Annotated in this window: 54 protein-coding genes (2 of these 54 only partly in view); 13 read left to right on the plus strand and 41 right to left on the minus strand. The window is 64.9% G+C overall.

What is annotated here, in order from left to right; all coding sequences use genetic code 11:
* Positions 1–762, minus strand: the 5' end (the start) of a protein-coding gene (locus tag AC1DN9_RS22325) for a YgiQ family radical SAM protein (RefSeq protein WP_478103773.1). The gene continues 1,587 nt to the left of window position 1, outside the view; only the first 762 of its 2,349 coding nucleotides appear in the window; it begins with the start codon at positions 760–762; its stop codon lies beyond the left edge, outside the window.
* Between the two features lie 185 nt (positions 763–947).
* Between AC1DN9_RS22325 and AC1DN9_RS22330 the strand changes: the two genes are divergently transcribed.
* Positions 948–1,922 (plus strand): bifunctional helix-turn-helix transcriptional regulator/GNAT family N-acetyltransferase, encoded by a 975-nt coding sequence (locus AC1DN9_RS22330; protein WP_478103774.1) that lies wholly within the window; start codon positions 948–950, stop codon positions 1,920–1,922.
* On the opposite strand, the gene AC1DN9_RS22335 is transcribed toward AC1DN9_RS22330, so the two are convergent.
* The 3 genes from AC1DN9_RS22335 to AC1DN9_RS22345 all read right to left on the minus strand — a co-directional run bounded on the left by AC1DN9_RS22335 (position 1,912) and on the right by AC1DN9_RS22345 (position 4,487).
* Entirely contained in the window at positions 1,912–2,694 is a 783-nt protein-coding gene (locus AC1DN9_RS22335; RefSeq protein ID WP_478103776.1) for a 3-hydroxybutyrate dehydrogenase, read from the minus strand. The genes AC1DN9_RS22330 and AC1DN9_RS22335 overlap by 11 nt on opposite strands.
* Positions 2,695–2,783: 89 nt before the next feature.
* Positions 2,784–3,992: a DUF3734 domain-containing protein gene (locus tag AC1DN9_RS22340; protein ID WP_478103777.1), complete on the minus strand. Its 1,209-nt coding sequence runs from the start codon at positions 3,990–3,992 to the stop codon at positions 2,784–2,786.
* Positions 3,993–4,037: 45 nt separating this feature from the next.
* The gene (locus tag AC1DN9_RS22345; protein WP_478103779.1) at positions 4,038–4,487 is read right to left on the minus strand and encodes a CHRD domain-containing protein; all 450 of its coding nucleotides are present in this window, start codon (positions 4,485–4,487) and stop codon (positions 4,038–4,040) included.
* A gap of 107 nt (positions 4,488–4,594) precedes the next feature.
* Between AC1DN9_RS22345 and AC1DN9_RS22350 the strand changes: the two genes are divergently transcribed.
* Positions 4,595–5,140, plus strand: coding sequence for a DUF924 family protein (locus tag AC1DN9_RS22350; protein WP_478103780.1), 546 nt, complete (start codon positions 4,595–4,597; stop codon positions 5,138–5,140).
* Here the strand turns inward: AC1DN9_RS22350 and AC1DN9_RS22355 are convergent.
* A complete protein-coding gene (locus tag AC1DN9_RS22355) occupies positions 5,130–6,053 on the minus strand; it encodes a YihY/virulence factor BrkB family protein (RefSeq protein WP_478103782.1) in 924 nt (307 codons plus the stop codon). The genes AC1DN9_RS22350 and AC1DN9_RS22355 overlap by 11 nt on opposite strands.
* 86 nt (positions 6,054–6,139) lie before the next feature.
* Between AC1DN9_RS22355 and AC1DN9_RS22360 the strand changes: the two genes are divergently transcribed.
* The 5 genes from AC1DN9_RS22360 (at position 6,140) to AC1DN9_RS22380 (ending at position 10,273) form a co-directional block, all read left to right on the plus strand.
* Positions 6,140–6,730, plus strand: a complete 591-nt coding sequence (locus tag AC1DN9_RS22360) for a chromate transporter (protein WP_478103783.1) — start codon at positions 6,140–6,142, stop codon at positions 6,728–6,730.
* On the plus strand, positions 6,727–7,326 hold the full coding sequence (locus AC1DN9_RS22365) for a chromate transporter (RefSeq protein WP_478103785.1): 600 nt from the start codon (positions 6,727–6,729) through the stop codon (positions 7,324–7,326). The genes AC1DN9_RS22360 and AC1DN9_RS22365 overlap by 4 nt, the downstream gene beginning before the upstream one ends.
* A 28-nt stretch (positions 7,327–7,354) precedes the next feature.
* Positions 7,355–8,311 (plus strand): aldo/keto reductase, encoded by a 957-nt coding sequence (locus AC1DN9_RS22370; RefSeq protein ID WP_478103786.1) that lies wholly within the window; start codon positions 7,355–7,357, stop codon positions 8,309–8,311.
* Positions 8,312–8,313: 2 nt separating this feature from the next.
* A complete protein-coding gene (locus AC1DN9_RS22375; protein WP_478103787.1) occupies positions 8,314–8,790 on the plus strand; it encodes a DUF3237 domain-containing protein in 477 nt (158 codons plus the stop codon).
* Between the two features lie 73 nt (positions 8,791–8,863).
* Positions 8,864–10,273: an FAD-binding oxidoreductase gene (locus tag AC1DN9_RS22380; RefSeq protein ID WP_478103789.1), complete on the plus strand. Its 1,410-nt coding sequence runs from the start codon at positions 8,864–8,866 to the stop codon at positions 10,271–10,273.
* On the opposite strand, the gene AC1DN9_RS22385 is transcribed toward AC1DN9_RS22380, so the two are convergent.
* Positions 10,248–11,648, minus strand: coding sequence for a patatin-like phospholipase family protein (locus AC1DN9_RS22385; protein WP_478103790.1), 1,401 nt, complete (start codon positions 11,646–11,648; stop codon positions 10,248–10,250). The genes AC1DN9_RS22380 and AC1DN9_RS22385 overlap by 26 nt on opposite strands.
* Before the next feature lie 148 nt (positions 11,649–11,796).
* Here AC1DN9_RS22385 and AC1DN9_RS22390 point away from each other — a divergent pair, with 148 nt between their 5' ends.
* Entirely contained in the window at positions 11,797–12,099 is a 303-nt protein-coding gene (locus tag AC1DN9_RS22390; protein ID WP_478103792.1) for a hypothetical protein, read from the plus strand.
* A 22-nt stretch (positions 12,100–12,121) separates the two neighbouring features.
* Here the strand turns inward: AC1DN9_RS22390 and AC1DN9_RS22395 are convergent, their stop codons facing one another.
* From AC1DN9_RS22395 to AC1DN9_RS22410, 4 genes are all read right to left on the minus strand, one after another.
* Complete coding sequence (locus AC1DN9_RS22395) at positions 12,122–12,985, minus strand: amidohydrolase family protein (RefSeq protein WP_478103793.1); 864 nt, start codon at positions 12,983–12,985, stop codon at positions 12,122–12,124.
* Between the two features lie 20 nt (positions 12,986–13,005).
* Positions 13,006–13,752 carry a 23S rRNA (guanosine(2251)-2'-O)-methyltransferase RlmB gene (gene rlmB / locus AC1DN9_RS22400; RefSeq protein WP_478103794.1) on the minus strand — a complete coding sequence of 249 codons (747 nt, stop codon included), beginning with the start codon at positions 13,750–13,752 and terminating at the stop codon, positions 13,006–13,008.
* Positions 13,753–13,789: 37 nt separating this feature from the next.
* Positions 13,790–13,975, minus strand: a complete 186-nt coding sequence (locus AC1DN9_RS22405; RefSeq protein WP_478103795.1) for a hypothetical protein — start codon at positions 13,973–13,975, stop codon at positions 13,790–13,792.
* 68 nt (positions 13,976–14,043) lie between these two features.
* Positions 14,044–14,754: an ABC transporter ATP-binding protein gene (locus AC1DN9_RS22410; RefSeq protein ID WP_478103797.1), complete on the minus strand. Its 711-nt coding sequence runs from the start codon at positions 14,752–14,754 to the stop codon at positions 14,044–14,046.
* 17 nt (positions 14,755–14,771) lie between these two features.
* Between AC1DN9_RS22410 and AC1DN9_RS22415 the strand changes: the two genes are divergently transcribed.
* A complete protein-coding gene (locus tag AC1DN9_RS22415; protein WP_478103798.1) occupies positions 14,772–15,422 on the plus strand; it encodes an arylesterase in 651 nt (216 codons plus the stop codon).
* Positions 15,423–15,491: 69 nt separating this feature from the next.
* Here AC1DN9_RS22415 and AC1DN9_RS22420 read toward each other — a convergent pair whose 3' ends face one another.
* Complete coding sequence (locus AC1DN9_RS22420) at positions 15,492–15,695, minus strand: hypothetical protein (protein ID WP_478103799.1); 204 nt, start codon at positions 15,693–15,695, stop codon at positions 15,492–15,494.
* Positions 15,696–15,765: 70 nt separating this feature from the next.
* Positions 15,766–16,959, minus strand: a complete 1,194-nt coding sequence (locus AC1DN9_RS22425; protein WP_478103800.1) for a PLP-dependent transferase — start codon at positions 16,957–16,959, stop codon at positions 15,766–15,768.
* Positions 16,960–17,048: 89 nt separating this feature from the next.
* Between AC1DN9_RS22425 and AC1DN9_RS22430 the strand changes: the two genes are divergently transcribed.
* Entirely contained in the window at positions 17,049–18,782 is a 1,734-nt protein-coding gene (locus tag AC1DN9_RS22430) for a ClcB-like voltage-gated chloride channel protein (protein WP_478103802.1), read from the plus strand.
* A 98-nt stretch (positions 18,783–18,880) separates the two neighbouring features.
* The gene (locus tag AC1DN9_RS22435; protein WP_478103803.1) at positions 18,881–19,321 is read left to right on the plus strand and encodes a VOC family protein; all 441 of its coding nucleotides are present in this window, start codon (positions 18,881–18,883) and stop codon (positions 19,319–19,321) included.
* 21 nt (positions 19,322–19,342) lie between these two features.
* On the opposite strand, the gene AC1DN9_RS22440 is transcribed toward AC1DN9_RS22435, so the two are convergent.
* From AC1DN9_RS22440 to AC1DN9_RS22535, 20 genes are all read right to left on the minus strand, one after another.
* Positions 19,343–19,867 carry a phosphoribosyltransferase gene (locus AC1DN9_RS22440; RefSeq protein ID WP_478103804.1) on the minus strand — a complete coding sequence of 175 codons (525 nt, stop codon included), beginning with the start codon at positions 19,865–19,867 and terminating at the stop codon, positions 19,343–19,345.
* A 23-nt stretch (positions 19,868–19,890) separates the two neighbouring features.
* A complete protein-coding gene (locus tag AC1DN9_RS22445; RefSeq protein WP_478103806.1) occupies positions 19,891–21,222 on the minus strand; it encodes an adenylosuccinate synthase in 1,332 nt (443 codons plus the stop codon).
* Between the two features lie 20 nt (positions 21,223–21,242).
* Entirely contained in the window at positions 21,243–22,406 is a 1,164-nt protein-coding gene (locus AC1DN9_RS22450; RefSeq protein WP_478103807.1) for an ATP phosphoribosyltransferase regulatory subunit, read from the minus strand.
* Positions 22,407–22,450: 44 nt separating this feature from the next.
* The gene (locus AC1DN9_RS22455; protein WP_478103808.1) at positions 22,451–22,639 is read right to left on the minus strand and encodes a DUF2065 domain-containing protein; all 189 of its coding nucleotides are present in this window, start codon (positions 22,637–22,639) and stop codon (positions 22,451–22,453) included.
* A 38-nt stretch (positions 22,640–22,677) separates the two neighbouring features.
* The gene (gene hflC / locus AC1DN9_RS22460; RefSeq protein WP_478103810.1) at positions 22,678–23,577 is read right to left on the minus strand and encodes a protease modulator HflC; all 900 of its coding nucleotides are present in this window, start codon (positions 23,575–23,577) and stop codon (positions 22,678–22,680) included.
* Between the two features lie 11 nt (positions 23,578–23,588).
* On the minus strand, positions 23,589–24,941 hold the full coding sequence (gene hflK, locus AC1DN9_RS22465; RefSeq protein WP_478103861.1) for an FtsH protease activity modulator HflK: 1,353 nt from the start codon (positions 24,939–24,941) through the stop codon (positions 23,589–23,591).
* Positions 24,942–25,018: 77 nt separating this feature from the next.
* A complete protein-coding gene (hflX, locus tag AC1DN9_RS22470) occupies positions 25,019–26,200 on the minus strand; it encodes a GTPase HflX (protein WP_478103811.1) in 1,182 nt (393 codons plus the stop codon).
* A gap of 53 nt (positions 26,201–26,253) precedes the next feature.
* The gene (gene hfq / locus AC1DN9_RS22475) at positions 26,254–26,499 is read right to left on the minus strand and encodes an RNA chaperone Hfq (RefSeq protein WP_478103812.1); all 246 of its coding nucleotides are present in this window, start codon (positions 26,497–26,499) and stop codon (positions 26,254–26,256) included.
* Between the two features lie 127 nt (positions 26,500–26,626).
* Positions 26,627–27,967, minus strand: coding sequence for a ribosome biogenesis GTPase Der (der, locus tag AC1DN9_RS22480; protein ID WP_478103814.1), 1,341 nt, complete (start codon positions 27,965–27,967; stop codon positions 26,627–26,629).
* Between the two features lie 21 nt (positions 27,968–27,988).
* Positions 27,989–29,131, minus strand: a complete 1,143-nt coding sequence (gene bamB / locus AC1DN9_RS22485; RefSeq protein WP_478103815.1) for an outer membrane protein assembly factor BamB — start codon at positions 29,129–29,131, stop codon at positions 27,989–27,991.
* Positions 29,128–29,820, minus strand: a complete 693-nt coding sequence (locus tag AC1DN9_RS22490; RefSeq protein WP_478103817.1) for a YfgM family protein — start codon at positions 29,818–29,820, stop codon at positions 29,128–29,130. Before AC1DN9_RS22490 ends, bamB begins: the two co-directional genes overlap by 4 nt.
* Positions 29,821–29,826: 6 nt before the next feature.
* The gene (gene hisS, locus AC1DN9_RS22495; protein ID WP_478103818.1) at positions 29,827–31,137 is read right to left on the minus strand and encodes a histidine--tRNA ligase; all 1,311 of its coding nucleotides are present in this window, start codon (positions 31,135–31,137) and stop codon (positions 29,827–29,829) included.
* 8 nt (positions 31,138–31,145) lie between these two features.
* Positions 31,146–32,438: a flavodoxin-dependent (E)-4-hydroxy-3-methylbut-2-enyl-diphosphate synthase gene (gene ispG, locus AC1DN9_RS22500; protein ID WP_478103820.1), complete on the minus strand. Its 1,293-nt coding sequence runs from the start codon at positions 32,436–32,438 to the stop codon at positions 31,146–31,148.
* 10 nt (positions 32,439–32,448) lie between these two features.
* The gene (locus AC1DN9_RS22505) at positions 32,449–33,282 is read right to left on the minus strand and encodes a helix-turn-helix domain-containing protein (protein ID WP_478103822.1); all 834 of its coding nucleotides are present in this window, start codon (positions 33,280–33,282) and stop codon (positions 32,449–32,451) included.
* A gap of 61 nt (positions 33,283–33,343) precedes the next feature.
* Positions 33,344–34,177 (minus strand): type IV pilus biogenesis/stability protein PilW, encoded by an 834-nt coding sequence (pilW, locus tag AC1DN9_RS22510; protein ID WP_478103823.1) that lies wholly within the window; start codon positions 34,175–34,177, stop codon positions 33,344–33,346.
* 4 nt (positions 34,178–34,181) lie between these two features.
* On the minus strand, positions 34,182–35,330 hold the full coding sequence (rlmN, locus tag AC1DN9_RS22515) for a dual-specificity RNA methyltransferase RlmN (protein WP_478103825.1): 1,149 nt from the start codon (positions 35,328–35,330) through the stop codon (positions 34,182–34,184).
* Between the two features lie 19 nt (positions 35,331–35,349).
* A complete protein-coding gene (gene ndk / locus AC1DN9_RS22520) occupies positions 35,350–35,775 on the minus strand; it encodes a nucleoside-diphosphate kinase (RefSeq protein ID WP_478103827.1) in 426 nt (141 codons plus the stop codon).
* A 149-nt stretch (positions 35,776–35,924) separates the two neighbouring features.
* Positions 35,925–37,622 (minus strand): pseudouridine synthase, encoded by a 1,698-nt coding sequence (locus AC1DN9_RS22525; RefSeq protein WP_478103828.1) that lies wholly within the window; start codon positions 37,620–37,622, stop codon positions 35,925–35,927.
* Positions 37,619–38,515 (minus strand): SMC-Scp complex subunit ScpB, encoded by an 897-nt coding sequence (gene scpB, locus AC1DN9_RS22530; RefSeq protein WP_478103829.1) that lies wholly within the window; start codon positions 38,513–38,515, stop codon positions 37,619–37,621. The genes AC1DN9_RS22525 and scpB overlap by 4 nt, the downstream gene beginning before the upstream one ends.
* Positions 38,516–38,642: 127 nt before the next feature.
* Positions 38,643–39,668: an RluA family pseudouridine synthase gene (locus tag AC1DN9_RS22535; protein WP_478103831.1), complete on the minus strand. Its 1,026-nt coding sequence runs from the start codon at positions 39,666–39,668 to the stop codon at positions 38,643–38,645.
* A 14-nt stretch (positions 39,669–39,682) separates the two neighbouring features.
* Between AC1DN9_RS22535 and AC1DN9_RS22540 the strand changes: the two genes are divergently transcribed.
* Positions 39,683–40,492 (plus strand): outer membrane protein assembly factor BamD, encoded by an 810-nt coding sequence (locus AC1DN9_RS22540; protein ID WP_478103832.1) that lies wholly within the window; start codon positions 39,683–39,685, stop codon positions 40,490–40,492.
* Between the two features lie 37 nt (positions 40,493–40,529).
* Here the strand turns inward: AC1DN9_RS22540 and AC1DN9_RS22545 are convergent, their stop codons facing one another.
* Positions 40,530–42,542, minus strand: coding sequence for an ATP-dependent DNA helicase (locus tag AC1DN9_RS22545; RefSeq protein ID WP_478103834.1), 2,013 nt, complete (start codon positions 42,540–42,542; stop codon positions 40,530–40,532).
* Positions 42,542–42,745, minus strand: a complete 204-nt coding sequence (locus AC1DN9_RS22550; RefSeq protein ID WP_478103835.1) for a DUF465 domain-containing protein — start codon at positions 42,743–42,745, stop codon at positions 42,542–42,544. Before AC1DN9_RS22550 ends, AC1DN9_RS22545 begins: the two co-directional genes overlap by 1 nt.
* 125 nt (positions 42,746–42,870) lie before the next feature.
* On the opposite strand from AC1DN9_RS22550, the gene AC1DN9_RS22555 reads away from it, so the two are divergent.
* Positions 42,871–43,641 (plus strand): PP2C family protein-serine/threonine phosphatase, encoded by a 771-nt coding sequence (locus AC1DN9_RS22555; RefSeq protein WP_478103837.1) that lies wholly within the window; start codon positions 42,871–42,873, stop codon positions 43,639–43,641.
* A gap of 20 nt (positions 43,642–43,661) precedes the next feature.
* Here AC1DN9_RS22555 and AC1DN9_RS22560 read toward each other — a convergent pair whose 3' ends face one another.
* From AC1DN9_RS22560 to AC1DN9_RS22590, 7 genes are all read right to left on the minus strand, one after another.
* Positions 43,662–44,342 (minus strand): hypothetical protein, encoded by a 681-nt coding sequence (locus tag AC1DN9_RS22560; protein ID WP_478103838.1) that lies wholly within the window; start codon positions 44,340–44,342, stop codon positions 43,662–43,664.
* Between the two features lies 1 nt (position 44,343).
* Positions 44,344–45,444, minus strand: coding sequence for a cell division protein ZapE (gene zapE, locus AC1DN9_RS22565; RefSeq protein WP_478103839.1), 1,101 nt, complete (start codon positions 45,442–45,444; stop codon positions 44,344–44,346).
* A gap of 3 nt (positions 45,445–45,447) precedes the next feature.
* A complete protein-coding gene (gene lpdA / locus AC1DN9_RS22570) occupies positions 45,448–46,878 on the minus strand; it encodes a dihydrolipoyl dehydrogenase (RefSeq protein WP_478103841.1) in 1,431 nt (476 codons plus the stop codon).
* 10 nt (positions 46,879–46,888) lie between these two features.
* Positions 46,889–48,157, minus strand: coding sequence for a 2-oxoglutarate dehydrogenase complex dihydrolipoyllysine-residue succinyltransferase (gene odhB / locus AC1DN9_RS22575; RefSeq protein ID WP_478103842.1), 1,269 nt, complete (start codon positions 48,155–48,157; stop codon positions 46,889–46,891).
* Positions 48,158–48,206: 49 nt separating this feature from the next.
* On the minus strand, positions 48,207–51,089 hold the full coding sequence (locus AC1DN9_RS22580; RefSeq protein WP_478103843.1) for a 2-oxoglutarate dehydrogenase E1 component: 2,883 nt from the start codon (positions 51,087–51,089) through the stop codon (positions 48,207–48,209).
* A gap of 242 nt (positions 51,090–51,331) precedes the next feature.
* The gene (locus AC1DN9_RS22585) at positions 51,332–53,236 is read right to left on the minus strand and encodes a propionate--CoA ligase (RefSeq protein ID WP_478103845.1); all 1,905 of its coding nucleotides are present in this window, start codon (positions 53,234–53,236) and stop codon (positions 51,332–51,334) included.
* Positions 53,237–53,343: 107 nt separating this feature from the next.
* On the minus strand, positions 53,344–56,351 hold the 3' portion of the coding sequence (locus AC1DN9_RS22590) for an adenylate/guanylate cyclase domain-containing protein (RefSeq protein ID WP_478103846.1). 175 nt of this gene lie beyond the right edge of the window; only the last 3,008 of its 3,183 coding nucleotides appear in the window; its start codon lies beyond the right edge, outside the window; its stop codon occupies positions 53,344–53,346.

A 56,351-nucleotide genomic window follows, 5' to 3' on the forward strand; every position in this document is an offset into this window, starting at 1 on the left:
CGCCTCGACGCGGCCGGGCTCGTCCACACGGGTCGAATCGATCTCGAACCAGCCCTCAGGCGTTTCGCGACGGACGTATGCAGTGCCGCGCACATCGGTGATCTGGTGCACCGGCTCGCGCGCGGCCACGCGATGTGCGATCTCGACGATCGCGCGCTCGGCGTTGCCGTAGAGCAGCAGGTCGCACTTGGCATCGACCACGATGGAGCGGCGCACCTTGTCCTGCCAGTAGTCGTAATGCGCGATGCGGCGCAACGAACCTTCGATGCCGCCGAGGACGATCGGCACGTCGCTCCAGGCTTCCTTGCAGCGCTGCGAATAGACGATGGCCGCGCGGTCAGGCCGCTTGCCGCCGACATCGCCGGGCGTGTAGGCGTCGTCGCTGCGGATCTTCCGGTCCGCCGTATAGCGATTGATCATCGAATCCATGTTGCCGGCCGTCACGCCGAAGAACAGGTTCGGCTTGCCGAGCACCTTGAACGGATCGGCGCTGTGCCAGTCGGGCTGCGCGATGATGCCGACGCGGAAGCCCTGCGCCTCCAGCATGCGGCCGATCACGGCCATGCCGAAGCTCGGGTGGTCGACGTAGGCGTCGCCGGTGACCACGATGATGTCGCAACTGTCCCAGCCCAGGGCGTCCATCTCGGCACGCGAAGTCGGAAGGAACCTGGCCGTGCCGAAACGCGCCGCCCAATACTTGCGGTAGCTGGTCAGCGGCTTGGCGGCGCGCGTGAAGAAGGAGACGTCGACGGGGGCGTTCATCGGGATATTGGCGGCACTGGGTGGCAATGTCGCCTTGGAGGCCTGCGGGCCGGGTGGGCCCGTTGTGGGCAACCCTGGATTTTAGGGTTTCCCATTGGTTTTGTCGCCCTAAAGGCTAAAACACGCGTCCGGATCGATCGCTCAATTGATTGCTTTGGTCAAGCAATCGAATGACAATGGCAAGCATGTCAGTCGAAACACCTCCCTCTTCGCCCGCCACCGTTTTTCACGATGTGGCCGCGGTCAAGGCGATCCGCCAGTTCAACCGCTTCTATACGCGCCGCATCGGCGTGCTCGACCCCTACCTGGACAGCGACCTGTCACTCACCGACGTACGGGTCCTGTACGAGTTGGCGCACCGCGAAGCGCCTGTGGCCAGCGAGATCGGCAAGGACTTGCATCTGGACGGCGGCTACCTCAGCCGCATCCTGCGCCGCTTCGAAGCAAACAGCTGGCTCACGCGGGAGACGAATGCGCGGGACGCGCGGCAAAGTCTTTTGCGCTTGACGGAGGCCGGCTATCAAGCTTTTGCGCCGCTCCAGCAGAAATCACGCGACGAAGCCGCCGCCCTCCTCGCGCCGCTGGCCGCACCCGAGCGGCGCCGGTTGATCGACGCCATGAGCACCGTCCAGACGCTGCTCGCCCCCTCAAGCGAAGCCCGCCCCCAGCGAACAGTCGTCCTGCGCGATCCTGGTCCGGGCGATATCGGCTGGGTGGTTCAGCACCACGGCGAGATCTATGCGCGCGAATATGGCTGGAACAGCGATTTCGAAGCGCTGGTGGCCGACATTGCCGGTCAGTTCCTGCGCAAGTTCCAGCCCGCGTGGGAGCGCTGCTGGATCGCAGAATTGGATGGCGAGCGGGTCGGAGCCGTATTCGTCGTGCGCAAATCGGCCACGACGGCGCAACTCCGCATGTTGATCCTGAGCGCCAAGGCGCGCGGCCTTGGACTGGGCGCACGCCTGACCGACGAATGCATCGCCTTTGCCCGCAACAAGGGCTACAAGAAGATGGTGCTGTGGACCAACAGTTGCCTGACGGCCGCACGCGGCATCTACGCCGCGCGAGGGTTCAAACTCGTCAAGTCGGAGCCCTACGAGGGCTTCGGCCAGCAACTGGTCGGTGAGACCTGGGAACTCAGGCTCGCCCCTATTGCATGAACCAGCCGTGGCTCACGACCAGCGACTGACCCGTCAGCGCATTGGTCGGGAACGCTGCGAACATCAGCGCGACGCGCGCGACGTCGTCGGTGGTGGTGAACTCGCCGTCCACCGTCTCCTTGAGCATGACGTTCTTGATCACCTGGTCTTCGGTGATGCCCAGCGTCTTGGCCTGCTCCGGAATCTGCTTTTCGACCAGCGGCGTGCGCACGAAGCCCGGGCAGATCACGTTGGCGCGCACGCCATGCTTGGCGCCTTCCTTGGCGACAGTCTTCGCGAGCCCGATGAGGCCGTGCTTGGCTGTGACGTACGGCGCCTTCAGCAGCGAGGCTTCCTTGGAATGCACCGAGCCCATGTAGATCACGCTGCCGCCGCGGCCTTGCGCATACATGTGCTTGAGGCAGGCCTTGGTGGTGAGAAAGGCACCGTCGAGATGGATCGCCAGCATCTTCTTCCAGTCTGCGAAGCTGAACTCCTCCACCGGATGGACGATCTGGATGCCTGCATTGCTGATCAGGATGTCGATGCCGCCGAAAGCCTTGGCGGCCTCCTCGACCGATGCATTGACCTGGTCCTCGCTGGTGACGTCGACGCCGACGCCGATGGCTTGCGCGCCGGTCGCCTTGAGTTCGGCGGCCGTTGCATCGGCGGCTTCCTTGTTGAGATCGGCGATCACGATCTTGGCGCCTTCCTGGGCGAACACGATGGCGATTTCCTTGCCAATACCGCTGGCCGAGCCGGTGATGAAAGCGACCTTGTCCTTGAGTTGCATGAAGATTCCTTTGCGTGACGGAGGTGAAAGAGAGCGAGTGAGAGCGTGCAATCTGCGTGCCGCGTCTTAAGCGAACCTGATCCGCATGCTTATTCGGCGGCGGGGATCTGCGGCAGCTTCATCGGGCGCCGGACGCGGCGGGCGTTGGGTTCGGTCAGATCGAAGGTGGTGACGCCGTTGGTCTGCGACGCGCTCTGCAGCCATTCGGGATGGTCGAGCGTGTTGCGGATGTCGCGAAGACCGGCATCCCAGTGCTCGTCGACCGATGCGCGCGAGAACTCGTAGTCCTTCGATTCGAGTTCGTAGGGCTTGTCGCGGTAGATCAGGTGCACGATCTCGACGGGCTTGTGGGACAACTGGGCACTCACCGAGGCCACGCTCGGGTCGTTGCGCAGCGCCGGGGGCAGCTTCTTGATCAGGTCCGAGATGGCCTGCTGGAGGTTCATGTTCGATGCGAGCGCGTCGGTGTTCATGCGGGTGCGGCTCGAATAGGTGATGTCCTTCTGCCGCTCCAGCGTTTCGGAGATGGTGCGCGGCAGGCAGCCGCGCGCGCTGAACAAGTCAACCTGCAGCACCAGCAGCGGCTCGCTCCGCGGGTGCGTGTCGAGCACATATTGCAGTGGCGTGTTGGAGACGATGCCGCCGTCCCAGTAGTCTTCGCCGTCGATGTTCACCGGCGCAAAGCCCGGCGGCAACGCGCCGCTGGCCATGATGTGCTCCGGGCCGATGCGCTGCACCGTGTTGTCGAAGTAGATCGAGTTGCCGGTGCGCACGTTGACCGCGCCCACACTGAAGCGCACATCGGGATGATTGATTCGATCGAAGTCCACCAGCCGCTCCAGCGTGGCTTTCAGCGGCGAGGTGTCGTAGTAGCTCAGCACCGGTGCGGAGGCACCGAGAAGCAGCGCCGGCGTGCGGCGGGGTTCGAAGAAGCCGGGCACGCCGAACATCGCTGTCGTGGTCGCGCTCCACTGGTTGAACGCGGTCCGGTCGAAGCACCACGTGGGCACGCGCTGAGCGGGGCCGGAAGAAACGAGGTCCCAGAACTCCCGCAATCGCTGTACGCGCATGTCGGGGGCGTTGCCGGCAATCAGTGCCGCGTTGATCGCGCCGATCGACACGCCGGCCACCCAGTCGAGCGTCCGGTGCCGTTCGAAGACGCCGGCGTACACGCCGGCCTGGTAGGCGCCCAGTGCGCCGCCCCCCTGCAACACCAGCGCCTTCTTGACGGTGGCGATATCGACACGGGGGACGGAGGACTGGACGGCGGAAAGCGTCACTTTTCGAGGATTTCGCATGGCGTCATTGGACACCATGCGAGAAGCTCCCGCTTCTGCCGGAAGCTACATCTTCGGCAACATCTGTCCCCGAATCTCGCCGCCCGGGTTCGCCGCGGTGTGCACGTTGGCGTACCACCTGCCCGCCATCAGGTCGGCGGCCTGGGCCGGCGTCAGGGTTGCCTGTCCCTCGATGGGGCTGGTCGGCGACGCGAAGGGAAGCACCACGGCAGCGTTGGCGCCCGCCGAGGCCGGTCCATGGAAATGCGCCGCTGTTGCCGGGCCGCTCAATCCCTCGAACGTGATCTTGTACTTGAGCACGTTCGTGTCCTTGTTCAGCCAGGCTTCAGCCAGGCCGCTGCCGCGCGTCATGTTGGGCGGCACTTCGCTGGCCGCGTTCATCGCGCCGCTGAAGCTGGCGGTGTTGGACTTTGACATCATTCCGCAGCCTGCGAGGGCGGCGGTCGCAACGCCGGCCACGAGGGCCATGCGCAAGGTGGTGCCATATCGGGTCATGGACGAATCTCCAGCAGTTTTCGAAATGTCAGCATAGACAGCATCCCCGCGGAGCGATGTCGGCCACGAACCCGTCTTTCGCCATCGCGGTGGCATCATTCCGATACATGAGCACCCTCCCCTCCGCCCAGGATGTCGCCGGTTTCTGGCGCGACGCCGGTCCCGACCGATGGTTCGCCAAGGACGACGCCTTCGACGCCGCGTTCAAGTCACGCTTCGAGGCGGCGCACCATGCGGCCGCCAGCGGCACGCTCGACCACTGGGCCGCCGACGCCGAGGGCGCGTTGGCATTGCTGGTGCTGCTGGACCAGTTCCCGCGCAATACCTGGCGCGACAGCGGCCGCATGTACGCCACCGACGCCAAGGCGCTGGCCGTGGCATCGGCCGCCGTCGATGCCGGACAGGATCGGCAGGTCGAGCCGGCGCTGCGGCCCTTTTTCTACCTGCCCTTCATGCACTCGGAGTCGCTGCCGGATCAGGAGCGTTCGGTCGTCCTCAACGCCGAGCTTGACCCCAACACGCGGCGCTTTGCGGTGCACCATCGCGACATCATTGCGCGCTTCGGCCGCTTTCCGCATCGCAACGCCGCACTGGGGCGCGACACCACGCCCGAGGAACGCAGGTTCCTCGATGAGGGCGGCTTCAAGGGTTAGGCTTGAGCGCGGCGGATTGATCGGGACGCGTCGGAGACGCCAGCGCGCCCGGACGCGGCGTGCCCTTGAAGGACCCGTATTCGTGGGCATAGACCCAGGTGAACTCCACGCCCAGCAAGAAGATCTGCGCCGAGTAGTAGACCCACACCAGCACCACCACGAGCGACCCTGCCGCGCCATACCCCGAGGCAATGCCGGTCTTGCCGATGTACAGGCCGATCAGGTACTTGCCGACCGTGAACAGCACCGCGGTGACCAACGCGCCGATCCACACGTCGCGCCACTGCACGCTCACACGGGGCATGATCTTGAAGATCATCGCGAACCCCACTGTCACGATCGCGAAGCCGAAGGCGGAATTGACCTCCTGCGCCACCGCCGCCCAGCCGCCGAAGACGGGCGCCCACCATTCGCCGAGTGCCGCCAGCGCCGCATTGACGACCAGGGACACGATCAACAGGAAGCCGATGCCCATGATCATGCTGAACGAGAGCAGCCGCACGCGCACCAGGTCCAGCATGCCGTTGGAGGTCTGCCGCGCCGGCGCGCGCCAGATGCGGTCGAAGGCGTCCTGAAGCTCCCCGAACACCGTGGTCGCACCGACAACCAGCAGCACGATGCCGGCCACCGTCGCGACGATGCCCTGCCTCGGCTTGTTGAGGGCTTCGAGCATGACCTGCACGGCGCGCGCGCCTTCGGCGCCCATCAGCCCCGAGATCTGCTCGAAGATTTCGCCGCGCGCCTCTTCGCGCCCGAACACGAGGCCGACGACCGAGATCACGATCAGGATCAGCGGCGCCACCGAGAACACCGTGTAATAGGCCAACGCCGCGCCCATGCTCGGGGCATAGTCGGCCCGCCACGACGCGAAGGTCTGCTTGCAGAGATCGAAAAGCGCACGCACGGCTTGCATGCGCGCAGTGTCGCAGCATGCCGGAGCTTCGCAAGTCGGACGAGGTGCTGTGCGCGCCTTGCGCCCGACCCCGATAATCGGCCGCAATGCATCCGCCCCTCCACAGCGCGGCATCGGCGACAGACCGACCGCGACCTCACTCCCCGCGCGATCTGTTCCTTTCATTCACATGGCTGGCGCTCCAGGGCTTCGGCGGCGTCCTCGCTGTCGTCCAGCGAGAGATCGTCGAAAAGAAGCAGTGGCTGACGCCCGACGAATTCCTGGAGGACTGGGCGGTCGCCCAGGTTCTTCCGGGGCCGAACGTGATCAATCTCGCCCTCATGATCGGCGACCGCCACTTCGGCCTGCGCGGTGCGATGGCGGCGCTGGCCGGCATGCTGACCGTGCCGCTCGGCGTGATCCTGGTGCTTGCGGTGCTCTATGCCCAGTTTGCCGGCAACCCCCAGGTGGCCGGTGCGCTTCGCGGCATGGGCGCCGTGGCCGGCGGACTGATCGCGGCCACGGGCGTCAAGCTGATTCCGCCGCTGCGCCGCCATCCACTCGGCTTCAGCGCATGCCTCGTCACCGTCGCACTGGTGTTTGTGGCCATCGCGCTGGCGCGCATTCCGCTCGGCTGGGTGCTGCTGGCCGTCGGCGGCACCGCCTGTGTCTGGACGTGGCGAAGGATCGAGCCATGAGCATTGCAATGCACTGGCACGACTGGTTGGCGCTCTTCGCCCAGTACCTCATGCTCTCGCTGCTGTCGATCAGCGGCGCCATCACCACGGTGCCCGACATGCACCGCTACCTGGTCGGGCAGCACGGCCTTTTGACCGACGCGCAGTTCACCTCCTCGATCGCCATCGCGCAAGCGGCACCGGGGCCCAACGTGCTCTTCGTGGCGCTGATGGGCTGGAATGTCGGGCTCAATGCCGGCGGCGGCATCGGTGCCGGGCCGCAGGCCTGGCTGCTCGGCCTGTTCGGGCTGGCGGTCACGATGATCGGCATCATGCTGCCCAGCACCACGCTGACCTATTTCGCCACCCGCTGGGGCCACCGCAACCGCACGCGACGCGAAGTGAGGGCCTTCAAGCAGGGCATGGCGCCGGTCGTCGTGGGCCTGCTGATCGCAACCGGCTGGGTGCTGGCGACGGGTAACCACACCGGCAACGGGCCCGCATGGCACCTCTGGCTCCTTACCGGCGTCGCGGCCTTTATCGTCTGGCGCACCCGCATCCACCTGCTGTGGCTGCTCGGCGCCGGCGCCCTGCTCGGCGCCATCGGCTTCGTCTGACCGACTTACCTTGACAGGAAGAACATCCATGCAATTTCGACCCCTCGGCCGTTCCGGCCTGCAAGTCTCGCCCCTGGCCTTCGGCGGCAACGTCTTCGGCTGGACCGTCGACGAAACGCTGTCGTTCCGACTGCTCGATGCGTGGCTCGATGCCGGCTTCAACTTCGTCGACACCGCCGACGTCTATTCGAGTTGGGTGCCGGGCCACAGTGGTGGCGAATCCGAAACCATCATCGGCAAGTGGCTGCGGCAGACCGGCAAGCGCAACCGCGTGGTGCTGGCGACCAAGGTAGGCAAGCCGATGGGCGAAGGCAAGAAGGGGCTCTCCCCTGCCTACATCCGCGAGGCGGTGGACGCGTCGCTCAAGCGCCTGAAGACGGATCACATCGACCTCTACCAATCGCACGACGACGATCCTGAGACGCCGCTGGCGGAAACGGCTGAGGCCTTTGCCGCGCTCATCAAGGCGGGCAAGGTGCGGGCCATCGGCGCATCGAATTTCACCGCGCCGCGTCTGGCAGAGGCGTTGGATGTCGCCGAAAAGCAGGGGCTGCCTCGCTATGAGAGCCTCCAGCCGCTCTACAACCTGTATGACCGCGCCGTGTTCGAGAAGGAACTGGAGCCGCTGTGCGTGGATCGCGGCGTGGGCGTGATCAACTTCTACGCACTCGCGGCCGGCTTCCTGACCGGCAAGTACCGCAGCGAGGCCGACGCCGCGAAGAGCGCGCGCGGCGCCAACACGACCAAGAAATACCTGAACCCACGCGGCCTGCGCATCCTGGATGCGCTCGACAAGGCTGCCAAGGCCACCGGCGCCACACAAGGCCAGATCGCGCTCGCATGGCAGATCGCCCGGCCGTCGGTGACGGCTCCTATCGCGAGCGCCACGTCGGTGAAGCAGCTCGACGAACTGATCGCAGCGGCCAATCTGCAACTCGCGCCAGAAATCATCGCCCTGCTCGACACCGCCAGCGCGGAGGCGTGAGGATGAACCAGCCGGACCCGCTCGCCCCGCCTTCCCTCGAATACTTCGCCGACCTCCAGGTCGACGTCGGCGCGCCGCAGGTTCTGAGCACCGGGCCGCGCGGCATGCGGCGGCTGGTGCCGATCACCGGCGGCACGGCGCGCGGCAACGGTTGGACAGCGCGCGTGCTGCCGGGCGGCACGGATTTCCAGCTGATCGTGAGCGACACGCTGTCCGAGCTCGATGCGCGCTATGGGCTCGAAACGGACGCGGGTGATCTGATCTACGTGCAGAACCACGCCGTGCGCGCGGCACCGGCCGAGGTGATGGCCAAGCTGCTGCGCGGGGAGCCGGTCGATCCGGCGCAGATCTACTTCCGCTGCAACCCGCGCATGGAGACCGCCTCGCCGGCGCTGCGCTGGATCGGCGAACGCATGTTCGTCGGCGTCGGCGTGCGGCATCCGGTGCAGGTGGTGATGCGCTTCTTTGCGCTGGCGTAGGCCTCCCGACGCATTGTGTCGCTGTCGGCGCCAGAGTAAAGTGCGCCGCTCGCAGCACTTCCGGAGAAGGCGCATGACGTATGAGAAGAATGACGGGCTCGAAGCATTCCGTACGGCCTTCAGCGGACAGACGTTGACGCCCAGCGATCCCGAATACGACAAGGCGCGCGCAATCTGGAATGGCGTCATCGACCGCAGGCCTGCGTTGATTGCGTGCTGCACCACGGCCGATCAGGTCGCGGGCGCCATCCGCTTCGCGCGCGCGCATGGGCTTCAACTCGCGATCCGCGGGGGCGGTCACAGCTACGCCGGAAACTCCGTGTGCGATGGCGGCCTGATGATCCATCTCGGCGCCATGAATGGCGTCGTCGTCGATCCTGTGGCCCGGCGGGCTGTGTGCGGTGGCGGCGCGACCTGGGCGGACATCGACGCGGCGACGCAGGCGCACGGGCTGGCGACCCCCGGTGGCTTCATCAGCCACACCGGGATTGCAGGGCTCACCCTCGGAGGAGGAATCGGCTGGCTCACCAAGGCGGCCGGACTCTCGTGCGACAACTTCGTCGCCGCCGAAGTGGTGACCGCCGACTCGCGCGTTGTCCGCGCGTCAGCCGAAGAGAACTCCGACCTGTTCTGGGCGCTGCGCGGCGGCGGTGGCAACTTCGGCGTCGTCACCTCATTCGAGTTTGCTCTTCATCCCGTGGGCCCTCTGGTCAACCTCGGGCTGTTTTTCTTCGGACTCGACAACGGTTCCAAGGCCCTGCAGTTCGCCCGCGAGTTCGTCAAGACCTTGCCCGACAACGCGACTGCCTTCCTCGCGATCGGCCTGAGCGCGCCGCCTGCGCCGTTCGTGCCCGAGCAGCACCGGTTTCTGCCTGGGCATGCGCTGCTGGTCGCGGGCTTCGGATCGGCCGAGGAACACCGGGCCGTCATCGCCCCGATTCGCGAGGCAGTGCCGCCTCTCTTCGAGTTGGTCACGCCGATTCCCTACGTTGCGCTCCAGCAGATGTTCAACGACAGCGCCACCTGGGGAACGCTCGGCTATGAGAAAGCGCTCTACCTCGACGAGTTGTCGGACGCTGCGATCGCGGTCATCGGCGAACACGTGCCGAAGAAGAGTTCCCCGCTGTCCTTCTGCCCGACGTTCATCCTGTCCGGTGCCTACCGCACCCCCGGCGACGCCGACACGGCCTTCGGCGGAAGCCGGACTGCCAACTACGTGTTCAACATCGAAGCCGCCGCCCCGCAACGCGAGATGTACGAAGCCGATCGAGCCTGGGTGCGCAATTTCTGGGAGGCGATGCGGCCGCTTGCAACCGGGTCGGGTGGCTACGTGAACTTCATGGTGGAGGCTGACGACGACCGCGTGCGCGCCTCGTACGGCGAGGCCAAGTACCAGCGTCTTGCGCGCATCAAGGCCGAATACGACCCGGACAACATCTTCAGCCTGAACGTCAACATCAAGCCGGCGCCGCAGGCTGCCTGAGCCCGACCGTGCCTGCGGGCGTCCGCAAACTTGCCAGCAGTCGCCGATAGTCCGGATTGTTTCGCAGCAACTCGCGGCCGGTGGCGATCAGCCGTGCTACCTGCTCCTTGTCCAGCACGAAGCTGGTCGGGATCTCGTTCAGGAAGCGGCGCAGTCGCACGTCGGGCACATCTTCGAAGCTCAATCGAATGAAGTACGAACTGACGGGCCGTTCGGGCGTTGAAAGTTCGCGAGTCCACTGGTCGAGGCTTTGCTGCGTCTGCTGAAGTGTCGCCACGTTGTAGCGATGCAGTTGGACGTTGGTGACGGCATTCATCGTCTGCTCGAATGTCGGTTCGCGGCTGGTCTCTCCGATGCCCCCGACCGCATCGGCCGCCGCGTTGACCGAGATGATGGCGATGCGGCGCGGTGGCGCGATGCCCTGCGCCTGGATGAATTTCTTCGCACCGCCCGCCAGATCGACAGCGCCCAGCAGTGCACGGAGGCCCAGGTTGTCGGTAATCCCGCCGTCGACCAGCTGGGCGTACTTGTGCGTGACCTTGTTCTGGTACGAGAGGTCGTCCTGCACGACCATGGTCAAGTAATCGTTGTCACTGTCGCGTTTCTTCGCGGCCTCGAGCCAGGCGGGTGTGCCGCGAGCGCAGCCGCTGTAGTTCTCGAGCACCACCGGTCCGAACAGCACCGGCACGGCACTCGAGGCCGTGACAGCGCGCGCGAGTGGAAACTTGCTCAGGTCCGAGCACATCAGGTCGAAATATTCCTGGACGAACGAGAAGCGCCCGCCCGAACTCAGGTCGGAACTGTTGATGAGGATCAACGGGGCATCACGCTTGATCAGGTCGCCGAAGGTCGCATCGCCGAAAAGCGACTGCTTGTAGTAGGTCACCGCCATTTCGGTGCGGCCGTGGCTGCTGAACCAGCGCGCGGGATTCAAGAAGCCGCGCACCAGTGCGGCTTCAACGTCGCTGCGAAGAAAGCGCTCCTCGTAGTCGACGAAGATGCGATTGCCGTAGAGGCCGTAGTAGGCCGACGTGAAACTACCCCCGGAAACCGAACTGATGACCGTGATCGCATCGAGCAGGCTTTGCTCCTTGCCGTTCATCTGCACATGGGTGTCGCGCAGTTCCTGCATCACGCCATAGGACAGGGCTGCGGCGCGCGTGCCGCCACCTGAGAAGGCAACCGCCAGCATCAGCTCGTCGGAATGACGATGCTGGTTCCTGGCAAATTCACCCAACGCAAAGACAGGCTCATGTTGACCCGGTGCCAGCGGCACATTCTCGACCAACCCATAAGTGGTGCACGCGCCGAGGGCCAGCGTCACGCCCAGCAGCAACGCTTGTCGTCGGATGCAGCCTTGTGAGGAAACCGTCATGGCACGCGCTGTCTCCAGTGGCACAGGCTGCGGATTCTCAAAGAAAAGCGGCAGGTCCGCTATCCCGGCCTGCAGACCGAAAGCGCAATGAACCATCGAAAAAGGTGAAAATCCCGCGCATCCCTCGATGCCTTGCTCAAGGAGTCACATGAAGAAGTCAGTTCTTGCTGTCTTTCTCTGCGCCACGTCTTTCGGCGCGTTGGCGTTCGATGACTTCGAAGGCAAGTACGTCAACGGCGACGTCACCATTGAATGGCGCGCTGGCGGCCGATTGGGCAACGAGTTCGTGTCGAGCATTTGTCCCGACAAGAAGTTTCGGCCTCGCACTCATGCGAGTCACTCGCATGCGGGCAAGGACTACGCGATCAGGTCCGACTTCAAGTTTGCGAAGCTCGAAGTCACCGGAGACAACAAGTGCCTGCCGAAGGGCACCTACCAGCGCGTTCCATGACGTCTTCCGAATTCCGCCTGCGCTAGGCGTCGAAGCGATAGAAGGCCTGCGGGTTGTGCACCAGCAGGCGCTCTCGCAATGCCGGATCGGGCGCAATGCGCGCCAGCGCGTCAACCAGCATGCCGTCATCTGGCACGTGGTCGTGCAGCGGATGCGGCCAGTCGGTGCCCCAGAAGCAGCGGTCCGGGAAATCCTGCACGAGCGTGCGTGCGATTGCGATGCCGTCCGCGTAGCCCGCCTCGCGCGAGATGCGATCGATGCCGCTGACCTTGACGCAGAACAACGGGTTTTCCATGAGCGCATGAAGCGCCACGAAGTCGGGGTGCGCCAGCCCCGCCGAGCCATCGACGCGCGCCATGTGGTCGACCACGACCGGCACCGCGCTGTCCGCGAGCGGCACGGCCAGCGCATGGATCAGGCCGCGCTCGAAATGCACCTGCAGGTGCATGCCGAGCGGCGCGAGCCGGCGCGTGAAGGCCACGACGCGCTCGACATCGAAATCGCCGCCGGAATCCTTCGTGAAATTGAAGCGCACACCCCTGAACCCTGCAGCGGCGAGCCGCAAAAGCTCTTCATCAGCCACATCGAGTGGGAGCAGTGCCACACCGAGGTATCGGCCGCCGCCGGCCGTGATGGCGTCCTCCACCACCCGGTTGTCGTGGCCGTGGCAAAGCGACTGCACGATGACGCAGCGATCGATGCCGAGCTTGCGATGCAGTGCGAAGAGCGTCTCCTTGGGTGCATCGGCCGGCGTGAAACTGCGGCCCTCCGCAAACGGAAACCGCGCCGCCGGTCCGAACACATGCACATGCGCATCACAGGCGCCGCGTGGAAGATGCAACTGCGGCGCGGAAGGCCACGGGTTGTAGGTCAGCGTAGGCCGCACGGGATGCTCGCGATGCGGTTTCAGCCCAGCCGCTGGCGCATCGCCTCGTAGAGACACACGCCGCTTGCGACCGACACGTTGAGGCTCTCGACCGCACCCGCCATCGGAATGCTGACCAGCTCGTCGCAGGTCTTGCGCGTGAGCTGCCGCATGCCCTCGCCTTCGGCGCCGAGCACCATTGCGAGCGGACGCTTCAGGTCGCACTGGTAGAGCGTACCGGGCGCGTCGTCGCTGGTGCCCACGCACCAGATGTTGCGTTCCTTGAGTTCGCCCAACGTACGCGCAAGGTTGGTCACCATGAAGTACGGCACCGTCTCGGCCGCACCGCTCGCAACCTTGGCCACAGTGGCGTTGATGCCCGCCGCATGGTCCTTGGGGGCAATCACCGCCTGGGCACCCGCGCCGTCCGCCACGCGCAGGCAGGCGCCGAGGTTGTGCGGATCGGTCACGCCGTCGAGCACCAGCAGCAGAGGCACGGTGCCGGCAGCCTCGAGCCCTTCGAGCAGCTCGTCGAGCGAATGGGTCTGGGGAATGGGCTCCACGCGCGCCGCCACGCCCTGGTGGCCGTGGCTACCGGCGAGCTTGGACAGGCGCAGCCCGTCGGCCTCGATCAGCCGCACACCGGCCTCCTGTGCGCGGGCGACGAACTGCCGCATGCGCGCGTCGCGCCGGCTCGCATCGAAAAGCACCTCGATCACCGATTTCGGCGCGGTCTTGATGCGCACGCCTACGGCATGGAAGCCGAAGATCACTTTGGGAGAAGACATCGGGGGATTATCGAGCCCTCGGCCCCCGGCACCGGCATCAGAGCCGACCGGTGATGTACAGCAAGAGCAGAAGGATGATCATCACGACGACGATCGCAACCACCCATTTGCCTGCGCCGCTGCGCCGCTCGGGACGCGCCTGGGGGCCCGGCCCGCTTCGGGGCGCCAATCCACCGAAGGCAGTGTCGTCTTCATCGTCGTCAGGGTTTCTCGGTCGCTGCATGGCAATCTCCCCTGCTGTGCGTGGAGGCCGCGCCGCGCGGCCCGCCGTTCCGAAATGCCATCAGGCGCTCAAGCGCCGTGTCCGTCGAGTGCCACGCGGCCGGCCTCGATCGTGATCCGCCGTTCGCACCGTTCGGCGATGCTGCGGTCATGCGTGACGAGCACCAGCGTCGTGCCCAGTTCGCGGTTGAGATCGAACATCAGTTTCATCACCTGTTCGCCCGTTGCAAAGTCGAGACTGCCCGTGGGTTCGTCGGCCAGCAGCAATGCGGGCTGTACGACAAATGCCCGCGCCAGCGCCACGCGTTGCTGTTCGCCGCCGGACAGCACCTTGGGATAGTGGCCGAGCCGCTGCCCCAGGCCCACCCTGCCGAGCATTTCGGTCGCGGCCTTTCGGGCGTCCTTGCGGTCGGCGAGTTCGAGTGGCAGCATCACATTCTCGAGCGCGCTCAGGTTGCCGAGCAGCTGGAAACTCTGGAACACGAAGCCGACCTTCTGGGCGCGCAGGGCCGCACGTTCGTCTTCGTCGATGGCGAACAGATCCTCGCCGGCGAGCTTCACGGTGCCGCGGGTGGGCGTGTCCAGGCCGGCGACGATCGACAGCAGCGTGCTCTTGCCCGAACCCGAGGCCCCGACGATGGCGGCAGTCTCCTTCGCGCCCAGCGTGAAATCGATGTCCTGCAGAATGTCCAGCGTTCCGGTCGAATCGGTGACTGACTTGAAGACATGCTCGACCGCAACAATTGCTTCGGATGGGCCATCGGTTCGGATTGAGGACATTGAAAGGATTTCGCGAAGTGAATCGACGTCACTTTATCTTGAGCGGCGCGCTGGCCGGCGGCGCAGGGTCATGGCTGTCGGTCGACGCCCTGGCGGGGACGGGCAAACCGCCCGTGATCCTGGTGGTCGGCGACTCGCTTTCGGCCGAATACGGACTCAAGCGCGGCGACGGCTGGGTGCCCCTGATGGAGAAGCGCCTCGCCGAACAGAAGATTCCCGCCACGGTGATCAATGCCAGCATCAGCGGTGACACCAGCGCGGGCGGCCGGGCCCGATTGCCAGGGTTGCTCGCGCAGCACCAACCCACGCACGTGGTGCTTGAACTCGGCGCCAACGACGCACTGCGCGGCCTGCCACTGGCGAGCACCGAGGACAACCTGCTGCAGATGACCAAGGCCGCGCAGGCCGCCGGTGCGCAGGTGCTCATCGTGGGCATCCAGGTGCCGCCCAACTACGGAAGCGACTACACGCGACGCTTCGAGGCGATCTTCACGAAGGTGGCGAGCGCCACCAAGACGCAGGTCGTGCCCTTCCTGCTGAAGGGTGTGGCGGACAGCCCCGACTCGGCCATGCTGTTCCAGGCCGACCGGATTCATCCGACGGCGGCGGCGCAGCCGCGCATGCTGGACAACGTCTGGACGCCCCTGCGGAAGATGCTCCCCAAGTAAGCGCCAGACAAGAAAGCCGCCGCGGGCGCTTGCCTGCGGCGGCTCTTTCTTGCTGAACCTGGGAGCGACTCAACCGTTCTTGGTGGGCAACTCCGGGACGGTCGGCGGATCGCGTTCGAGCGAAGCCACGTCGGTTTCCGGATCGCCCGGTGCCAACCCATCGCTGCTGGGCATGAGCTTGCGGTTGGCTTTTTCCCGTGCCTTGTCTTCCTTCTTCTTCTTCTTTGCCAGTTCCTTCTGGCGCTTTTCATAGCCATAGTTGGGTGTTGCCACTGCTTCTCCTTCGGGCGAGGCAGTCAGGTTGACTGCGCTTGACCGCACTGTACGCGATATCCGCCCGGCCTCAGAGTGCCGCGAGGGCCTGTTCGAGGTCGGCGCGCAGGTCTTCGACGTCCTCCAGGCCGATCGAGAAACGCACCAGCGTTCCCTTGTGCGGCCACCGCGCGACACCGGGGTCGCGCATGAGGCCGATGTCGTAGGGCACGACCAGGCTGATCGGGCCGCCCCAGGAGTACCCAAGCCGGAAAAGTGCCAGGCTGTCGCAAAAGCGATCGATCTGCTCGGTGCCGTAGCGCGCATCGAAAACCACTGAAAACAGGCCCGCCGCCAGGTCGGTCGCACCACAAAGCCGCAGCCAGTGGGCGTGGCCGGGCGAGCCTTCGAGCGCGGGATGGAGCACCTGCGCGATCTCGGTGCGGCCTTCGAGCCAGCGGGCCAGTTCTCGCGCGCTGCGGTCGTGTGCCTCGTAGCGCAGCGCGATGCTCGGGAGCGAGCGCAGCAGCGTCTCGACATCGCCGACGCCGATGCCGAAGCCCATGCGCATGTGGGTGAGCTTGAGTGCGCGGTGCAGGCGCTCGTCGCAGGTGATCACACTGCCCATCAGCACATCGCCGCCGCCGCTCGGGTACTTGGTGAGCGCCTGGACCGAGACGTCGACGCCCTGCCCGCTGCCATTGAAATCGAAAGGCGCGAACGCCAGTCCGGCACCCCAGGTGTTGTCGAGCGCGACATTGATGCCGCGTGCGCGGCAGACGCCGACAAGGGCCGGCAGGTCCGGGAATTCCATCGTGACCGAGCCGGCCGCCTCCACCCACACGAGCTTGGTGCGATCGGACAGCTTGGCCGCGAGGTCCGTCGGATTCATCGCGTCGTAGAGTTTGTGGGTGATGCCGAAGTTGGCCAGTTCGCCATTGGCGAGCGCCTTGTTGGGGCCGTAGGCGTTGTCCGGAATGAGCACCTCGTCGCCGGTCTTGAGAAGCGCGAAGGACACCAGCGAGATCGCCGCGAGGCCGCTGGGAACCAGCAGGCACTCGGTGCCGCCTTCGAGCGTGGCGAGCCGCTCTTCGAGCGTGAAGGTGGTCGGCGTGCCGTGCAGGCCATAGGTGTAGCCGGCCTTGGTCTTCCAGTCGCGCGCGCGCATGGCAGCGACGTCGGCGAAGAACACGGTCGACGCCTTGTAGACGCCGGCTTGCGGCGCCGCGAAATTCGCGGGAGGTTTGTACGGATGGTGGATCAGGTCGGTGATGGGCTTTCGCATGCCCGCCATGCTAGTCGACTGGATCGGGCCCCGCACGGTTGAACGGTGGCTAACATCGTCCCCTTTATCCACGTGAAGCCAGCATCCGCATGATTCGTGCCGCGTCTGTTCTGTTGAACGCCCGTGTGGCCCTGCAACGTGCCTTCGGCATCACGGCCTGGCAGTCCATGCTCCTGTGGTCCATCGTGGCCGGGCTGCTGGGCGCGCTCGCCACCGAACTCTTCCGCGCGGCCTTCTTCGGCCTGGATCTTCTGCTGCTCGGGCAAAGCGGCGGCCTGGTGAAGATCGCGCAGAGCCTGCCCTGGTGGGCGCGAATCGCCACGCCCACGATCGGTGGCCTGGTCGCCGGGCTGCTGTTGGTCTGGGCGCGTCGTGCGACGGTGCAGAAGTCGACGTCCGACTACATGGAGGCCATCGTCCTCGGCGACGGACGCATTCCGGTGAGGCAGACGCTGACGCGCAGCGCGTCTTCGCTGGTCAGCATCGCCAGCGGCGGCTCGATCGGGCGCGAGGGGTCGATGGTGCAACTTGCCGCGCTGAGCGCCTCCCTGCTGGGCAGCGCCTTGCGCCTGCCGGTGGAGCGCTTGCGCCTGCTGGTGGCCTGCGGCGCGGCGGCGGGGCTCACGGCCGCCTACAGCGCGCCGATTGCCGGCGCCTTCTTCGTGGCCGAGATCGTCCTGGGCTCCATCGCCATGGAAAGCGTCGGCCCGATCATCATTGCCTCGGTGGTCGCCAATATCACCATGCGAGCGCTGCCCGGCTACCAGCCCCCGTATGAAATGCCGCCCTTCCCGGCCGTCAACGGCGCGGAAGTGCTGTTGTTCGCCCTGCTGGGGGTGCTGATCGGCTTCGCATCGGTGGGTTTCCTGCGTGCGCTCGGTGCGTCCCGTGCGCTCTTTGCGCGACTGCCGATGGCGCTGCCCTGGCGCATGGCACTGGGTGGTTTGGTGGTGGGCCTGATCTCGGTGCCCTTGCCGGAAGCCTGGGGCAATGGCTACAGCGTGGTCAATTCCGTGCTGCACACGCCCTGGCCCTGGGTGATGATCGCCCTGGTATTGGCCGGCAAGACGATCGCGACGCTGGCGACTGCGGGCTCCGGGGCCGTGGGCGGCGTGTTCACCCCCGCGCTCTTCGTCGGCTGCATGATCGGCGCGCTGTTCGGCCACGCTGCCCATGCGCTCTGGCCGCACGCCACCTCGGCGCCCTTTGCGTACGCGATCGTCGGCATGGGCGCCTTCCTGGCCGGGGCCAGCCAGGCACCGCTGATGGCGATCCTGATGATCTTCGAGATGACCTTGAGCTATCAGGTCATGCTGCCGTTGATGGCGGCCAGCGTCATCGCGTACTTCGTCGCGCGCTCGGCCGATGCCGGCTCCATGTACGAAATCACCGTGCACCGCCGCGAGCAGCATGACGAACAGCTCCGGCTGCGCGCCCTGTGCGCGCGCGACCTGGTCGAGCCTGCGGAAACGGTCGTCGGTCCTCATGCAGACAAGGAATCGATGAGCCGGCTCTTCCTGCAATATCCGGTCAAGTATCTCTATGTGGTGGACGCCGAGCAGCGCTACCTGGGCGTCGTGCCGCTCTCGGCGCTGGGAGCGACGCCCGAAGGGCACGCGGGCGCACAACTGCGCGCGGCTGACTTGCTGTCGCAGGTCATCCAGCCGATCACTGCCGACATGGTCCTGAGCGCCTCGCTGGAGCGCTTCCTGGAGCACCGCGGCGAGCGTCTGCCCGTGATCGAAAGCGAGGAGCGGCCGGTGTTGCTCGGCGTGGTGACGAAGAGCGCGCTGTTGTCGACCTACGTGCGACTGAGCGGATAGTCTGCCGAACACTCGTCGACCGAATCGGCCGGACGTCGCACAATGGTCCGCTCGAATGGACGGAGCCTGTCCCCGATACCTTCCGAAAGGACGTTTCGATGAACAACCAGGTGCTTTATCCCTACATCTGCGTGCACGACACCGCCGCAGCCATCGCGTTCTACGCGGAGGTCTTCGGTGCGAAAGAGCAGTTCCGGCTGGCCGAGCCCAGCGGACGCATCGGGCATGCCGAGATGGATTTCAATGGAACGTCGCTGATGCTGTGCGACGAGTTTCCCGAATACGGCATTCGCAGCGCCAACACGATCGGCGCCACGCCGGTCACCTTGCATCTGCACGTGGACAACGCCGATGCTGTGATCGAGCGCGCGCTGAAGGCGGGCGCGACGCTCGAAATGCCTGCCGAAGACCACTTCTACGGCGAGCGCTCCGGCTCTTTTCGCGATCCTTTCGGGCACCGCTGGAACGTCGGCCACCCCATCGAGAACGTGACGACGGACGAGATGCAGCGGCGCTACACCGACGAGCTCAGCCAGTGAGCCCGGCCAGCACGACGCTGGTCAGACCGACCACTTCTCCATCAGCTTGTCCGCGCCCATGGAGTCATAGCCCTCGAAAGGTTGGTGAATCCACGGATTCGTCTGGAGATATTCGACCGAGTAATCGGGCGTGAAGGTCGACAGCGCCTTGGTCCAGAGCACGGCACTGCGGAGCTCGGTGATGGGCTTGTAGCTGCTCTTGAGCATCTCGACCACGGCGTGCAGCGTGTGGCCCGAATCCGCCAGGTCGTCGACCAGCAGCACCTTGCCGGCGATCTCGCCCTTCGGCGTGGTGATGTAGCGCGCGATGTCGAGATGGCCCTGGATCGTGCCGGCGTCGGCGCGGTAGGAACTCGTCGACATGATCGCCAGCGGCTTGTCGAAGATGCGCGACAGCACGTCGCCGGGGCGCATGCCACCGCGTGCCAGGCACAGAATGGTGTCGAATTGCCAGCCCGACTGGTACACCTTGATCGCGAGCTTCTCGATCAGGTTGTGGTACTCGTCGTAGCTCACGTAGAGGTGCTTGCCGTCTTCGGTCAACATGAAAATCGTCTCCTGCGGGTGGGTCAGTCTGCCAGATACGGGTGGCGCATCATGATGGTGTGATCGCGATCAGGGCTCGTCGAGACCATGTGGATCGGCACGCCGGTGACCTGCTCGATGCGCTGCAGATAGAGCCGCGCATTGATCGGCAGCTTGTCGTATTGCGTGACGCCCACCGTGCTTTCGCTCCAGCCTTCGAGCTTTTCGTAGACCGGCGTGCAGCGCGCGATCTCGTCGGCGCCCATCGGCAGGATGTCGGTGTATTCGCCGTCGAGCTGGTAGCCGGTGCACAGTTGCAGTTCTTCCAGGCCATCGAGCACGTCGAGCTTGGTGATGCAGAGACCGCTCAGCCCGTTGACCTGCGCCGAGCGCTTCAGCAGCGCCGCGTCGAACCAGCCGCAGCGACGGCTGCGTCCGGTGGTCACGCCCCTCTCGGCGCCGACCGTACTCAGGTGGTAGCCGACCGTACCGGGCTTTTCCCAGTCGAGTTCCGTCGGGAACGGACCGCCGCCCACGCGCGTGCAATAGGCTTTGGTAATGCCGAGGATGTAGTGAAGCATGCCGGGTCCGACGCCCGAACCCGCCGCCGCATTGCCCGCCACGCAGTTGCTGGAGGTCACGTAGGGATAGGTGCCGTGGTCGACGTCGAGCAGCGTGCCCTGCGCGCCTTCGAAGAGCAGATTGGCCCCGGCGCGGTTCGCGTCGTTGAGCTCGCGCGACACGTCGGCCATCATCGGCTTGAGCAGTTCGGCGTGGTGCATGGCCTCGTCATAGACGGTGTCGAAGTCGATCGCAGTCGCTCCGAGCACCTGGGTCAGCACGTGGTTGTGCAATTCGAGCAGCACGCGCAGCTTGGTCGCGAAACGCTCGGGATGCTTCAGGTCCTGCACGCGCAGGGCGCGGCGGGCGATCTTGTCTTCATAGGCCGGGCCGATGCCGCGGCCGGTCGTGCCGATCTTCTCGATGCCGCCCTTTTCGCGATAGGCCTCGCGCGCGATGTCGAGTGCCGCGTGGAACGGCAGGATCAGCGGGCAGGCTTCGCTGATGCGCAGGCGCGAACGCACCTCCACACCCGCCTTTTCGAGGCCTTCGATTTCCTCGAACAGCTTGGCAGCCGACAGCACCACGCCGTTGCCGATGTAGCACTTCACGCCGGGCCGCATGATGCCGCTCGGGATCAGGTGCAACGCCGTCTTCACGCCATTGATGACCAGGGTGTGGCCTGCGTTGTGCCCGCCCTGGAATCGGACGACCCCCTGCGCGCTTTCGGTCAGCCAGTCGACCAACTTGCCCTTGCCTTCGTCGCCCCACTGGGTGCCGACGACGACCACGTTTCTTCCGGTGGTTACGCTCATGATGTTTCGCTTCAGAGGGTTCAGATGGGTTGCACGCGCCATTGGCCGCCGTGCTCGACGAGTTCGCGATCGCAATGGAATTCGTCGATCTCGCTGTCGTGGCCGGGCAGGACGCACACCACGGTCTCGCCCTTGCTGCGCAATGCGGCGATGGTCTTGTTGAGCCCTTCGGCATCGCTCCAGGGCGCGCGAATCGCGGCGCGCAGCGGCCTCGCCGGCAGCACGCCGACCAGTTCGCGTACGTCGAGGCTGAAGCCGACCGCGGGACGGTTGCGGCCGAACACGGCGCCGACCTCGTCGTAACGACCGCCGCGCACCAGGGCGTCGCTGGCCCCGCTCGTGTAGATGCCGAAGCGCATGCCGCTGTAATAGGCGTAGCCGCGCAGATCCGCGAGGTCGAAGCTCACGCTGGCGCCCTCGAGGCGGGCGGCAAGCTGCTTGAGATCGGATAAGGCCGCGCGCACGCCGGCGGTGTCAGGCAGAACCTTGGCGGCTTCGTCGAGCACGGCCGCGTCGCCATAGAGCTGGACGAGCGCCAACAGGCCTTCGCGCGCGGGCGCGGGAAATGCAGACGTGAGATCGCGCAGCGTGCTCGAATCCTTCGCGGCAAGTGCCGCATGCACACGAGCGATGGCCACCGCATCGACCGGCACGCCGGCAAACAGCGAACGAACGATGCGGGCATCCGCCATGTCGACAATGACGGGTGCCTGCGCGCGCCCTGTCACACCAGCGGCACCCAAGCAGTCGAGCGCCAGGCGCAGGATCTCGGTGTCGGCTTCGAGCCCCGCGTGCCCGTAGATCTCGGCGCCGAACTGGAGAGGTTCGCGCGTCGCGTGGGGGCGGTCAGGCCGGGTATGGAGAACGGGGCCGCAATAGCAAAGCCGCGCCACGCCCGCCCGATTGAGGAGGTGCGCATCGATGCGCGCGACCTGTGGCGTGGTGTCGGCCCGCAGCCCCATGCTGCGCCCGGAAAGCTGGTCGACCAGCTTGAAGGTTTGCAGATCGAGCGCTTCGCCGGTGCCGGAAAGCAGCGATTCGAGGTGTTCGAGCAAAGGCGGCATGACCAGCTCGTAGCCATAGGCACGGGCGGTATCGAGCAGTTCGCGTCGAAGTTCTTCGATGTGGCGCGCCTCGGAAGGCAGCACATCGGCAATGTGATCCGGAAGGACCCAGGCGGACATGGAGATCGGGGGCGTGGTTAAACCGGGATTCTACCGGCACCGCGCTACCCCAAAAGCCAGAGCAGCAACAGGCCCAGGAGAATGCTGCAAAGCCCGAAGAAGCGCAGCTGCCCGTCGCGCAGCTGCATCAGCTGGCTGAAGCCGCGCCGCCAGCCGCCGGGCGAGAGAAAGGGCAGCAACCCCTCGATCACCAATACGAGCGCCAGGGCACTCCAGAAGGTATCGGTGTCCACGTCGAATTCAGTTTTCCGTCAAGTGGGGGCGAGTCATGCTACCGACGGGGCGCGTTCGAGGTCGATCCCGAACTTTGCATCGATCGGAAGAAATCAGAGGACGGGTCCAGCACCATCACATCGCTCTTCTTGTTGAAGCTCTGCTTGTAGGCGTCGAGGCTCCGGTAGAACAGCGCAAACTGCGGGTCGCGTCCGAATGCGTCGGCGTACAGGCTTGCGGCGCGCGCATCGCCCTCGCCCTTGATCTTCTGCGCGTCGCGGTAGGCGTTGGCGACAATCACCTCTCGCTGGCGATCGGCATCGGCGCGGATCTTTTCGCCCTCGGCCACACCCGTGGAACGAAGTTCGTTGGCCACGCGCTTGCGCTCGGCTTCCATGCGGCGATAGACCGATTCGGTGATCGCCTCGACATAGTCGACACGGGTGATCCGCACGTCGACGATATCGACGCCCCAGGGCTTGGCGCCCTTCACGACGGCCAGAACCTCGCGCTGCACGTCGGCCATCAAGGCCTCGCGGCGCACCGAAATCAGGTCGCGCACGGTGCGCTTGTTGATGTTTTCCTGGAAGGCGTTGCGCACCACGCGGTTGAGTTGCACGGCGCCCGCGTTCTCGTCGAGGCCGACATTGCGGATGTATTCCGACGGGTTGGTGACGCGCCAGCGCACATACCAGTCGATGACCACGCGCTGCTTCTCGGCCGTCAGCATCGGCTCGGGATCGATGCTCGACAGCGTCAGGAGGCGCTTGTCGATGTAAGACACGTTCTGGAACGGCGGCGGCAGCTTGAAATTCAAGCCGGGCTCGGTGATGACTTCTTTGATCTGCCCCAGTGCATAGACCACGCCGAACTGGCGCTGGTCGACGACGAAGAGTGTCGAACTCGCCAGTGCGAGGAGCACGAGGATCGAAGAGACGATGAATCCGATTCTGTTCATGGGTTCTGTCCTCAGCGCACGTCGCGGTCGCGTGAGCGGCCATCGCGCGCACGGGCATCGCCGATGCCGGGCGCAACGGGGATGACCGACGACTGCGGCGGTGCCGTGCCTGCCACGTTGGGACTGGCGGCATCGGACGGCGTGGCTGCGTTGTTCTGGGCGCTTTGCTGCACCAGCTTGTCGAGCGGCAGGTAAAGCAGATTCGAGTTCTGCTTCGAGTCGATCAGCACCTTGGTGGTACTGCTGTAGATCTGCTGCATGGCGTCGGTATACATGCGGTCGCGCGTGACTTGCGGCGCCTTCTGGTATTCGGCCAGCACCGAGCTGAAGCGCTGCGCATCGCCCTGCGCCTGCGCGATGATCCGTGCCTTGTAGGCCTCGGACTCTTCCTTCAGTCGTGAGCCCGTACCCGTGGCGCGCGGCACCACGTCGTTGGCATAAGCCTGTGCTTCGTTCTTGGTGCGCTCGCGCTCCTGGCCGGCTTTGAGAACGTCGTCAAACGCGGCCTGGACTTGTTCGGGAGGACGCACGCCACCCTGTTGGAGATTGATGCCGACGATCTCTACGCCGACCTTGTATCGGTCCAGGATGGTTTGCATCAGCGTGCGCACGCGCGGCGCGATCTGGTCGCGCTCGTCGGCGAGTGCCGCGTCCATGCGCATCTTGCCGACCACTTCGCGAACCGCGGTCTCGGCGACTTGCACCACCGTGTCGCTCGGGGCCTTGCTCTCGTAGAGGAACGCCCGCGCGTCGCTCAGACGGTACTGCACGGCAAACTTGATTTCGACGATGTTCTCATCCTCGGTCAGCATGGCCGACTCGCGAAGACCGGTCGAGCGCACGATGGTGTCCCGGCCCACGTCGGCGGAGCGGATCTGCGTGACCACGACGATCTCGTGGCGCTGGATGGGGTACGGCAGGCGCCAGTTGAAGCCGGCGCCCACGGTCGCCTTGTAGCGGCCGAACTGCGTGATCACGGCCTGCTGGCCTTCGTTGACGATGAAGAAGCCGGTGCCCAGCCAGATCAGCACGGCGACCGCGGCCACCAGGCCGATGCCGAAGCCGGCATTCTTCATGTCCGGCTTGAGGCCGCCGCCGTTGCCGCCATTCGGGCGGTTGTCACCGCCACGGCCACCACCGAACAGGCCGCCGAGCTTGCGGTTGAAATCACGCCAGAGCTCGTCGAGGTCGGGGGGGCCCTGGTTGGGGCCCTGGCCTCGCGGACGGTTGTTGTTGTTGTTGTTGTTGTTGTTGCCCGGGGGCGGCGCGGGGGGTTCGCCGTCTGGTCGGTTGCCGGCGGGACGATCGCCGTTTGACGAGGAATCGTCGCCCCGGCCCCATCGGCCGTCGTTCAGGTTGAACATGCCGGGAAACCGTCTCCACACTGGCTTTGCATTCATTCGGTTCTGTTCTTTAGTCAGTGAAGGTGATTGTGCCCAATTCAATTGGCGGCATCGTGCAATTCGGCGCCGGCTTCTGGGGTCATGGCCTCGTCGGGCGGACGAGACCGTCGCGCAAGCTCGGTCCGTAGTGCCGGAATGCCCTCGCCCGTATGGGCGCTCAGGAATATCCGGGGCACCTGCACGCCATCGACATTGACCTCGTCGCACATCTGCAGGGGTTGTTGGGTGGTTTCAAGGGCATCCAGCTTGTTGAACACCAGAAGCTGCGGCACGGTATCGGCGCCGATGTCCTTCAGGACGGCCTGCACCTCCGTCATCTGCTCGGGGTGATGCGGGTTGGAGACATCGACCACGTGGATCAGCAGATCGGCGTCGACCGCCTCCTGCAGAGTGGCCTTGAAGGCGTCGATGAGGCCGTGCGGCAGGTCCCGGATGAAGCCGACGGTGTCCGACAGCGAGACCTTGCGGCGCCGACCGTCTTCGTTGTGGCCCAGGTAGAGATGCCGCGTAGTGGTGTCGAGCGTTGCGAAAAGCTGGTCGGCCGCATAGGCGCGCGCCTTGACCAGGGCATTGAACAGCGACGACTTCCCCGCGTTGGTGTAGCCGACCAGCGAGATGTTGAAAGTGTCTCGCCGCTCGCGCTGGCGCCGCTGGGTGCCGCGCTGGCGCTGCACCTTGCCGAGCCGCTCGCGCGTGCGCTTGATCGCCTCGCCGATCATCCGGCGGTCCAGTTCGATCTGCGTTTCGCCGGGGCCGCCGCGCGTTCCGATGCCGCCGCGCTGACGCTCCAGGTGAGACCAGCGGCGCACCAGTCGTGTGCTCAGGTATTGCAGCCGGGCGAGTTCGACCTGCAGCTTGCCCTCGTGAGACCGGGCGCGCTGGGCAAAGATTTCAAGGATGAGGAAGGTGCGGTCATACACGGCGATGCCGAGCTGACGCTCGAGGTTGCGTTGCTGCGCAGGACTCAGCGCCTGGTCGAAGACGACTTCGCTGGCGCGATGCAGTTCGGCGAGCTCGCGGATTTCATCGGCCTTGCCGCTCCCGACGAACAGAGCGGCGTCGGGCGCCTTGCGTTTACACACCAGGCGAGCGACCGGTTCGAGTCCGGCGGTTTGCGCGAGCAACCCGAGTTCCTCGAGTTCACTGTCGAAATGGGGCAGGCCAAAGTCCACGCCGACAAGAACGACGGCGCCTTCCGTGCGGGGGATCGGCTCAGACAATCGGTATCAAATTGAGAAAAGCGCGGCGGGCGAACCACCGCGCTCCGTGCCATTCAGGCTGCTGCGTCGTCGCTCTCGGTAGCCGAGAAGTTGACGGCACGCCCCGGCACGATGGTGGAGATGGCATGCTTGTAGACCATCTGGGTCACCGTATTGCGAAGCAACACGACGTACTGGTCGAACGACTCGATCTGACCCTGCAGCTTGATACCGTTGACCAAATAGATCGAGACCGGTACGTGCTCACGACGCAAGGTATTCAGAAACGGGTCTTGTAGAAGTTGCCCTTTATTGCTCACGATATTCTCCGTGTTCAAGAGTTGTTGTTGAGCCGTTCACCTTAACACAGCGATTCCGCGCTGCAGCAAAAAACGCCAATGGCCTTGGAAAAATAACGATTCTCGAAGACCGGAACTTCGGCGTTCATCAAGCGTCCTTGTCCGCGTACGGATTGTGCGAGGTCTTGAGCTCGATTCGCAAGGGCGTACCGACCAGATCGAACTCCTTGCGGAAGCGGCCTTCAAGGAAGCGCTTGTATGCATCGGTGACATGCTCCAGCGAATTGCCGTGGATCACGATCACCGGCGGATTCATGCCGCCCTGATGCGCATAACGCATCTTCGGACGGTACATTCCCGCTCGCTTGGGGGCCTGGAATTGCACGGCCTCCAAAAGCAGACGCGTGAGGACAGGCGTCGACATCTTTCGCGTCGCCGACTTGTGAGCCTGCACGATCGACTGCCACACCGGGCCCAGCCCCTGGCGCTTGGCGGCCGAAATGAAATGCAATGAAGCGAACTTCAGGAACGGCAGGCGCGTCTCGATCTGCCGCTGAAGTTGCTCCCGCTGGTAGCTGTCCACCGCATCCCACTTGTTGACCGCAATCACGACGGCACGACCGCTCTCGAGGATGTAGCCCGCGATATGGGCATCCTGGTCGGTGATGCCCTGCGTCGCATCGAGCAACAGCAAGACCACATTGGCCGACTCGATGGCCTGCAGCGTCTTCACGACCGAGAATTTCTCGATCGCTTCGAAGACCTTGCCTTTGCGGCGCAGGCCCGCTGTATCGATGAGTTCGAAACGCTGGCCGTTGCGCTCGAAGGGCACCATGATGGCGTCGCGCGTCGTACCGGGCAGGTCGAATGCCACCAGCCGCTCTTCGCCGAGCCATGTGTTGATCAGCGTCGACTTGCCGACATTGGGGCGGCCCGCGACCGCGAGCTTGATCGGCTTGTTGACATCTTCTTCCTCGTCATCCTCGGGCTCAGGGAGGTTGAGCGGCTCCAAGGCCAACTCGACCAGGCCGCGAATGCCCTGCCCGTGCGCCGCCGAGATGCCGTGCACCTCGCCGAATCCGAGTTCGTAGAAGTCGACCAGCTTCGTGCCGTCATGCATGCCCTCGGCCTTGTTGGCGACGAGCACGCAGGGTTTTCCGAGGCGCCGCAGTTCGTTGGCGATGTCGTGATCCTGGGCCGACAAGCCCTCACGGGCGTCGACCACGAAGATGACGACATCGGCCTCGGCGACGGCCTGGCGGGTTTGCTTGGCCATCTCCTTGAAGATGCCGCTGCCCGCGTCGGGCTCGAAACCGCCGGTGTCGATCGCGATGAACTCGTGCTTGCCCTGACGGCCGTTGCCGTAGTGGCGGTCGCGCGTGAGTCCCGCAAAGTCGGCGACGATCGCGTCGCGCGTTTGCGTCAGACGATTGAACAGGGTCGACTTGCCGACGTTGGGACGCCCGACCAGCGCAATGACCGGCTTCATCGAAGGCGTCCTTCCATCACGTTATTCCGGCCTGTAGCCGAACACTCCGCCATTGCGAGTGACGACCACGACCGTGTTGCCGGCCAGGACCGGTGTTGCGGTGATGGCGGATCCATCCGGCGTCACGCGGTTCAGCGGAGAACCATCGTCGCGCGAGAGGAAGTGCAGCAGCCCCGTGGCGTCGCCGATGATCAGGGAGCGGCCCACCGCGAGCGGCGCCGTGAGCGTGCGGTTCTTGAAGATCTCGGCTTGTTGCCACGCGCGCTCACCGTCGGCGCGGCGCCAGGCGATCACGGCACCGTTTTCCTCGGTTCCATAGACGAAGCGATCATCCCCACCCACGCCGTCCGCGCCATTCGCGGGCTTGCTCCAGATCGTTGCACCGCGCGAAGCGTCGACGCAGCCGACGCTGGCCGAATAGGCACGGGCGCAGACGCTGTCGCCGACCCGGCTCACGCTGCCGGTCAGATCGACCAGGCGCTCGACATCGTTGGTGCCGCGCGGCGCTGCGATCGGTGCCTCCCAGCGCGAGGTGCCGTTGGCGGGATTCATGCCAACGAGGCGTCCACCGATACCGACGACCAGCGTGTCACCCACCGCGAGCATGACGCCAGACCGCTTCAGGACGAGATTTTCAGCGTTGCGCTGCTGCGCCCAGAGGCGGCGGCCGCCTTGACCATCCCAAGCGCTGGTAGTGCGGTCGGCTGCCTGCACGAAGACGCGCCGGCCGGCCACCAGCGGCGCCGTGAAGGACTGGGCTGTCAGACGTTGCTTCCACAAGATCTTGCCGCTCTGCAGGGTGACGAGCTCACTGTTGGCCGTCACGACAGCGACGAGGGTTCCATCGGTGCCAACGCCGGCCAGCAGGGGCTCGCCAACGCTTGCGCGCCAGACTTCGCGGCCAGCCCGCGCATCGATCACGGCGACAGTGCCATCGCTGGAAGCGACCGCAACGAGATCACCACTCACACTCACGGACAGCGGGAACTCGACCGCCGGGATCTTGACGTTCCACGCTTGGCGGACGCCCATCAGCGCCGGGTTGGCCCCCAATTCGGCGGGCTTCGGCTTTGAGCCCGAACAGGCTGCCAATGCGGCAATCAGAACCACGGCAGCCCCTTTGCGCAGGATGGGCGCCGAAGGCAGGAAACGCTTGAAATTCATGGTGTGGTCTTGGCAGGGGATGCAGCGCCGGCGGTCGGTGCCAGGCTCTTCGGGTCTACGCCGACGGCGTTGAGCTTGATCTCGACGAGACGGCGGTATTCAGTGCGCGGCTCGAAGGCGCTCCAGGCTTTCTGGTACTCGGCCTTGGCTTCATCGCGTTTGCCTTGCGCAAGGTAGATGTCGCCCTTGCGGTCGGCCACCAGCGCTTCGAACTGCTTCGGAAAATCGCCCGAAAGCTGCTTGAGCGCCTCGTCGTAGGATTTGGCATCCAGCAATTCGGCTGCGAGCCGCAGCTTCGCGACGGCCTGGTAGCCGGGGTCGACCGCATGCTCCGCCACCCAGGTGAGCGCGGCGCGCGAAGCTTCGGCGTTGCCCTTCTCGTAGAGCGTCCTGGCCGCCAGCAATCCGGCCTGTTGGGCGTAAGCCGTGCCTGCGAACTTGTCTTTCATGTCGGCCAGTACGCGCTCGATACGAGCCGTGTCGCCCGCCTGCACGCTTCGCTCCACCTCGTCGTAGAGCGCCGACGCCTGAGCGGCCTTGTTGCGTTGGAAGTACTGCCAGCCGTTCCAGGCCACGAAGGCACCGGCCGCGAGCAGCACAACCCAGGTGATCAGGGTGCCGTAGGTGTTCCAGAAATGCTTGAGCTGATCGAGCTGTTCCTGTTCTTCGAGATCGAGATGGGTGGCCATGCGCTGTCAGTTGTTGGAAGCGGAGGATTGTAGGGTGGCGGCCCAGGCCGCCAGATCGGCGAGCGGACGGGCCGTCTGCGCGCCGGTTCCGTCGCGCAGCGCCTTGACGGTGACCTCGCCGCGGGCGAGTTCGTCCGCGCCGAAGATCAGTGCATATGTGGCGCCGCTGGCATCGGCTTTCTTGAACTGGGACTTGAAACTGCCCAGCCCATCGACGGTGGCGGCATGCATCTGGGCACGCACGCCCGTATCGCGCAACTGCTGCAGCGTGCGCAACGCGACGGGCATTGCCGCGGCGTCGGGCACCACGGCATAGACATCGGGCACCGGTGCCGAAATCGACGTGCCCTGCTCCTTCATCAGGTCGAGCACGCGCTCGACGCCGATGGCCCAGCCAACGGCAGGTGCAGGCTTGCCGCCGATCTGCACGATCAGATCGTCGTAACGGCCGCCGGCACACACGGTGCCCTGCGACCCCAGTCGATCGGTCACGAACTCGAACACGCTGAGGTTGTAGTAGTCGAGCCCACGCACCAGCCGGGGATTGATGGTGTAGGCGACCCCATTGGCGTCGAGGATGGCCTTGAGGCCTTCGAAGTGCGCGAGCGATTCAGCGCCAAGGAAATCGATCAGCTTCGGAGCCGACTCGACCACGGCCTTCATCGTCGGATTCTTGGTGTCGAGGATGCGCAGCGGATTGCTGTGGAGACGGCGCTTTGCGTCCTCATCCAACTGGTCGGCGTGCTTTTCGAAGTGGGCGATCAGCTGGGCCCTGTGCAGTGCACGCTCGGCAGGTTGCCCGAGGCTGTTGAGTTCGAGCCGAACGTCGGTCAGGCCGATGAGTTTCCAGAGCGCGTTCGCCAGGAGAATGAGCTCCGCATCGACGTCGGGACCCGCAAAACCGAGCGCCTCGGCGCCAATCTGGTGGAACTGACGAAAACGCCCGCGTTGCGGCTTCTCGCGGCGGAACATCGGGCCGATGTACCAGAGGCGCTTGCCGCCGTCGTACAGCATGTTGTGCTCGATGACGGCGCGCACCAGGCCGGCCGTATTCTCGGGGCGGAGCGTCAGGTGGTCGTTGTCGCCGTACTTGTCCGAGCGGTCGTGAAAGGAGTACATCTCCTTTTCGACGATGTCCGTGACCTCACCGATGCCGCGCACGAACAGCGCTGTGTGCTCGAGGATCGGCGTACGGACGTTGCGATAGGCATAACGCGCCATCAGCTCGCGAACCGTGGCTTCGAGCCACTCCCAGCGCGCCGATTCGGGCGGCAATATGTCGTTCATGCCTTTGACGGCATTGAGTTTTTCAGCCATGGATGAGATCAGGCGACTTGGGCAGCGTCCGCGCTGCCAAAACGCTTTTCAATGTAGTTTTCGACCAGTTGATGGAACTCGTTGGCGATGTTGTCGCCGCGCAGCGTGAGCGCCTTCTGCCCGTCGATGAAAACCGGCGCCGCGGGGGCTTCGCCGGTCCCGGGCAGGCTGATGCCGATGTCGGCATGCTTGCTCTCGCCCGGCCCATTGACGATGCACCCCATCACCGCGACTTTCATCGTCTCGACGCCTGGATACTTGGTGCGCCATACCGGCATCTGCATGCGCAGATAGTCGTCGATCTGTTTGGCGAGTTCCTGGAAAGTAGTGCTGGTTGTCCGGCCGCAACCCGGGCAGGCGGTGACGCTCGGCACGAACACCCGCAGCCCGAGGGCCTGAAGGATTTCGTTGGCGATGGCCACTTCCTGCGTGCGCGATTCGCCCGGCTGGGGCGTGAGCGAGACACGGATCGTGTCGCCGATGCCTTCCTGCAGCAGGATCGAAAGCGCCGTGGCCGAAGCGACCGTGCCCTTCGTCCCCATCCCGGCTTCGGTCAGCCCCAGATGCAAGGCGTAGTCGCAGCGCTTCGCGAGTTCGCGGTAGACCGAGATCAGGTCCTGCACACCGCTCACCTTGCAGCTGAGGATGATCTGGCGTCCGTCCATGCCCATCGATTCGGCGAGCTTGGCGGAATCGATGGCCGAGGTCACGAGCGCCTCGTACATGACCTGCTTCGCATCCCACGGCTCGGCGCGCTGGCTGTTGACGTCCATCAGGCTGGCCAGCAGCTCCTGGTCGAGACTGCCCCAGTTGACGCCGATGCGCACCGGCTTGTTCCATCGCATGGCCGCATCGATCATCTGGCCGAACTGACGGTCGTGCTTGTCGCCCTTGCCGACGTTGCCGGGATTGATGCGGTACTTGCTGAGCGCTTCGGCGCAGGCCGGGTACTCGGTGAGCAAGCGGTGGCCGTTGTAGTGGAAATCGCCGATGAGCGGGACATCGACGCCCATGCGATCAAGCTGCTCGCGGATGTACGGCACCTGTGCCGCTGCCTCGGGCGTATTGACCGTGATCCGGACCATTTCCGAACCGGCGAGCGCCAGTTCCTTGACCTGGATCGCAGTGCCGATCGCATCGACCGTATCGGTGTTCGTCATCGACTGGACGCGCACCGGCGCATCGCCGCCGACGGTGACCGTGCGAGGCCCCCAGGTCACACTGGCCTGGCGGGAACGCCGTGCCTGGGGTGCCGCGGATTCGATCGGCAAGCAGCCGATGGTGCTGAGGGCTTCAGTCATGATGTATCGCTCAGGGTTTGACGTCGAAGCGTGCCACACCCCCGGAACGCGTGATCGACGCAAGGTCGAAAGGCTTGCCGCGCACTTGCACTTGCACGCCGGCAGCACGGCCGACCACCACGGACAACGGCAAGTTGCCGGTCAATCCGACGGTTTCGCCGGCCTTGACCGTTCGATGCAGCAATTGCTTGCCGCCCGCTTCGGTCACGTTGATCCAGCTGTCTTCACGCGCAACGAAAACAATCAGGTCATTGCTTGGGGTTGGGGCCGCAGAGGCCGGCTCCTCCACCACGACGGGTTCGGCAGGAGGCTGCGCCGCCACAGGGGGCATCGGCGCAACGGATTCAGTCACGGTGCCGGGCGCCGCGGATTCCGGCTTGGGGGAAACGGCGGCCTGCTCAGTGGTCGTGTCCCGCGTGGTCCAGCGGGAAATCGACGCACCAACCTGGTCGAAGATCGACTGCGGCAGCCAGAACAGAACCGCGGCGCCGATCAACAGCAGCACGACCACGGTCAGCAAAGCGCGCGACGGCAGCCCGCCAGCCCCTGCGCTGGAACGCGGTGACGACGAACGCAGACTCTTGCTGATGACGCGGTCCGCTTCCGCCAGACCCGGGCGCTGAGCGCCCGGCAGCTTGGCCAGCACCGGCGCGGGGTCGATACGCAATGCCCGACAGACGCTGGCCGCGAGGGCGCGCGCGAACACCGGGTCGGGCAGCGACTCGATGTCGTCAGCCTCCAGCGCGACGAGCTTCTGCGGTGACACCTTGAGAGCCGCGGCCACCATTTCGATATGCAGCCCGTGCGCCTCCCGCGCTTCGCGCAGCATATCGCCGGCAGTCATGTGTGTGCTGTCGCCACCTACCAGGGGCACCGCCGCCGATGCCCCGAACTCGCTCGCCCGCTCAATCATTGAAATTCCCGCGCTCGTACGCTGATGCCTCCCGTGAGTCGGGGAAGCGACGTTGCAATTGCCCGCCCAGCTGAGTGCTCGCCTCGCGATTGTTCAGCTGGCGTTCGATCTTGATGCCCAGCCACAGCGTCTCCGCACTGGCCGAAGGGCTGTTGTTGACCCGACGAATGTAGAACTGCGCGCGCGACCACTCCCCGCGCTGCGCAAGAATCGAGGCCAGGTTGTAGGCGACCACAGGATTGCTGGCGTCGAGTTCATAGGCCTGCGAGAGACTGCGTTCGGCCTCCCCCTTCTGGCCCGCCTTGAGTTGGCAGAGGCCTTGCGTCATGAGCGTCTTGGGACGCTCGGTATAGGTCGGAACGGCCAGAGCGGCGGTGAACTGCTGCTGTGCATCAGCGTAGCGGTTCTGCTGGCAAAGAAGCCACCCGTAGTTGTGAAGCACATTGGGATCGCGCGGATCCAATGCGATGGCGCGGCGAAAACTGTCCTCCGCACCGGCCGCGTCGTCGAGCCGCATGTAGATCAGACCACGAAGGTTGTAGGCGTCTGCAAAGGTCGGATCCGCCGCGACGGCCTGCTTGATTTCGTCAAGCGCAACTGTCGTCTGGCCTTGCTGGAAATATCCGATCGCCAACTCGACGCGCAATTTGGCGCGCTTGCGGCCGTTGGTTTCGTCCGATTCCGTCACGATGGCTGCGGCATTGGCCGACGAACTCATCGGCACGCTGGCATTCTTGGTTGCGCAGGATGCCAGCATGAACACAGCGGCAACGCCAAAAAACGCTTGCATCGCTCGTCCGTGCGCGGTCGAAAAGGCCTTGCTCATCGGGTCATTGCTCCTCGGCTGTAGATTTGGAGGCCCCGATTCGGGCCGGATGCAAAACGACGGTACGCCGCTGCGCCATGCGCTCGGCTGCATGGGTGCGGTCCTTCACGTCGCCGGCGAGTTGACCGCAGGCGGCGTCGATGTCGTCACCGCGCGTCTTCCGCACGGTGGTCACGATCCCTGCCTCGCTCAGGACTTTGGCGAACGCCAGCACGCGGGGCTGCGGAGACCGCAGCAGTCCGGATGCCGGGAAAGGATTGAAGGGGATCAGGTTGAACTTGCACGAAACGCCCTGCGACCGCACGAGTTCGACCAACTGGCGCGCATGCTCGGGCTGATCGTTCACGCCGTCGAGCATGCAGTATTCGAACGTGATGAAGTCCCGTGGCGCATGCGCCAGGTAGCGCTTGCAGGCTTCCAGCAGTTCGGCGATCGGGTACTTGCGATTGAGCGGCACCAGGTCGTTGCGCAAGGCGTCATTCGGCGCGTGCAGCGATACGGCAAGGGCGACAGGACAATCCTCGCCCAAACGATCGATCATGGGAACCACGCCCGAAGTCGACACCGTCACGCGCCGGCGCGACAGGCCGTAGCCGTTGTCGTCGAGCATGGTGCGCAACGCCGGCACCAGTGCCGAATAATTTTGCAGGGGTTCGCCCATCCCCATCATCACGACATTGGAGATCACTCTCTCGTCGCGCTTGAGGTGCTTTCGCAGGAAGTGCTCGGCGAACCACAATTGGGCAACGATCTCGCCGGTCGTGAGATTGCGGCTGAAGCCCTGATGGCCAGTGGAACAAAATCGGCAGCCCACCGCGCAGCCAGCCTGCGACGAAACGCACAGCGTTCCACGGTCGTCCTCGGGAATGAACACGGCCTCGACCGCATTGCCGTCGCCGACGTCGAAGAGCCACTTGATGGTTCCGTCGGCGGATTCGTGCTGCGTGACCACCGGCAGCGCCTCGACGCGCGCAGTGGTCGCGAGTTTCTCGCGCAGCGTCTTCGCGAGATCGGTCATTTGCGCGAAGTCGCTGGCACCTCGCTGGTGAATCCACCGAAAGAGCTGCGTCGCGCGAAAACGCTTTTCACCCAGCCGTTCGCAAAACGCGGCCAATCCCTCCAGATCGAAGTCGAGCAGGTTGGCCGTGGTCATCGGGGGGTGCCTGGCAACCTCAGCGTGCGTAGACGTTGAGGCCGGCGAAGAAGAAGGAAACTTCGTTCTTGGCGGTTTCGGGGGCATCCGAGCCGTGCACCGCGTTCGCGTCGATGCTGTCGGCAAAGTCGGCGCGAATGGTGCCGGCGGCTGCCTTCTTGGGATCGGTGGCGCCCATCAGGTCGCGGTTCTTGGCGATGGCATCGTCGCCTTCGAGCACTTGCACGAACACGGGGCCCGAGATCATGAACTCGACCAGGTCCTTGAAGAACGGGCGTTCCTTGTGGACGGCGTAGAACTGCTCGGCTTCGCTGCGCGACAGATGCACGAGCTTGGCGGCGACGATCTTGAGGCCGGCTGCCTCGAAACGGGAAACGATCTTGCCGATGACGTTCTTCGCAACGGCGTCGGGCTTGATGATGGAGAGGGTGCGTTCGATGGCCATTGAAGTGCTTTCCTGAGTGCTTGAATCTGAATGAGTTCCATCAGAGCCGCAACGATGAGATTGCGGCACTTGACAAAGCCTTTGATTTTAACCGGCGAGACAGCATCAACCCGCAAGAAGCGAGCGAAAGACTGGCGCCGTATCGAATATCAGCGACCGCGACGACGACCGCCGCCGCCACCACCGCCCTGCCCGCCAAAGCCTCCCGACGGTCCGCGACGCGGCCCCTGCCGCTGCTCCTTGCGCTGTCGCGAAAAGCTGTCGGCGCCGATATAGCCGAGGGATGTCTTCATCGGATCGGGTTGATTGGCGCCGCCCGGCTGGCGATCCTCGCCTTGGCGGTTCCGGCCTTGCTGGCCTTGGCCCTGCCCTTGTCGGTCGCCGCGGTTGCGTCGGCCCTGCGGTGGTCCCTTGCCACCGCCCACGCCCCGATCGGATCTCGCGCCCGGACCGTGCGCCAGCGGATTCGGAATCGGCGCGTCGCGCTCATTTCCCTGCGGACTGCCACCGTTGTTGCGGTTGCCGCGCCGTTTGCGATTGCGACCGTTGCGCCCGCCGCCTTCCTGGCCCGGGCCTTTGGCGTTTCCGCCAGAACGCCCCGGGCGCTCGGCGGAGCCGCCGGCTGCCTGGAACAGCGCACGGATGTCGCGTTCGTCAAGCTCCATCCAAGCCCCGCGCTTGAGCCCGCGCGGCAGGACCATCGCGCCGTAGCGAATTCGAATCAGACGACTGACGGCATGCCCGACGGACTCGAAAAGGCGCCGCACTTCGCGATTGCGGCCCTCGGAGATCGTCACCCGATACCAGCAGTTGGAGCCTTCGCCGCCGCCCTCTTCGATCGTGCCGAACTGGGCCATGCCGTCGTCGAGCCGCACGCCGTCAAGCAGCCGCTGCTTCTCCTCGCTGCTCAGGGCGCCGAGCACCCGCACGGCATATTCGCGTTCCAGGCCGAACCGGGGATGCATCAGCTGGTTGGCCAGCTCACCTGAACTGGTAAAGAGCAGCAGCCCTTCAGTGTTCAGGTCCAGTCGACCGACGGACTGCCACTTGCCCTGCTGCAGGCGCGGCAGCTTGCGGAATACGGTCGGACGGTTCTGCGGGTCGTCGTGCGTGACGACTTCGCCGACCGGCTTGTGATAGGCAATCACGCGCGCCGGCGGCGGCGCGATGCGATAGCGAATGGGCTTGCCATTGAGCTTGACCTGGTCGCCATATTGAATGCGCTGGCCGATATGGGCCGGCTCGTTGTTGACCGAGATCCGGCCTTGCAGGATGAGTTGCTCCATCTCCAGGCGCGAGCCCAGGCCGGCCTGGGCCAGGACCTTGTGCAGCTTCGGCGAATCGGCCTCGGGCAGGAGCACGCGCTTGAGCGGCGGCACCTCAGGGCTTTCCTCATCGGCATCGAACTGGCCGGAAATGACATCGGCGAAACGGATGGGCTCGGGCGGCGGCGCGTTGCGCTGCTCGCGCTCGGCTGCGCGGCGGGCCCGGTCGAGGTCGTCTTCCTCCTCGTCCGGCTCGTAGTCTTCGTCCTCATCATCGTCCGACGAGGATTCATCCGCTTCGCGAGCAGCCTCCGCCTGCGGTTGCTGCGCCGGATATTCTTCCTCGACCACGGGCGCCGGTGGCTCGGCGGGCGCTGCAGACTCGTCGGGCAAGGCCTCCGCCGGCACTTCCGCGACGGGCTTCCGCCGGCGCGGCCGCCGCTTGCGCGGGSTCTCGGATGCGTCCTCGGCCGCCGGAATGGCTTCTCCTTCCGCAGGATTGTTTGGCGCGATGTCCCCGCGCTCCTCGAAAACGGGTTCGGTCGGCAGCGTGGCTGCGTCGTCGGGATTGGTGGGGCTCATGGTCGGGTTCCGGAAGGGACAGCGGTGGTGTCGGCCTCATCGGGCGCTGCTTCTGCGTCGACGGGAGAGGAGGATGGGGATGCTTCGGGCATGGGGCTGTGTTCGGCGCCGCCATCCCTGAAGTCGTCAGGGGCATCGGGTTTGGCTTCCGCGTCGGTCGTCGGCACGACCTCACCGAAGCTGACGAAGGCTTCATCGACTTCGCGGACTTCGTCAAGCAGGGCTTCGGCCTGCGGTTGCGCTGCGATGTCGGACACGGCACCAACCGCTGCTTCGGTCGATGGTAACGAGTCCGGATCGATCAGGGCTTCTTCGATCGGCAAGGCCGGCTGGTCGCCGCCGGCCGCATGGTCGAGGGCATCGATCAATGCGCTTTGCTGCGCCGGCGATCCGATCACCGGCAACTGATCCAGGGAAGCGAGGCCCAAGTCATCGAGAAACTGCCGCGTGGTTGCATAAAGAGCGGGCCTCCCGACGGTCTCGCGGTGGCCGATGACCTCGACCCAGTTGCGATCTTCAAGCTGCTTGAGGATCTGCGAATTGATGGTGACACCCCGAATGTCCTCCATGTCTCCGCGCGTCACCGGCTGACGATAGGCAATGATCGCCAGCGTCTCAAGGGCGGCTCGCGTGTAGCGCGGCGGCTTTTCGGGGTGCATGCGGTCGAGGTGATCGCGCATTTCGGGTCGACTCTGGAAACGCCAGCCGCTGCCGACGCTCACGAGTTCGAGGCCGCGCTGCGACCAGTCTTCCTGCAGTTCGATCAACAGCGACTTGATGGTGTCGGCGCCCAGTTCGTCGTCGAACAGCACGCGCAGTTCGCGCACCGGCAACGGCTGGGTCGAACAGATCAAGGCGGTTTCGAGAATGCGCTTGGCATCCGCCGTATTCATGGTTCGCGTTATCCGGGAAAAGGCGCCTCGAGGACGCTTGTTCAGATGGATGGAAGAAGGCGCTGGAGGCACGCGGCATTCGCAGCGCGAGGCCGGCATCAGGTCGCCGGCGCGGCCCTCGGGACCGTCAGGCGCGATTGTAATCCAGCCCCCAGTTCGACAATGCGTGCACGAGGTCAGGCGGTGGCGGTGAGTGAAATTCCATCACCTCCCCTGTCATGGGATGCACGAATCCGAGCCGGAAGGCATGAAGCGCCTGTCGCGTCAGCCCGGCCGACTCGGTGCCGCCGTAAAGCGCGTCGCCGACAAGCGGGTGGCCGATCGACGCCATATGCACGCGGATCTGGTGGGTGCGTCCCGTCTCGAGGGTGCATCGCACTGCGCAGCCGAGTTCGTTGCTGTCGAGGGATTCGATGAGCGTGCGCGCCGGCTTGCCTGAATGACGCTCCAGGTCGACCGCCGCCATGCGGAGACGATTGCGCGGATCGCGGCCGATCGGGCTGTCCACGTGGCGCGCGCGGGCGCCTTGCCAGCTCCGGTGCGCGAGCGCGAGGTATTGGCGCTTGACGTCGCGAGCGGCGATCAATGCCACGAGCGCATCCATGGCAGCCCGGCTGCGTGCGACCACCATCAACCCGCTCGTATCCCGATCGAGCCGGTGGACGATGCCGGCGCGCGGGAGCAGTGCGGCCTTGGGGTCGAGCGCCAGCAGGCCGTTGAGCAGCGTGCCGCTCCAATTGCCCGGCGCGGGATGCACGACCAACCCTGCCGGCTTGTCGATGATCCGGAGGTGCTCGTCCTCGTACAACACCTCGATGTCCATCACCTCCGGCCGGAACGCTTGGCTTTGCGGCGTCGGTCGCAATTCGATACGACCCGATTCGCCGGCATGAACGGTCGCCGAAGTCTTGGTGACCACGCGCCCCTGGACCTCCACCACGCCTGCCTCGATCAGTTGCTGGAGGTAACTGCGGGAAAACTCGGGGACCAGTGCGGCGAGCGCACGGTCGAGTCGCTGGCCGTGCTGGCCTTCGCCGATCAGGAAAGTGCGGATCTCGCTGGCGTCGGACAGGTCGGCCGCCTCTTCGTGCTCGGCCACCTCGGAGGTGCCGCCCGAGGGGCCGGCCGATATAATTGAGGGCAACTGTTTCACGAAAGCCTTCTTTGATGTTTCGCGCCAAATTATCGGTTGTCCCTGGCTGGCTGGCCTTGTGCGCCGCTGCGTGGCTGGTGGCCGGCTGCTCGTCGCTCAAGGAGGACAAGACCGCGAACTGGAGCCCCAACAAGATCTACTCCGAGGCCAAGGACGAGGCCGACTCGGGCGCCTACGACAAGGCCGTGCCGCTTTACGAAAAGCTCGAAGGCCGCGCGGCCGGCACGCCGCTTGCCCAACAGGCGCAGATCGACAAGGCCTATGCCCAGTACAAGGCAGGCGACAAGGTCCAGGCCGTTGCCACGCTCGACCGCTTCATGAAGCTTCACCCGGCGAGTCCCGCGTTTGATTACGCGCTCTATCTCAAGGGCGTGATCAACTTCAACGACGATCTCGGCCTTTTCGCGTTCATGACGCGCCAGGACCTTTCCGAGCGCGACCAGAAGGCCGCCAAGGAATCGTTCCAGTCCTTCAAGGAATTGGTGACTCGCTTCCCCGAGTCGCGCTACGCACCTGATGCGCGCGCGCGCATGAACTACATCGTGAACTCGCTGGCACAGTACGAAGTGCACGTGGCACGGTACTACTACGAACGAGGCGCTTATCTGGCGGCCATCAACCGCGCTCAGGCCGCGGTGGCGGACTACCGGGAAGCTCCTGCGCTCGAAGAAGCGCTCTACATCATGGTCATGTCCTACGACAAGCTCGGCCTGACCGATCTGCGGGACGACGCACAGCGTGTGCTGACCACGAACTATCCGAAGAGCGCGTATATGACTCGCGGCTTCCGCGCCAAGGACGATCCCTGGTGGAAGCTTTGGTGAACCGGGCCGGTTCGCCTTCCTTCTCTCGCGCTTCACTTCATCCCGTGGCTCTGACCGCTTCCAACTCGGCCAGGGCGGCGTCGAAATCCTCTTCGTTTTCAATCCTCCGCATGGGGGGAAGCGCAGCCAGGAGGCGGCGGCCGTAGCCCATGGCGACGAGGCGTGTGTCGCAGATGGCAAGGACGCCCATGTCCGTCTCTCGGCGGATCAGGCGTCCGGCCCCCTGTTTGAGCGCGACGGCCGCCTCAGGCAGCGAATAGTCGCTGAAAGCGCTTCGCCCCTGAGACTCCAGGCGCTGGGAACGCGCCTCCACCAACGGATCATTGGGCGGCGGGAACGGCAGCTTGTCGATCACGACCAATTGAAGGGCATCGCCCGGCGCGTCGAATCCTTCCCAGAACGACGCCGATGCCACCAGCACGCAGCCGCTTCGACCTTCGCCTGCGCCCTCTCTGAAGCGGTCCATCAACGTGCGCTTCGGCAGTTCGCCTTGCACGAGCACTTCAGGACGAAGCCCCGCCTCCAGGCCTTCGAATTCCTGACGCATGGCGTCGCCGATGGTGCGCAATGCGCGCAAGGTCGTTGTCAGGACCAGGGTGCGGCCACCGAGCCGGACGGCGCCACGGGCGGCAAGCCGTGCCACGCGATGGCCATGCGTCGGGTCATTGGGCTTGGGAAAGGCGCGCGGGACGTAAAGGGCCGCTTGGCGGGCGTAGTCGAACGGGCTTTGAACACGCAGCACTTCGGCGTCGTCGAGGCCGCAAGGCTCGGTAAACCATCTCAGCTTGGGATCGTCTCCCAGCGTGGCCGAGGTGAATACCCAGGCGCGCCCGTCTTCTTCCGGATTGGTAGCGTCGGACTTGAGCACGCGCGTCCGCACCGCCTCGGCAATGTCGAGCGGCGATTCGACCAGCCGCAACTGCGAGCCCACATCCACCCAGCGCACCGAGCCCGTGGGGCACGCCTTGGCAAAGCGCTTTGCACGCTCGGAAAGTTGCTGCGCGCGATCGTGCAGACGCCCGAAATCGGGCGAAAGCTCGCTCACTGTATCGAGCGCCCGGCCGGCCGCCTCGAATGCCTGCTGCAAAGCGTCGAGCGCGCCCTGCCAGTCGTCCATCGGTATGCCTTCAGGCGACTCACCGGACCATCGCAGCTTGGTGCCCGGATACTGTTTGCCGACGGACAGTCTCAACTCACGCGCGCCATGCTCGACGGCCGCCACAAGCTGCTGCCAGTCGACCAGCCCGCGCGCATGCTGGAGTCCGGCCGCCAGCAGATCGCGGGCGAAATCGAGCGCCTGGCCGCTCCCGAGTTGAACCCCAAGAAACTGGACGCCGGTCTCGTTCAACTGATGTGCTTCGTCGAAAACCACCACCCGGACCGTCGGCAGCAACTCCGCCATGCCCGACTCGCGCACCGCGAGGTCGGCAAAGAACAGGTGGTGATTGATGACGACGACGTCAGCCGCCATGGCTTCACGCCGTGCCAGATTGACATGACACGGCTTGAACTGAGGGCATTGGGCGCCCAGGCAGTTTTCCCGGGTGGATGTCACCAATGGAATCAGCGGCGAACGCTCGTCCAGGCCCGGCAGTTCGGCCAGATCGCCGGTGCGAGTCGCCTTGGACCACTGCTCGATCTTCGCCAGGGTGCGCAGAGAGGCGCGCTCAGGTGATGCGTCGTGGCGCGCCAGATCGAGCCGGTGCAGGCACAGGTAGCTGGCGCGCCCCTTGAGCAAGGCGGTCCGCACCGGCAGTCCAAGCGCCGCGACAAGGCGTGGCAGATCGCGGCCGAACAATTGGTCCTGAAGCGTCTTCGTGGCGGTCGACAGGAGTACCCGCTCCCCGCTGAGCAGCGCAGGGACCAGATATGAGAATGTCTTGCCCACGCCGGTCCCGGCCTCGACCACCAGCACGCCGCCCTGTTCGATGGTGCGGGAAACGGCCAACGCCATTTGCGTCTGCCCTTCGCGTTCGCGGAACTGTTCGGCGGCATGCGAGAGCACGCCATCCTGCGCAAACGCCCCGCGCACTTCTTGCTCGAGGGACATCAGGCTGGCTCTTGCGGGTCGAGGGCGCGTTCGAGGCGCGAGATCTCGTCGCGCAGCGCAAGGCGACGCTTCTTGAGGCGCCGCAGCAGCAACTCGTCGCGCGAAGCGGCGTCCCCAAGGCGGTCGATGGAGGCGTCGAGGTCGGCGTGTTCGATCCGAAGCTCGATCAGCTGGCGCGAAATAGAGTGAAGATTGGAGTCCAACGTGCGCAATTCACAAACGGCGCAAGTTCACGGCTCTTCCGCGGCTTGCGTTCACTCGATAATACGTCTTCGTTCAGCTCACACGAAAACATGAGAGATCGCGCCATCGGCGCCTCCGCGCCCACATGACCCGAAGCTTTCGACTCGCCGCCGCCACCGGCCTCCATCAAGGCGATCGTCCCTACCAGCAAGACCAGGTCCTGATCATGACCCACCCGCGTGCGCCCGGCTGCGTGCTGGGCGTCGTCGCCGACGGCATGGGCGGTCGCAGCGGCGGGCGCAAGGCTTCCGACCAGGTCCTGATGACGGCGCGCCAACTCTTCGGGCGCTACAAGCCGGGCCGGGACGAACCGGTTGGCGTGTTGCGGCAAATGCTCGAAGACGCCCATACGGTGATCAAGCTCACCGCCGTGTCGAGCGAGCAGGAACCGCACAGCACGCTGGCTGCTTTCCTCATGAATCCCGAAGGCGATTGCGCGTGGATCCATGCCGGCGACTCGCGCATCTATCACTTCCACAAGGGCCGGCTGATCAAGCGCACCAAGGACCATTCTTACGTCCAGGTGCTCGTTGACCGCGGCGAGATCAACGACGTAGAGGCCAATCTCCATCCCCAGAGCAACATCCTCCTGGGATGCCTCGGCATGAAGTCGACGCCGCCACCGGTGGATATCCATCTCATCCCGCGCATGATGACCGGCGACGTATTGATGGCCTGCAGCGACGGGCTGTGGCACTACTTCACGCCCGAGGAAATGGGTGCACTGCTGGAAGATCAGCCCCCACGGGCCGCTGTCGAGTTGCTCGTAGCCGAAGCGCGTCGGCGCGCACGCGGGACTGGCGACAACATCTCCATCGTCGTGCTGAAGCTCGAGCCGCTACCGGCGGAAGGCTGAAGCCGCCGGAGGTCGTCGACTCAAGGAGTCGCCGGAACCGCAGGGGCCGGTGAAGTCGCGCCGGGTGCCGGCAGGGGTGCCGAGCGCGGCTTGGTCTTCGCCGCGTTCTGCCGCTCCAGATCGGCCCGATGCTCCTCGGCCTTCTTCAGCTTCGCTTCGTATTCCGCCTGCTGGCTCGGGCCCTGGGCCTTTTGATTTGCCGCCTTGGCCTGCTCTTCGGCGTGAGCGCGCTGCTTGTTCTCGAACTGGCGCTTCTGCTCCGCTTCCTCCGAAGCGGTCTGCGCCCGGCTTGCCGCATGTTCGGCCGCGCGTTGCTCACGGCCTTTCTGCGACTCCAGCGATTGCTCGCGCTTCGCGTCCGCATCGTGCGACTGCTGCGTCGGCTTCTGCTGCTCGAGCTTGTCGAGCTCGGCCGCGCCCCGGCGCTTGCGTTCGAAATCGTTGATCGCCGCTTCCTGCCGCTTGATGTCCTCGGTCTCGGCACGGCGGCGGCGCCGGCTGTCCTGAAGGCAGCCATCGACCGCGAACTTCTTGTAGCAAGCTGCCTGCTCGGTCGCGTAACGCGCTTCCACGGCCTTTCGCTCTTCGCTGAGGCGCGCGCGTTCAGCATCCAGATCCGCATTGGCGGTTGTGGCGGATGTCTGCGCCCAGAGAGGCAGGACAGCCAGTCCGAGCAGCATGGCGACGACAGTGCTCTTCATGTCATGTCAGGCGGGTATCGACGACACGACGTTCGAGCGCCAGGAATTCGGCCGACTGCATCTCATTGAGTCGGGAAACCGTGCGTGGAAACTCGTGCGCCAGTGGACCTTCGGTATACAACGCCTCGGGCGGAACTTCGGCAGACATGATCAATTTCACGCGTCGATCGTAGAACACGTCGACCAGCCATGTGAAACGACGTGCTTCCGACGCCATGCGCACCGGCATGTGCGGCACGTCGGACAGCAGCACGGTGTGAAACTGGGTTGCGATCTCGAGATAGTCGTTCTGGGACCGAGGACCACCACACAGCGTCTTGAAGTCGAACCAGACGACACCGCCGGCCTTGCGAAGCGCATGGATTTCGCGCGACTCAATGTGCAGCACGGGGTTCTCGTCGGCACTTTCGGCGAGGCGCTCGAAGGCCTTGCGCATCTCCTTGTCGGCGGCGGCGCCGTTCGGCGTGAGATAGAGGCGCACCTGTTCCAGCGTCCGGCGGCGGTAGTCCGTGCCGTTGTCGACGCTGATGACTTCGAGCCGCTCGTTCAGCAAGGCGATCGCCGGCATGATGCGATCCCGGTGCAATCCGCCGGGATAGAGGTCATCCGGCTTGAAGTTGGATGTCGTGACAAAGCCCACACCGTTCTCGAACAACGCCACCAGCAGGCGGTGCAGGATCATCGCGTCGGTGATGTCGGCGACGTGGAATTCATCGAAGCAAATCAGCCGATAGCGCTTGGCGATGCGCCGGCCGAGCTCGTCCAGCGGATTGACCGTGCCCTGAAGATCGGCCAGCTCGCGATGCACCTCGCGCATGAACTCGTGAAAGTGCAGGCGCGTCTTGCGCCTGAGCGGCACGGCGTTGTAGAAGCAGTCCATCAGGAAGCTCTTGCCGCGCCCGACGCCACCGTACATATAGACGCCGCGCGGGATCTCCGGCCGGTTGATCAGCTTCTTGAACGCGTTCGATCGCTGGGCCTTGAAGTCGGCCCATTCGCTCGCGCAACGGTCGAGCGCTTCGATGGCGCGCAACTGCGCGGGGTCGCTCTTGAAACCCCGCGCGGTCAACTCCGCGTCATAAGCCTGCCTGACGACGCCCACAGGTCAGAAGTTCAGCGTGCGCTTGTCGACGGCCAGAGCCGCTTCCTTGGTCGCCTCCGACAGCGACGGGTGCGCGTGGCAGATGCGAGCGATGTCTTCGGCGCTTGCCTTGAACTCCATGGCCACCACGGCTTCGGAGATCAACTCGCTGACCATCGGGCCGACCATGTGAACACCGAGGATTTCGTCGGTCGCCGCATCGGCCAGGAATTTGACCATCCCCGTCGTATCGCCAAGCGCGCGGGCGCGCCCGTTCGCGAGGAACGGGAAAGTGCCGGCCTTGTAGGCACGGCCGCTCGCCTTGAGCTGCTGTTCGGTCTCGCCGACCCAGGCGATCTCCGGCGATGTGTAGATCACCCACGGGATCGTGTTGAAGTTGACGTGTCCATGCTGGCCGGCAATGCGCTCGGCCACGGCAACGCCCTCTTCCTCGGCCTTGTGCGCCAGCATCGGGCCGCGCACCACGTCGCCGATCGCCCACACATTGGGCAGGCTGGTCTTGCAGTCGTCGTCCACGATGATCGCGCCGCGTTCGTCGAGCTTCAGGCCCACCGCTTCGGCATTCAGGCCGTTGGTGTTGGGCACGCGGCCGATCGAGACGATCAGCTTGTCGACATCGAGCGTCTGCGCGTCGCCCTTGGCGTCGGTGTAGGCGATGCTGATGCCGTTCTTGCCCGACTTGACTTCGCCGACGTTGACACCGAGATGGATCTTCAAGCCCTGCTTGTCGAAGGCCTTCTTGGCTTCCTTGGCGATCTGCTCGTCGACGGCGCCGAGGAAGGTCGGCAGCGCTTCGAGGACCGTCACCTCGGAACCGAGGCGGCGCCACACCGAGCCCATTTCGAGGCCGATCACGCCCGAGCCGATCAGCGCGAGCTTCTTCGGCACACCGCCGATGCGCAGCGCGCCGTCATTCGAAAGGATCTTCTCTTCGTCGAAAGGCGCACCTGGCAGCGCGCGGGCATTCGATCCCGTCGCCAGGATGATGTGCTTGCCGACGATGCTCTCTTCGGCGGCCCCCGCGACCTTGATCTCATAGCCGCCTTCGGCAGCTTTCGCGAAGGAACCACGGCCGTGGAAGAACGTGACCTTGTTCTTCTTGAACAGGTACACGATGCCGTCGTTGTTCTGCTTCACGACGGTGTCCTTGCGGGCCAGCATCTTCGCGACATCGAGGCCGAGGCCTTCGACCTTGATGCCGTGATCCGCGAAGCTGTGCTCCGCGTGCTCGTAGTGCTCGGACGATTGCAGCAGTGCCTTGGAGGGAATGCAGCCGATGTTGGTGCAGGTGCCGCCCAGTGCCGGACCGCCCTTGGCGTTCTTCCACTCGTCGATGCAGGCCACATTGAAGCCCAGCTGCGCCGCACGGATGGCGGCAACGTAGCCGCCGGGGCCGCCACCGATGACGATGACGTCGAATTTCTTGTCAGACATCCAGTGCTCCTTAGATGTCGAACAGGAGGCGTGCGGGATCTTCCAGCGCTTCCTTCATGGCGACGAGGCCGAGCACGGCTTCACGGCCGTCGATGATGCGGTGGTCGTAGCTCATCGCGAGGTAGTTCATCGGACGAACCACGATCTGGCCGTTTTCCACCACGGCGCGGTCCTTGGTCGCATGCACGCCCAGGATGGCCGATTGCGGCGGGTTGATGATCGGGGTCGACAGCATCGAACCGAAGACGCCGCCGTTGGAGATGGAGAAGGTACCGCCGGTCATCTCTTCGATGCCCAGCTTGCCATCACGTGCCTTGGCACCGTATTCGGCGATCTTCTTCTCGATGTCGGCAAAGCTCATCTGGTCGGCATTGCGCAGGATCGGCACCACCAGGCCGCGCGGCGAACCGACGGCGATGCCGATGTCGAAGTAGCCGTGGTAGACGATGTCGGTGCCGTCCACCGAGGCGTTGATCACCGGGTACTTCTTGAGGGCATGCACCGCCGCCTTCACGAAGAAGCTCATGAAGCCGATCTTGACGCCGTGTTCCTTCTCGAACTTGTCCTGGAAGCGCTTGCGCATTTCCATCACGGGCGCCATGTTCACTTCGTTGAAGGTGGTCAGGATCGCATTGCTTGATTGCGATTGCAGCAGGCGCTCGGCGATGCGTGCGCGCAGGCGGCTCATCGGCACGCGCTCTTCCGGACGGTCGCCGAGATTCGACACGCCCGTGGGCGCGGCGACTTGCGGCAGCGCCGTCTTCGGTGCACCGGTGGAAACGGGCACGGGCGCCGCGACCTTGGCGGTCGTGCCGGCAGCCACTGCACCCAGCACGTCGCCCTTGGTGACGCGGCCGTCCTTGCCGGTACCGGTCACGTCGGCCGTGCTCAGCTTGTTGTCCGCGAGCAGCTTGGCGGCGGCGGGCATCGCGACGTCGGACTTCGACGTGCCGGTTGCTGCAGCAGCCGGTGCCGAGGCCGGAGCGGCCGCGGGTGCAGCCGCCGATGCGGCGGCAGGTGCCGCAGCGCCGGCCTTGCCTTCGGTGTCGATCTTGGCGATCAGTTGATCGGCCACGACGGTGGCGCCGTCGCCCACGACAATCTCGGCCAGCACGCCGGCCGACGGGGCCGGCACTTCCAGCACGACCTTGTCGGTTTCGATCTCGATCAGGATTTCATCGACGGCGACCGCTTCACCGGCCTTCTTCTTCCACTGGAGCATGGTGGCTTCGGCCACGGACTCGGACAGCTGGGGGACTTTGACTTCAACGATGGACATTTTTATGCGTTCCGCTTCGTGTTTCTTTGTGAATTGAATCGAGTTCTTCTTACTTGGTCAGCACGAAGCCCTTGAGCTTGGCGAAGGCGGCGTCGACGAGCGCCTTCTGCTGTTCCTGGTGCAGGTGCGAGTAGCCCACCGCAGGCGATGCCGAAGCGGCACGGCCGGCGTAGCCCAGCTTCTGGCCTTCCAGCATGTTCTCGTGGATGTAGTGCTGCACGAAGAACCACGCCCCCTGGTTTTGCGGCTCGTCCTGGCACCACACCACGTCGACGAGGTTGGGGTACTTCTTCAGTTCGCCGGCGAATGCCTTGTGCGGGAACGGATACAGCTGCTCGACGCGGATGATCGCCACGTCGTCGGTGCCCTTCTCCTCGCGCTTCTTGGCCAGGTCGTAGTAGACCTTGCCCGAGCACGCGATGACGCGCTTGACCTTGTCAGCCTTCAGATCCTTGGTGTCCGGAATGACCGTCTGGAAGCCGCCCTTGGTGAATTCGGACAGCGGCGAGGTCGCATCCTTGTTACGCAGAAGCGACTTCGGCGTCATGATGATCAGCGGCTTGCGCAGGCTGCGCACCATCTGGCGACGCAGCACGTGGAAGATCTGGCTGGCCGTGGTCGGCTGCACGACCTGCATGTTGGTGTCGGCGGAAAGCTGCATGAAGCGCTCGACGCGCGCCGAGCTGTGTTCCGGACCCTGGCCCTCATAGCCGTGCGGCAGCATCAGCGTAATGCCATTGACACGGCCCCACTTGACTTCGCCGGATGCGATGAACTGGTCGATCACGACTTGCGCGCCGTTGACGAAATCGCCGAACTGCGCTTCCCAGATCACGAGCGTGTTCGGATCATTGGAGGCGTAGCCGTATTCGAACGCGAGCACCGCTTCTTCGGACAGGATGGAGTCGATGACGACGAATGGCGCCTGGTTTTCGGCCACGTTCTGCAGCGGCACGTAGGTGCCGACGTCGAACTTCTCGCGGTTCTGGTCGTGCAGCACCGCGTGACGGTGCGTGAAGGTGCCGCGGCCGCTGTCTTCGCCCGAGAGGCGGACGGGGTAGCCGCTGGCGACCAGCGAGGCAAAGGCCATGTGCTCGCCCATGCCCCAGTCGACATTGACCTCGCCACGGCCCATCGCCGCGCGATCGTCGAGCACCTTCTTGACCAGCGGATGCACCGTGAAGTTGTCGGGCGCCTTGGTGATGCGCTCCGCCAGGCGCTTCCATTCCGCGGTGGGAATCGCCGTGTCGCCAGCATCGGTCCATTTCTTGTTGAGGAAGGGGCTCCAATCGACGGCGTACTTGCTCTTGAAGTTGGTGAGGACCGGGTCCGACGTGTTCTTGCCGGCGTCGAATGCCGCGCGTTGCGCCTTGACCATGTCGTCGCCGAGCGTTTCGCCCATGCCTTGGGCCGCGAGCTTGTCGGCGTACAGCTTGCGCGTGCCGGGGTGCTGCGCGATCTTCTTGTACATCAGCGGCTGGGTGAGCGCCGGCGTGTCCTGCTCGTTGTGACCGAGCTTGCGGAAGCAGATGATGTCGACGACCACGTCCTTCTGGAATTCCATCCGGAATTCGAGGGCGAGCTGGGTAGCGAGCACCACAGCTTCGGGATCGTCGCCGTTCACGTGCAGCACGGGTGCTTCGATCATCTTGACGATGTCGGTGCAATACAGCGTCGATCGGCTGTCGCGCGGGTCGCTGGTGGTGAACCCGATCTGGTTGTTGATCACGATGTGCACCGTGCCGCCGGTGGAATAGCCGCGCGTTTCGGCCAGCGCCAGTGTTTCCATCACGACGCCCTGGCCTGCGAAGGCCGCGTCGCCGTGCACGATGACCGGCAGCACTTGCTTGCCGAGCGGATCGGCGCGACGGTCCATGCGGGCGCGCACGGAGCCTTCGACCACCGGGTTCACGATTTCGAGGTGCGAAGGATTGAAAGCCAGGCTCAGGTGCACCGGGCCGCCGGACGTCGACACGTCGGAGCTGAAACCCTGGTGGTACTTGACGTCGCCGCTCGGCAGGTCTTCGGGTGCGGTGTGATCGAACTCGGCGAACAGGTCCGCGGGCAGCTTGCCCAGCGAATTGACCAGCACGTTCAGGCGACCGCGGTGCGCCATGCCGATGACGATTTCCTGCACGCCACGGCGGCCCGCCTGGTCGATGAGTTCGTCCATCGAGACGATGAAGCTCTCGCCGCCTTCGAGCGAGAAGCGCTTCTGGCCGACGTACTTGGTGTGAAGGAAGCGCTCGAGGCCTTCGGCCGCGGTCAGGCGTTCAAGCACGCGCTTCTTCTGCTCGGGGTTGAGCTTCGGATTGGTGCGGGCGCTTTCGAGCTTCTGCTGCCACCACCGCTTCTGCGCCTGGTCGGTCATGTACATGTACTCGGCGCCGATGGTGCCGCAGTAGGTTTCGCGCAGCGCGTTGAGCAGGTCGCGCAAGGACATCGTGTCCTTGCCGAAGAAGGTGTTGCTCGTGTTGAACACCGTTTCGAGGTCGCTGTCGGAGAAGCCGTAGAACGACGGCTCGAGTTCCGGAATGGCCGGACGCTCGGTGCGCTTGAGGGGATCGAGGTCTGCCCAGCGGGCGCCGACATTGCGATAGGCGGCGATCAGTTGCTGGACGGCAGTGCGCTGGCGGCCGAGCTCGGAGTCTGCGCCGCTGGCAACGACCACCTTGGTCGTGCCCTGCTTGGCACGTTCAGCGAAGGCGTTGACGACCGGCAGGTGCGGCACGTCTTTTGCATTGGTTCCGTCCGTGGCGGGGACGTTTTGCAGCGCGTCGAAGTACGAGCGCCAGTTGTCGGGCACGCTGCCCGGATTGGAGAGATAGTTTTCGTACATCTCTTCGACATAGGGCGCATTGCCGCCGAAGAGGTAGGTATTGCCTTGATAGGCGCTGTAGACGGACGAAGACGTCGACGAAGAATCGCTCATATTCCGCTGACCTTCGCTTCCCTGAAGGAAGCACTAGCTGGTTAAGAAACCTTCCGCGACACGGCTGAACCGATTGGCGGATGCGACTGTGGCTGGGGAAGGGCCTGAGTACGGCGGGATTGTAGCTCGCCCCCAGGTTGCCCCGCACTTCGTGTCGGGGCGCCCACCCCCCACCGGGGGCAACACCAGCGGCCCGGCAAAGCCGGTTCCGCGGTATTTCTGGAATACGGTAGTGCGGGTGGTTAGAGCAGTTGCTTGATTTGCTCTAGTGTGGAGGGATCGTCGATCGTTGTCAGATCGCCGGGGTCGCGCTGTTCGCAGACTGCCTGGATCGCCCTGCGCAGCAGCTTGCCGCTGCGGGTCTTGGGCAACGCTGTCACGAAGCGCACGCGCGCCGGACGGGCCAAGGCGCCCAGGTCGTCGGAGACGCGCTTCATGATTTCTCCTTCCAGTCGCAATGTCGAATCGGCATCGGCGGCTGCCACGGCGTTCTTCGGCACGACGAACGCCATGGCCACCTGCCCTTTCAGCGAATCCGCGACGCCCACGACCGCGACCTCGGCGACATTCGGATGGCCCGAGATGCTTTCCTCGATCTCGCGCGTGCCCAGCCGATGGCCGGCGACGTTGATCACGTCATCGGTGCGGCCCAGGATGTAGAAATAGCCGTCCTCGTCACGAATGCCCCAGTCGAAGGTCGAATAGACCATCTTGCCCGGGATGCTTTTCCAATAGGTATTGACGAACCGCGCATCGTCTTTCCAGATCGTCTGCATGAAGCCCGGCGGCGTCGGGCCTTCTATGGCGACAACGCCTTTTTCGCCTGCACCGGTCAGTTCCTCGCCGGTTGCCTCATGGAGGATCTTGACCTTGAACCCGTACATCGGGACTCCAGGACTGCCGAGCTTGCTGGGCGTGCGCTCGACCCCGTTGGCCACGGTCAGGATCGGCCAGCCGGACTCGGTCTGCCAGTAGTTGTCGATGATCGGAACGCCCAGGCCGTCCCCGATCCAGCGCCCGGTGGGCTCGTCCAGCGGCTCGCCGGCGAGGAACAGCGCGCGAAGGCTCGACAGGTCGTATTTCTTCAGCAGTGCGGGGTCCTGCCTCTTGAGCACCCGCACGGCCGTGGGCGCGCTGAACATCGCCGTCACCTTGTATTTCTCCACCAGCCGCCACCAGATCCCGCCATCGGGTTGCTGGTCGATGCCCTGCGTGGGCAGGCCTTCGTACATGATGGTCGCCATGCCGGCGATCAAGGGGCCGTAGACGATGTAGCTGTGGCCGACCACCCAGCCGATGTCGCTGGTCGAGAAATACGTTTCGCCGGCGCGGCCGTCGAAGATGTGCTTCATGCTCGCGGCAAGCGCCACTGCGTAGCCGCCGGTGTCGCGCTGCACGCCCTTGGGCTTGCCGGTCGTGCCGCTCGTGTAGATGGTGTAGCTGATGTCGGTCGCGTCCAGCCACGTGCATGGCACCGGCGTGTCGCGGTGCTTTTCGAAAAGCGGCGCCGCGAGGTGGTCGCGACCTTCTGTGAGTGCCATCGGCGCCAGGCCGCGGTCGACGAGCAGCACGGCCGAGGGCTTGTGGGCCGACAGCCGGATCGCCTCGTCCAGCAGCGGCTTGTACGCCAGCACCTTGTTGCCGCGCGATCCCGCGTCCGCGCTGACGATGACCTTGGGCGATGCGTCCTCGATGCGCGATGCCAGCGATCCGCTGGCAAAGCCGCCGAAGACGACGCAGTGGATGGCGCCGATGCGCGCGCAGGCCAGCATCGCGAACGCGGCCTCCGGAATCATCGGCATGTAGATCAGTACGCGGTCACCCTTGCCGACCCCGAGTTCGATCAGGCTGGCGGCCGTGCGCTGGACTTCGGCGTGCAGTTCGCGAAAGGTATAGCTCTTCTCGACGCCGGTTTCGGTCGATACGAAGATCAATGCGCGTTGACCTCCCCGGGTCGAAAGATGCCGGTCGACCGCGTTATGGCAAAGATTCGTGGTCCCGCCCGCGAACCAACGCGCGAATGGCGGTTGGCTGGCATCCAGGATTTGCGTTGGCGGCGTTTTCCAGTCGATCAGGGCGGCCTGATCGGCCCAGAAGGCCTCCGGCGTGTCGATGGAACGGCGATAGAACTCCGCATAACGACTCATGGGCTTGTCTCCTGCTTCAGGGTCAATCTGAATTCTTAATTATGGGCCTCGGCCTTTCGGCAAACTGACGCGCGGACTCGTCCCTGGTGCGAGCGAATAGCTTGCCTTCAATCGACCCACTGAGCCAGCGCCGACTCAGCTCTTGTCTGGTAGACCGTAGCACCCTGCTCCGAGGCGATGCGCACGGCGGTACGCAGCCAACCTTCGGCGAGCGCCGCGTTCGCGGCCGAGTCCGCCAGCGCAAGCTCTGCACGCAGCCGCCACAGCTCCGAAACATGGATGCCCACTTCCGGCGAAATCAGCGTGTCGAAAGTGCGCGTGACGAGCGCGAACGCCTCCTTGCCGCGGCCGCCCCGCCTCAGCGCTTCGATCATGACCAAATGCGGATACACGCCGAGAAAACTGTGCCTGACCGCCGTGTCGTGGTTCGCCTCCATCATGGCCAGCCCAGCGGCGATGTCGCCCTGCTGTGTGCGCGCCAGGCCGAACATGAATCGCCCCAGCCCGTGCTGCAGCGGCAAGTCGTATTTCTTTGCCACCTGCATCTCGCGCTCAGCCATGTTCTGACAGGCTTCGATGTCGCCGGCCGGTTGCATGGCGACGCTGCCGTTGCCGAGGGCGAATGTCAGGCTGAGCGGGTGTTGCACCGACTCCGCAAGCGCCAACGCGGAGTCCAGGCTGGTGGCGGCATCCTGCGCCAGACCCCCCAGGCCCAGCCCGATGGCGGTGCAGCAATGGGCACAGACACCCAGGTCATGACCCGCATACACCTGGGACAGGCGGTGATGGCGCTGCGAATCGTAGCGGCGAATGCCTTCGCGGGTCATCTCCAGCATCTTCCCGGTCTGGCCCGTGAAGTACCAGAAGCCCCAGCGGTGATGCAAGCCTTCCATCTGCAGATCGTCATCGCCCAGCTTGCGGCTGATCTCCAACAATTCCTCGCCCAGCGTGCGGGCATCGTCGAACTGGCGCGAGTTGGCCTTGGTGATGTACAGCCCCCATGTCGCCTGAAACAGTTGCCGTTCGGAGTCGGCCTCCTTGGCCAGCGCATAGGCCTGCGTCAGCACCGCTGCCATGTCATGGCTCAGCGGCCCGGACTGGATGTTGAAGGTCGCACCAAGTTTGAGCTTCGCTTCGATCGTGCAGCGCGCACGCGTCGCGGCGTCGGTGATTTGCTCTGCCTGCGCCAGCGCGGCGTTCAGGTTGGCGATGGCTTCGGCATGGGCCGAGCGCCACCCCGACCTTTCCGCGGCGAGCATCCAATACGCGCACGATCGCTCTGGCTGCGCAGCGCGGTCGAAATGGTGGGCAACAATCTCAGGCGCGCTGACGGCCGAGGTGTCCTGCTGCGACGCCAGCAGTTCGGCAATTCTCAGGTGCAAGGCCTGGCGACGGCTGCGCGACAGGCTTTGGTACGCCGCCTCCTGCACCAGCGAATGGTTGAAGCTGTAACCACCCTGCTGCGGGTCCTCGGTGGCGAATACGAGGCCTGCGCCGAGCAACCGGTCCAAGCCCCCGCGCAGCGTGGCCTCCTGCACGCCGGCAATGGCGGCCAGGAGCGGGTAGGAGAAATGGCGCCCGATCACGGAGGCCACCAGCGCAATGTCCTCGGCTTCGCCCAGACGATCCAGCCGGGACATCAGGGAATCCTGCAGTGTCGAGGGCACGAAAACGGCGTGCGCAGCCTGCATGTCGATCACTGCCTTGGTGAGTTCTTCGACATACAGCGGCACCCCATCGCTGCGCTCCACGATCTGCCGGATCAGCGCCTCGTCGATCGGCCAGGTGCCAGCGGCACGGCGGGCCACCGCAGCACTTTGATCGAGTCCCAGGGGCTTGCATGAAATGGCCGTGGCGTTCATGTGCTCGCCCCAGGGCTTGCGGAATTCGGGCCGGTGGCTGACAAGGGCCAGCACCCTGCACGATCCGATGCGCGACAGCAGCCGCTCCACCAGGATTTGCGTCGTGGGGTCGCTCCAGTGCGCGTCCTCCAACAGCAACAGCACCGGCACATCGTCGGGCGTGGCCAGCATGAAGTCTTCGAGGATGGCGAGTATTTCCAGGTTGCGCTGCGCGGTGGTCATCTCCATCGGCGACAGGCGGTCGGGTGTTGGAAGTTCGAGCAACTCTGCGATCAAAAGCAGGTCCCGGCGCGAAGTCCGGCCGAGGCGCGGCAGCAGGGCTTCGAGCTTGCTCAAATTCTCTTCAATCGCGCGTTCGGGCTGAATTGCGGCTTCATGCCGCAGCAACTGAGTCAGCGGGTACAGCGCGCTGTTGCGGTGATAGGGAGAGCATTGGCAGCGCAACAGCCGATGCGGCGTGTCACATACCCGCTCCGCGAGCGCCTCGAGCAACCGCGACTTGCCCATTCCTGCTTCGCCGCCGAGCAACACGAGGTGGCCATTGCCCTGGACCGCACGTTGCCATGAATCGAGAAGGAAGACCTGTTCCCGCTCGCGCGCGACGATCGGCCCGGCAAGTCTGCCGCGCGATGCGGCGAACCGACTCTCGACGCTGCGTTCGCGCACCACCTTCCAGACCGGAACGGGCTTGTCAAAGCCCTTCAGCGCGTGTTCGCCGGCGGACACGTACTCGAAGAATTCGCCGCTGAGTTGCCGTGTCATCGGGCTCACCAGCACGCTCCCAGGTTCGGCAAGCGCTTGCAGACGGGCTGCCAGATTCGGCGTATCGCCGACCACTGTCTGTTCGTGTCCGTCACCGGCAGAGTGCCCGACGACCAGGCCCGTGGCGACGCCGACGCGGGCCTGCAACGCCTGGCCATCGGGGCGCTGCAGACCAGCGACCGCCATCACCATCTCGAGCGCCGATCGGATCGCGCGCTCAGTCGACTGTTCCTGTGCCTGGGGATAGCCGAAGTAGGCCAGTACCCCGTCCCCCAGGTATTGGGCGATGTGGCCGTCGAAGCTCTCAATCACGCGGGCGCAGGCATCGCGATACCTGCGCAACAACTGGTCCAGGTCCTCGGGGTCGAGCTGGCTGGCGATCGCGGTCGAGCCCACCAGGTCCGTGAACACCACGGTGACCTGGCGGCGTTCGACCTCCTTGGCGACCGGAGCAGGCGCAACGGGGCCGGCAGGCATGGTGGTGGCTTGCC

The organism is Variovorax sp. 05L425 (assembly GCF_056397705.1).

Bases quoted from the DNA above. Each gene is read 5' to 3' on its own strand.
- AC1DN9_RS22450 (WP_478103807.1), bottom strand. From the start codon at position 22,406: ATGTCCGCCTGGGTCCTTCCGGATCACATTGCCGATGTGCTGCCTTCC.
- rlmB (WP_478103794.1), bottom strand. From the start codon at position 13,752: ATGTCTTCTCCCAAAGTGATCTTCGGCTTCCATGCCGTAGGCGTGCGC.
- AC1DN9_RS22380 (WP_478103789.1), top strand. From the start codon at position 8,864: ATGACGTATGAGAAGAATGACGGGCTCGAAGCATTCCGTACGGCCTTC.
- AC1DN9_RS22560 (WP_478103838.1), bottom strand. From the start codon at position 44,342: ATGAAGAGCACTGTCGTCGCCATGCTGCTCGGACTGGCTGTCCTGCCT.
- AC1DN9_RS22345 (WP_478103779.1), bottom strand. From the start codon at position 4,487: ATGACCCGATATGGCACCACCTTGCGCATGGCCCTCGTGGCCGGCGTT.
- hflK (WP_478103861.1), bottom strand. From the start codon at position 24,941: ATGTTCAACCTGAACGACGGCCGATGGGGCCGGGGCGACGATTCCTCG.
- AC1DN9_RS22360 (WP_478103783.1), top strand. From the start codon at position 6,140: ATGCATCCGCCCCTCCACAGCGCGGCATCGGCGACAGACCGACCGCGA.
- AC1DN9_RS22435 (WP_478103803.1), top strand. From the start codon at position 18,881: ATGAACAACCAGGTGCTTTATCCCTACATCTGCGTGCACGACACCGCC.
- hflC (WP_478103810.1), bottom strand. From the start codon at position 23,577: ATGAACAGAATCGGATTCATCGTCTCTTCGATCCTCGTGCTCCTCGCA.
- AC1DN9_RS22370 (WP_478103786.1), top strand. From the start codon at position 7,355: ATGCAATTTCGACCCCTCGGCCGTTCCGGCCTGCAAGTCTCGCCCCTG.
- AC1DN9_RS22545 (WP_478103834.1), bottom strand. From the start codon at position 42,542: ATGTCCCTCGAGCAAGAAGTGCGCGGGGCGTTTGCGCAGGATGGCGTG.
- AC1DN9_RS22425 (WP_478103800.1), bottom strand. From the start codon at position 16,959: ATGCGAAAGCCCATCACCGACCTGATCCACCATCCGTACAAACCTCCC.
- ndk (WP_478103827.1), bottom strand. From the start codon at position 35,775: ATGGCCATCGAACGCACCCTCTCCATCATCAAGCCCGACGCCGTTGCG.
- AC1DN9_RS22580 (WP_478103843.1), bottom strand. From the start codon at position 51,089: ATGAGCGATTCTTCGTCGACGTCTTCGTCCGTCTACAGCGCCTATCAA.
- pilW (WP_478103823.1), bottom strand. From the start codon at position 34,177: ATGAGCAAGGCCTTTTCGACCGCGCACGGACGAGCGATGCAAGCGTTT.
- AC1DN9_RS22430 (WP_478103802.1), top strand. From the start codon at position 17,049: ATGATTCGTGCCGCGTCTGTTCTGTTGAACGCCCGTGTGGCCCTGCAA.
- lpdA (WP_478103841.1), bottom strand. From the start codon at position 46,878: ATGTCTGACAAGAAATTCGACGTCATCGTCATCGGTGGCGGCCCCGGC.
- AC1DN9_RS22385 (WP_478103790.1), bottom strand. From the start codon at position 11,648: ATGACGGTTTCCTCACAAGGCTGCATCCGACGACAAGCGTTGCTGCTG.
- AC1DN9_RS22410 (WP_478103797.1), bottom strand. From the start codon at position 14,754: ATGTCCTCAATCCGAACCGATGGCCCATCCGAAGCAATTGTTGCGGTC.
- odhB (WP_478103842.1), bottom strand. From the start codon at position 48,157: ATGTCCATCGTTGAAGTCAAAGTCCCCCAGCTGTCCGAGTCCGTGGCC.
- AC1DN9_RS22540 (WP_478103832.1), top strand. From the start codon at position 39,683: ATGTTTCGCGCCAAATTATCGGTTGTCCCTGGCTGGCTGGCCTTGTGC.
- AC1DN9_RS22555 (WP_478103837.1), top strand. From the start codon at position 42,871: ATGACCCGAAGCTTTCGACTCGCCGCCGCCACCGGCCTCCATCAAGGC.
- AC1DN9_RS22330 (WP_478103774.1), top strand. From the start codon at position 948: ATGTCAGTCGAAACACCTCCCTCTTCGCCCGCCACCGTTTTTCACGAT.
- rlmN (WP_478103825.1), bottom strand. From the start codon at position 35,330: ATGACCACGGCCAACCTGCTCGACTTCGATCTGGAGGGATTGGCCGCG.
- AC1DN9_RS22340 (WP_478103777.1), bottom strand. From the start codon at position 3,992: ATGCGAAATCCTCGAAAAGTGACGCTTTCCGCCGTCCAGTCCTCCGTC.
- AC1DN9_RS22390 (WP_478103792.1), top strand. From the start codon at position 11,797: ATGAAGAAGTCAGTTCTTGCTGTCTTTCTCTGCGCCACGTCTTTCGGC.
- AC1DN9_RS22355 (WP_478103782.1), bottom strand. From the start codon at position 6,053: ATGCAAGCCGTGCGTGCGCTTTTCGATCTCTGCAAGCAGACCTTCGCG.
- AC1DN9_RS22350 (WP_478103780.1), top strand. From the start codon at position 4,595: ATGAGCACCCTCCCCTCCGCCCAGGATGTCGCCGGTTTCTGGCGCGAC.
- AC1DN9_RS22375 (WP_478103787.1), top strand. From the start codon at position 8,314: ATGAACCAGCCGGACCCGCTCGCCCCGCCTTCCCTCGAATACTTCGCC.
- der (WP_478103814.1), bottom strand. From the start codon at position 27,967: ATGAAGCCGGTCATTGCGCTGGTCGGGCGTCCCAACGTCGGCAAGTCG.
- ispG (WP_478103820.1), bottom strand. From the start codon at position 32,438: ATGACTGAAGCCCTCAGCACCATCGGCTGCTTGCCGATCGAATCCGCG.
- AC1DN9_RS22585 (WP_478103845.1), bottom strand. From the start codon at position 53,236: ATGAGTCGTTATGCGGAGTTCTATCGCCGTTCCATCGACACGCCGGAG.
- bamB (WP_478103815.1), bottom strand. From the start codon at position 29,131: ATGAATTTCAAGCGTTTCCTGCCTTCGGCGCCCATCCTGCGCAAAGGG.
- AC1DN9_RS22445 (WP_478103806.1), bottom strand. From the start codon at position 21,222: ATGAGCGTAACCACCGGAAGAAACGTGGTCGTCGTCGGCACCCAGTGG.
- AC1DN9_RS22440 (WP_478103804.1), bottom strand. From the start codon at position 19,867: ATGTTGACCGAAGACGGCAAGCACCTCTACGTGAGCTACGACGAGTAC.
- AC1DN9_RS22335 (WP_478103776.1), bottom strand. From the start codon at position 2,694: ATGCAACTCAAGGACAAGGTCGCTTTCATCACCGGCTCGGCCAGCGGT.
- hisS (WP_478103818.1), bottom strand. From the start codon at position 31,137: ATGGCTGAAAAACTCAATGCCGTCAAAGGCATGAACGACATATTGCCG.
- AC1DN9_RS22365 (WP_478103785.1), top strand. From the start codon at position 6,727: ATGAGCATTGCAATGCACTGGCACGACTGGTTGGCGCTCTTCGCCCAG.
- AC1DN9_RS22405 (WP_478103795.1), bottom strand. From the start codon at position 13,975: ATGCAGCGACCGAGAAACCCTGACGACGATGAAGACGACACTGCCTTC.
- scpB (WP_478103829.1), bottom strand. From the start codon at position 38,515: ATGAATACGGCGGATGCCAAGCGCATTCTCGAAACCGCCTTGATCTGT.
- AC1DN9_RS22490 (WP_478103817.1), bottom strand. From the start codon at position 29,820: ATGGCCACCCATCTCGATCTCGAAGAACAGGAACAGCTCGATCAGCTC.
- AC1DN9_RS22505 (WP_478103822.1), bottom strand. From the start codon at position 33,282: ATGACTGCCGGCGATATGCTGCGCGAAGCGCGGGAGGCGCACGGGCTG.